The sequence below is a fragment of the Nocardioides endophyticus genome (assembly GCF_039543845.1).
Classification (GTDB): domain Bacteria; phylum Actinomycetota; class Actinomycetes; order Propionibacteriales; family Nocardioidaceae; genus Nocardioides; species Nocardioides endophyticus.
This window is the reverse complement of sequence record NZ_BAABKN010000023.1, coordinates 113,126-170,125: the sequence shown is the minus strand read 5'-3', so window position 1 is coordinate 170,125 and position 57,000 is coordinate 113,126. Positions and strand designations below refer to the sequence as shown.

Sequence of the window (57,000 nt, the reverse complement as noted above, 5' to 3'; positions counted from 1 at the left end):
TTCCAGAGTTCCTTGGCCGCCCGCGTGTACTGGAAGATCACCTCGTCGACCTCGAACGCGTCGATCTCACCTGCCTGAAAGCGTTCGATCGCTGGCTGGACGCGACGGACGAGCTCGCCGAGTTGCTCCTCGTGATAAGTGGCGACGGTCTGGCGAGCGGCCCGACGATCGGATCTGGCGGACACATTCCGAGGGTAGACGGGCCGGGACGTGGCCGCACCTAGCAACTTTGGACGGCGTCTCGCTCCCAACTGGTAGGCACCGGGAACTCGTGAGACGGGAGTTGCGCGTCGAGGTCTCTACGACCTGAACTAGGGCTCATCCGGCCCATGGCTTCGGGTCAGGTCGGCTCGCGGCTCGCGATCTCGTCAGACAGTTGCTGCACATGGGCCGGGTCCGCCTCCCGGGCAAGGGCGACGTCGTGGTCCATGACGGCCGGCCGGTGGCGCACGGGCAACGTCCGTCTTGGGGCGAGTCGTGTGAGCTCGGTGATCGTGAGGTCTTCGTCTGCGATACCGCGGAACGAGATGCCGTCGGCGGTCTCCACGTCGAACATCAGGACCACGCGTGGATTGCCGTCGCTGCTGACCTCCCGCCAGTCGACGAGAACGCCGAGCGCAAGGCCCCCCGTACGCAGTTCCACATTGCGCTTCCATGCATCACAGCTCAGGAGCGGATTCGGGGCGACGCCCGGGAAGTCGGGCCCGACGCCGAGCGATCCCGACCACCGTCGCATCGCCCCGTCAGGGGCGCGCAACGACGAAGGTCGCTCTGACCTGCGAAAACGACTACAACGTCCCGGGACGGGAGTTCCTGCATCTCATGCAACTCCCGATAGTTCATCGCCGACAACTACTTCAGTCGTCCTGCGGTGGCGGCGGCTAAGGGAGGTCTGCCGTCAGGCGCCGCTCGTGGCCCACTCGAGCACCGAGATCCCCTTTCCTGGTGGTGTGGCGCTTGCTGCGAGGTCGGACTGTGGAGAGGATGTGCCTCCAGCACCTTCGCTGGCCGTCGTGAGGAGTGCTGATGGACATCATCGATCCGGCAATCCGAAGGCGCGAACGGCTGGACGGGGCCGTCGGCGATCCGCGAAACCTCCTAGCTGCAGGGACTGCCTGGGGTCTTGGGGCGGTGGGTGCTGTGGGCATCGGCGTTTTCATGGCGTTCGCCGTGGGAATGTGGCGCGCGACAGCCGTCAACTACTCCCTGAGACCTGGCGAACTAGGGCAGCCCTGGATCGTCAGCACCGTCTTCACCATCGGACTGCTGATGGCGGGCCTGGGTCTGCCGTGGGGAGCCGCCCGATTGGATGCATTTCGGGCGGCGTCCGGCAGCGGAGGCCCCGCACTTGCGCTCGGAGCTGCCGGTGCCACCGTGGGCGTCCTGATCAGTACACGGACTTGGGTCGCCCCGGACCGGGTGGGCTGGAAAGTGTCGGAGTTCAGTGCCCCTCGCGCTTGGGGTTGGGGGGACTGGGTTCTCTACTACGCCGATAGATGGCTACCTGCCCTCTTCGGTGCACTCACCGTTGCCCTGAGCCTCACCGCCATCAAGGTAGTCCGCGCAGGCGCGGCACGCGCACGGACCCGGGAGAGGCTGCTGCGCGAAGGAGTGCGAACCTCGGCATCGATCAGCGACCTGCGGATCCACTACTCCAGCGATGACAACGGAAGCCGCAAGGTCGCCGGGGCCACCGCCACAGTCACCTACATCGATCGTCGCGGTACCCAACGCTGGGTCGAGCGCAAGCACTCGGACGCGTCCCTGATGGTCAGGGGTGGCCAGGTCGAGGTCATCTACGACCCCCACCAGCCCGAGGACGACAGCTCCGTGTTCGTCGCCTTCACCCGCCGTCCAGCGGCTCTTGACTGGGTCTAGCCCGCCCGGCGTTGTGCCGGGCGGGAACCGCGGATCGAGATCGCGTGACCGACGAGCCAGTACGTCATCGTCAGCGTGGAGCGACTCGTACCCGCGGACCGTGTTCGGCCGCAGGCCGCGCCTGGCGAGGTAGCGCTTGGAGAACGCCCGGACCGTGTTGGTTGCCGCCTCGCGCTCACGCGGCTCTGCCGTTCCTGGGCTTTGCGAGCAGGGGTTAGGGGTTCGAGTCCCCTAGGCTCCCACCATCTTCGGATCGGCGATTTCGACCCGCCCGCTCATCTCGGCCTCTAGCCTCGTCGTCATGTCTCGCGGTCGCTCGCTTCTGACGGCGTACGGCGCCGCGTTGCTCCTCGTGCTCACGACCCTGTTCGCGGTGTCACCCGCCCGCGCTGCCGGTCCGACCGGAACGCTGACGATCCACGTGGTCGACGCCGCGGGCCAACCGTTGAGCGGCGCGGTGGGGGTCTATGACTCGACACCGGGCGAGAGCCAGGGGCTCGGGACCAAGGCGTCCACCTTCGAGTTCAACCTGCCGCCGGGCAGCTACGCCGTCTACAGCATGAGCACCTGGGGTGGCCTGGTCTGTCGTGGATTGGTCACCTGCGACAACACGACGGGAGTCGTCACGGCCACGCACCCGCTCGACCCCGCGACCGCGCTGACGGTGACCGAGGGTGGGAACACCGAGCACACCCTGCAGGCCGCCGTCCCTGCGACGGTCACCGGCAGCCCGAGTGTGGGCGGCAAGCTGAAGGTCGCGCTGTCGGAGCCGGTGCAGAACCTGGTCGCGATGTTGAACAACTTCGGACTCGGCGGAGCCGTCGAGTACCAGTGGCTGCGCGATGGTGAGGCCACCGGCGTCGGCACGGCGACCTACTCACCGAGGGTCATCGACGCCGGCCACACCCTGTCGGTGCAGCTCCAGATGACCGGACTCATGACGTTCCAGCTGGGTCAGGGGTGGGGCGGCGACATCGGCCCCCGGACACTCCCGGTCGGCACCGTCGGACGCGTCCCAACCACGGCCCGCGCGACCCTCAACCGCTCGCCGATCCGCGCGAATCAGCGGGCCGCCTTGCGGATCGACGTCACCGGGGCGACCGAGATCGTCACCGGGAAGGTCACCGCGACCGTCGGCAGACGGACGTGGAGGCTGACGCTCCGCAACGGCTCGGCGCGGCTCCGGGTGCCCAAGCTGAAGAAGGGCACGTACGTCGTACGCGCCGTCTTCGCCGGGGACTCGAGCTACCTCCCGTCGACCGCACCCCCGCGGAAGCTGGTCGTCAAGCCGGTCAAACGCAAGCCCAGGAGTCGATGACCATGGTTGGGAGTTCGCTGCGTCGCGTCGCGACCGCGGCCGTCGGCGCGATGGTGGGCGCCCTGCTGACCGGCGGACCGATGGCGGCGGTCGATCCGCCCGGGACGCTGCGGGTTCACGTCGTCGACAGCGCAGGCGCGCCGATCCGGGGCGTCGTCTCGGTCTACCCCGCGGGCGGCGGCAACGTGGCGAGCCCGCAGACCGCCACCTCCGACGCGGAGTTCAGCGTGCCGCCGGGGACGTACGGCGCCCTGTCCATCACGGGTTGGGGAGGGCTCAACTGTCGGGGTCTCTCGCCGTGTACCCAGGCCGCGCTCGCCGGGCCCGGCCCGAAGCCGGTCGACTCGGCGACAGCCCTGACGGTCACGGCCGGCGGGATCACCGAGGTGACGATCCAGGCACCACCCCCGGCCACGCTCTCGGGGACACCGGCGGTCGGCGGAGCACTGACCGCGACACTGTCAGAGCAGATGCAGAACATGGTCGAGTACCTCGTGGCGGCCGGGAACGGTGGAGCCGTCGCGTACCAGTGGCTCCGTGACGGCGAGGCGGTGCCCGGCGGTTCGTCCGCGACGTACCGGCCAACGGTGGGCGACGCCGGGCACGTCCTCGCACCGAGGCTGTCGATCACGGGCGTCATGGCGGCCGCCATCTCCCTCGGGTACGGCGCCGACACCAGTCCGATCGTTCTCGCCGGGTCGACGGTCGGGCGCGTGGCCACCAAGGCATTCGTCACGATCACCAGACCCCGCATCACGACCGCTCAGCGAGCCGCGCTACGCGTCGACGTGACGAACGGTAACGCATTCGTGTCCGGGACCGTGGTCGTCAGGGTGGGCAAGCTCTCCCGGGCGCTCACCCTGCACAACGGGGTGGCGCGACTGCGACTGCCGAAGCTCAAGAAGGGCAGGTACGTCGTACGCGCGACCTATCGGGGCACGACGACGTACCTGCCGTCGAGCTCGCCGGAGCGGAGGTTCGTCGTCATGCCGGTCAAGCGCACCAGGCACTGATGTCACCGGACCCATGCGGTCCGAAATGTCTAGACGGGTCGGTCCAGGTGACGGGATCCTCCTCGGACCGGACCCGCGCGGGGTTCAATCCAAGCGACTCTGTCCAGGCTCAGGCCTACCCCCGCTGAAGGAGCTTTCGTGCGTGCACGACTCGCCAGACTTGCAGTACTGACCGCCACCACCAGCTTGGTTGTCGCCGGAGCGGTCGGTGCCGTCCCCAGCGCCAGCGCCGACCCGGCCCCCAGCCCCAACCTGGTCGTCAACATCGTCGACACCGCAGGCAGCGCGACCAAGGGCATGGTCATGCTCTGGTCGATCTCCGACCCCGAAGCCGGCCCGATCCCCCTCGGTGAGGAGGATCCGGATAGCGGTGCCCCTATCTTGGCCAGCAGCTACCAGGCCTTGGTCCCCCCGGGGGACTACGCCCTCTTCGCGATCACGGGTTGGGGCGGGACCATCTGCCTCGGTGTGTCGCCCTGCTCGATCTCGACCATCTCGACCGGGCCCCTGGGTGGCCCGGGGTCAATGCCCAACCTGACGGCCGGCGTCACCGTGCCCGTCTCCGGCGCGGCTACCGTCAACCTCTCCAGTGGACTCCCGGCACTCACCGGCAGCGGCATCGTCGGACAGCCCCTGACTGTCGACTTCCCCGCAGGCTTCGACGACCTGCAGACCCTGATGAACTCCTATCTGGGGGTATACGGCGCCATCCTCGGGACCACGACCGCTGCGCCGGGCGTCGTGTGGACCCGCAACGGCCAGGCCATCCCCGGCGCGACGGGCACGACCTACGTGCCGACGGCCCAGGACGTCGGAAACCAGGTGGTGGCGACGACCAGCTACAACCTGCTCCTCGCCGCCTTGCTGGGCTCGATGAGCCAGGGCACGTTCCAGGTCCCGGCGCCGTTCACGACCACCGGCATCACCGTGAAGAAGGTCGCAACGGCGATCAGCCTCAAGGTGCCGGCGAAGATCAAGTTTGGGAAGCGACCGACGGCACGGATCACGGCTAAGACGGGCACGGCCGACCTCTCAGGCTGGACGACCCTGAAGATCTCCGGTACCAAGGGCCAGCAGCGAGTCCTGGTGCGGAAGGGCTTCGCCCAGGTCAAGCTGCCGAAACTCAAGCCCGGCAAGCACAAGGTGACCGCGACCTTCATCGCCACCAACGTGTATGTCGCTTCGCAGACGACCGAGAAGATCGTCGTCCAGAAGAAGAAGAAGCACAAGAAGTAGTCGACGGTCCCTACCGACGAAGTGGGTGAGCGGGCTGCGTACGCTGAACGCGTGTCCAGCCCGCTCGCCCCTCGCTACTGGGGCCTGCACCTCCTGGCGATCGTCCTGGTCGGGATCGCGGTCGTCCTGGGCATCTGGCAGTACGACGCATGGCAGGCGCACCGCAGCGCGAAGGCCGTCGACCTCACCCACGCCGAGCCGGTCCCGCTCGACGAGGTCATCGGGCCCGACGACCCGTTCCCGGGCACCAAGATCGGACAACCGGTCACGGTCGCGGGGACCTGGGTGCCGGACGGCACGGTCTACGTCTCGGGCCGGGTGCAGGACGGCGAGGACGGCTACTGGGTCGTCACTCCGCTGGCTGTCGACGGCACCGACGACGCCGCGCTGCCGATCGTGCGCGGCTGGGTCGTCGACCCGGCCGACGCGCCCGCCCCGCCGACCGGTGCCACGACCCTCGACGCGTGGCTCCAGCCTCCCGAGGGCACCGGCGAGGTCGATGACGACCCGACCGACGACGTACTCCCCCAGCTGCGCATCGCCGATGTGATCCAGCACGTCGACCAGGACCTCTACGGTGCGTACGGCGTCGCCACGGAGCCCGAGTCCGGACTGGACCCGGCGAGTATGGAGCAGCTCCCCGACGTGGGTGCCTTCACCGGGATCCGCAACCTGCTCTATGCCATCGAGTGGTGGTTCTTCGGTCTCTTCGCGGCCTTCATCTGGTGGCGCTGGGTGACCGAGACGACAGCCGAGGGCCGGACGGCGACGCAGGCCACCGAGGCGGCGACCCCCGATCCGTAGGCTGTGCTCGTGAAGCTGTTCAACGTCTATCGAGTGCTTGCCTTCGTCGTCGGCGTGCTGCTGGCCTTCTGCGCCCTGGTCGCCGCCCCCCTGAAGTACCTCACCGAGGAGGGCAGCAGCCTCCAGCAGTTCGGCGAGTCCGCCAGCATCATGTGGCTCTTCCACGGCTGGATCTTCATGGTGTACGTCGTCGTCGCCTTCCTGCTGGCCCGCCGGGCGCGCTGGTCGGTCGGCTTCACGCTCCTGATGCTGGTGGCCGGCCTGGTGCCGCTGCTGATCTTCTGGGTCGAGCACCGGGTGACCCAGAAGGTACGAGCCGAGAACCCCGAGCTCGTGGAACCCTCACCGGCGTGATGATGCGATGACGACGGCGTTCGTGCTCGGGGGCGGCGGCGTCCTCGGCGCGGTCGAGGTCGGCATGCTGCGGGCGCTCTTCGAGCGCGGCATCACGCCCGATCTGGTACTCGGCACCAGCATCGGTGCCCTCAACGGCGCGATGGTCGCCCGCGACCCCGACGCCTCGGTGATCCCCAAGCTGACCGCGTTGTGGCAGCGCGCCGCGTCCGAAGGCGCGGACGTGTACGGCGACAGCCCGCTGCGCACCGTGCGGCGGGCCGTGTCGACCGGCACGCACCTGTGGTCGGCCACCCCGCTGAAGCAGGCGCTGGTCGACGAGTTCGGAGACCTGACCTTCGAGGACCTGCCGATCCGGTTCCAGGTGTGCGCCGCGAGCATCGAGCGCGCCGCCGAGCACTGGTTCGACTCCGGACCGGTCGTCGACGCGGTTGTCGCGAGCGCCGCCGTACCCGGGCTGCTGCCGCCGGCCAAGGTGGGTGACGAGCACTACCTCGACGGCGGCATCGTCAACTCGATCCCGCTCGGCCGCGCCGTACAGCTCGGGGCATCGCGGGTCTTCGTGCTCCAGGTCGGCCGGATCGACCGGCAGCTGACAGTGCCGAAGCGGCCGTGGGAGGTCGCGAAGGTCTCGTTCGAGATCGCCCGGCGGCACCGCTTCAACCGCGAGCTCGCCGAGCTGCCTGCGAGCGTCGAGGCGCACGTCCTGCCGGCGCGAGGCACGTCGGGCAAGGACGACAGCGTGCTTGGCAGCCGCGACTTCTCGGGGGTGCAGGAGCGCATCGACCTGACCTACGAGGCGACCGTGGCCTACCTCGACGAGCACCTCGAGTCATGATCTGGGTCCTGCGGCGCTGCGTCATCGCGCCGCTGGTGGTCGCCTTGGCGGCTCTGGTCTGGTTCACCCTGCCGCTGTGGCTGATCGGCGCAGCAGCGATCTCGCCGATCGTGCCGGGGCGGCTGCGCCCGCTGCGGATCTTCTGGATCGTGATCGTCTACCTCACCTGCGAGGCGCTGCTGCTCATGGTGATGTTCGGGCTGTGGATCGCCTCTGGCTTCGGATGGCGGCTGCGGTCGGCGTACTTCGAGGGCATCCACTACGACCTGGTGCAGGGCACGATGTGGGTGTTCTTCCGCGAGGCCCGACGCGTGCTGAGGCTGAGCATCGAGTCCGAGGGTCCCGGTCCGCTCGAGCACGCCGGCCGGCCGATCCTGGTGTGCTGCCGGCACGCCGGCCCGGGCGACTCGTTCGTGCTCATCCACACGCTGATGGCGTGGTACGCCCGAGAGCCGCGGGTGGTCCTGAAGGACACGCTGGCGTGGGACCCGATGATCTCCGTGGTCCTGAGCCGGATCCCGGCTCGCTTCATCACGCCGAACCCGGGACCGAACGAGAACCTCGAGGCGCAGATCGCCGAGCTCGCGACCGGGCTCGACGGCAACGACGCCTTCGTGATCTTCCCCGAGGGCGGCAACTTCACGCCGCAGCGTCGGCAGCGGGCGATCGACCGGCTCCGGCGGCTGGGGATGGAGCGGATGGCCAAGCGCGCCGAGCGGATGATCCACGTGCTCGCGCCTCGGCCGGGTGGGTTCCTCGCGGCACTGGACGCCGCTCCCGAGGCGGACGTCGTCCTCGTAGCGCACACGGGCCTGGACCACATGGTGACCGTCGGCGAGGTGTGGCGCGAGCTGCCGATGGACAAGCGGATCGTCATGCGCTGGTGGCAGATCCCGCGCTCCGAGATCCCGGCCGGCCGCGAGGAGCGGATCGAGTGGCTCTTCGGCTGGTGGGAGCGGAGCGGATCGACACCTGGATAGACAAGAACCGACCGGTGGAGCTGCCCACCGGTCGAGCGGGGACGCGTCAGCGGACCCGCTGATGGTGGTCGAGCGAGCCGCGCGACTGAGGGACGAAGTCGCGACCGGGGTGTCGAGACCCGGCGAGTCGCGGGCTCGCTCGACCGCCCTTACTTCTTCTCGTCGACCTCGACCACGTCGGCCGGGTCGTCGGGCGTGGTCACCGGGTGCGGGGACTCCGCCTGGTCGGCGATCGCCTCGCCGGGCGAGGCACCGGCCTCGTCGTCCTCGGTCCGAGCCGCGGGCGGCGGGGTCGGCACGGGTGCGGGCGCCGGGGTCGGCGAGTAGGAGGACTGCCAGTTCTGGCTCTCCTTGCCGCCCCGCAGGCGGGAGGCGATGAACGCCGCCGCCGCGGCGATGCCGGTGAAGAGGACGAGCTTCTTGAGCTTGCCGCCCTTCTTCTTCTTGGGCTCGGCGACCTCGGACACCTTGTCGGCCGCAGCCTCGGCACCGGCGGCGGCCTTCTCGGCGGCGTACGCCGCGCCCTCCGCGATCTTCTCGGCGGCGACGGCAGCGCCCGCGGCGATCGCGGGGCCGGCCTTGTCGCGTGCGTCGGCGAGGTACGGCGCTGCCTTCGCCTTCGCGTCGGCGAGCGCCGGGCCTGCCTTGTCGCGGGCAGTGGCGACAGCCGCCTCGAACTGGGGCTTGACCTGCTCGACGTACCCGTTGACCGTGTCACCGGCCTGGTCGAGGATCGACTTCTTCTTCCGCAGACCCATGAGCTTCCTCTCGTCGTGTCCCTGGCTCATTCGATCATGTCACTCGCGACCGAACCAGGGTCCGGCCACCGAGCGGGCGGCTTGCCGAGCGTGCGAGGATCGGACGGCACAACCGCACCGCGTACGTCCGTGGTGTACCCACCAAACGTGAGAGGCAGTCATGGCGGACCAGCAGGCCATCTTGAAGACCAACCGGGGCGACATCACGATCAACCTGTTCCCGAACCACGCCCCCCAGACGGTCGACAACTTCGTCGGGCTCGCCCAGGGCACCAAGGAGTACGACGCCGGCAACGGCAAGACCGGCCCGTTCTACGACGGCTTGATCTTCCACCGCGTCATCGAGGGCTTCATGCTCCAGGGCGGCTGCCCGACCGGCACCGGCACCGGTGGCCCGGGCTACACCTTCAAGGACGAGCCGCACCCCGAGCTCACCTTCGACAAGCCCTACCTGCTCGCGATGGCCAACGCCGGACCGGGCACCAACGGCTCGCAGTTCTTCATCACCGTGGCACCGACGACGTGGCTGAACTTCAAGCACACCATCTTCGGTGAGGTGGCGGACCAAGCCTCACGCGACGTCGTCGACGCCATCGGCACCACCCCGACCGGACCCGGCGACAAGCCGAAGGACCCGGTCGTGATCGAGACCGTCGAGATCGTCGGCGCCTGACCGACCGAACCACCTCCCGATGACTGATCAACCGGCTCCCGCCGGGGTGCCGACCTGCTATCGCCACCCCGGCCGGGAGTCGCACATCCGCTGTCAGCGCTGCGACCGGCCGATCTGCCCCGACTGCATGCGCGACGCCGCTGTCGGGTTCCAGTGCCCGGAGTGCGTGGCCGAGGGTCGCAAGACCACCCGCAGCGGGCGTACGGCGTTCGGCGGGCTGCGTCCCACGAACGCCTCGACGACGACGTTCGTCCTGATCGGCATCAACGTCGCCGTCTGGCTGGCGATCCTCGCATCCGGGGCCGGTTCCAGCCGCTTGGTCGACATCCTGGCGCTGCGGCCCAACGGGCTGTGCTCGGTGCCTGGCCAAGGCGGCTTCGACGTGACCCGTGCGCTGTGCACCGGCAACGGCGAGTGGCTGCCCGGCGTCGCCGATGGCGCCTACTGGCAGCTGATCACCAGCGCGTTCACACACGTGCAGCTGCTGCACATCGCGTTCAACATGTTCGCGCTCTACCTCTTCGGCCCGCAGCTCGAGCTGTTCTTCGGCCGAGTGCGCTACCTCGCGCTCTACTTCATCAGCGCCCTCACCGGCTCTGCCCTCGTCTACTGGGCCGGCCCCGAGTACACCCCGACCGTCGGTGCATCCGGCGCGATCTTCGGGTTGATGGGCGCGCTGCTCGTGGTCTCGCTGAAGATCCGGGTGAACGTCCAGGGCATCGTCGTCCTGCTCGCCATCAACTTCCTGATGACGGCGACGATCAGCAACATCTCCTGGCAGGGCCACGTCGGCGGCTTCGTCGGCGGCATCCTGGTGGCGGCCATCCTCGTGTACGCCCCCCGCCAGCATCGCGCGGCGTACCAGTCCGCCGGCCTGGCCGCCCTCACGGCCGTCACGGTCGTGGCGATCCTTGTGCGTACTGCTCAGCTGAGCTGAGCGGGCGGGTTTCCCCGGCCGCCCGGGGAAACCCGCCGACACGCCGGTGCAGCAGCGGCGCGGCGGCGGGTTTCGGCTGCCCACCCCGAGGCGTCTCGTTCTCCACACCTGTGCACTCACCTGTGGAGAACTACACGCCTGTAGTTCTCCACACATGTGCACACAGGTGTGGAGAAATCAGCAACGCCGGCCGGTCCTGTGCGGACCGACCGGCGTCGGAGCTGTACGGCGCGGAAACCCCGCGCGTCTCCGCTACTCCCAGCGAGTGGCGAAGGTGAAACCGACGGCCATGAAGGCGATGCCGACGATCAGGTTCTTCTGCCCGAGATCGTCGAAGACCGGAATGCTGCTCAGGTCGTTGCTGAAGACGTAGTAGGTGCAGATCCACAGCAGGCCGATCACGAAGCACCCGAGCATGCCCACGACGACGCCGCGACCACGACCGAGCGGCGTCGACGGGTGGGCCGACACGACCAGCCCGATCATGATCAGCCCGAACCCGATCAGGTAGTTCCAGTCGCCGAGGTCGCCCATGAACTTGGGCTTGCCGTCATCCGTGGCCGGGATGGCGGTCGGGTCGAAGACGATGTAGTAGTACGCGATCCAGGCGATCCCGAGCGCCATCAGGACCAGCGCGATGATGAACCGCGGGGACGCCAGCGGTCCTCGCTGGGGGGCGAGAGGGTCCTTGGCCTTGAGCTTGGACACGGGTGCTCCTGGATCGTTCGTGAGATCGTGCGGGGCCCGTCGTGATGCAGGCCATGCTCTCGTCCGTTCCGGGGCGGGACGGACTCCGGGATACCTTAGTCAACGTGAGCGCCGGATCCCACGCGAGGGGCACCGGGTCGAGTGACCCGGACCACAGTCGACGCCGGATCCGGCTGCCCCGGCGTCCGGCTCAGAGCCGTCCGGATCATGGTCGCGGTCGGCTGTGGCGCATCGGTACGCCGCTCGTCGTGCTCGCCTGCGGCGGCCTCTTCGTCGTCAGCGCCAACAACAGCGAGGGCACCGATCTGCGGCCCGGGCGCTACACCGATCTCGCCGCGCTCGTCGAGGACGAGGCGGACAGCTACGCCGCGCTGCGCGACCGGGTGGCGGCTCTCGACGCCCAGGTCACCATGCTGAGCACCGCGGTGAGCGACCGCGACGTCAACCGCTACCAGCGCAAGATCGGGCGCCTCCGCGACCCCGCCGGCCTGGAGCCGCGTCGCGGTCCCGGGGTGACGATCGTGCTGTCCGACGCGCCCGCGGACGTCATCAACTCCACGACGGGTGACGTCAATCCGCTGCTGGTGCACCAGCAGGACATCCAGGCGGTCGTGAACGCCCTTTGGAAGGGCGGCGCCAGCGCCGTCACGATCCAGGGCCAGCGCGTCGTCTCCACGACCGGCATCAAGTGCGAAGGCAACTCCGTCCAGCTCCAGGGCGTGCCCTACCCGCAGCCCTACGTCATCCAGGCCGTCGGCGACCAGAGCGCCCTGCGCTCGGCCGTCGACAACGACTCCTACCTGGCCGCCTACCGCGAGGACGCCGCGGACCCCGAGATCTCGGTCGGGTGGGAGCTCGCGCTCGAGAACTCACTGACGGCGCCGGCGTACGACGGCCTCACCGACCTCAGCTACGCCGTCCCGCTCACGAACAAGACGTCCTAGCCCCTCGGACCTCGGGAGCGCAGCGCCGGCGGCGGGACCACCGGAGTCTCGGACGGATCCACGGACGGGGTGTCGCTGGGGTTAGGCGTCTCCGGCGGCGGCGCCACGAAGCTCGAGACGACGATGGTGATCGTCGAACCCGCCGACGGGGTCTCACCCGCGCGCGGGCTCTGGTCGATGACGGTGCCGGCCGGCTCGGTCGTGTCGGCGTTGGTGATCACTCGTGGCTCGAAGCCCGCGTTGCGGATCGCCGTCTCTGCGTCGGCCTGCGGCTTGCCCACCACGTCCGGGACCTTCTCGCGGCCGTCGGAGAACCACACGACGATCGTGGTGCCCTCCGCGACCGTCTGGCCCTGCGAGGGCTCGGTGCGGGTCACCGTGTTCTTGTCCTCGTCGGACTCCTCCTCCCGGAGCTCCACCTCGAAGCCCTGGGCGACCAGCGTGGTCTCGGCGTCCTTCTTGTCCTGTCCGATCAGGAACGGCACCTCGACCTGTGGCTTGCCCAGCGAGATCACGAGATCGACCGTGGAGTCGGGGTCGACGTACTTGTCAGGGTCCGGGCTCTGACGGATCACCTTGCCGGAGGGCACCTCGGCGCTGGCCTCGCGGTCGATCGTCCCGACGGCGAGCCCGGCGTCGCCGATCAGCGCACGCGCCTGCTTCTCGGTCTTGTTGATGACGTTGGGGGCGGGCACCTGGTCGGGCGCCTTCTCGAAGAGCCCCGACATCAGGTACGCCGCACCCGCGAGCAGCACGACCAGCAGCAGGCCGAGCGCGATGATCAGCCCGGTGCGGCTGCGTGGCTCCTCTTCCTCGTACGCCGCCACGGGCGCCGCGACGGCGGTGGCTGCCGTCGGCGGCGGTGTGGCCACGATCGGTGGCGGGATCGGCGCCTGCACCGGCCGGCCACCCAGGTAGCGCTCGATGTCGCTGCGCATCGCGGCGGCGGACTGGTAGCGGTCCTCGAGGCGCTTCGCCAGCGCCTTGAGCACGATCGCGTCGATCTCCGGCGGGAGCTCGGTGTCGTGGTCCGACGGGGGCAGCGCAGGCTCACGGACGTGCTGGTAGGCGACGGCGACCGGACTGTCACCGACGAACGGCGGGCGCCCGGTGAGGAGCTCGTAGAGCAGGCATCCGGCGGAGTAGACGTCCGAGCGGGAGTCGACGGTCTCGCCGCGAGCCTGCTCGGGGGAGAGGTACTGCGCGGTGCCGACCACGGCCGCCGTCTGCGTCATCGTCGACGAGGCGTCGCTGATGGCGCGGGCGATGCCGAAGTCCATCACCTTCACGTCGCCGCTCGGGGTCAGCATCACGTTGCCGGGCTTGATGTCTCGGTGGATGATCCCGGCGCGGTGGCTGTAGTCGAGTGCGGAGAGCACGCCGCTGGTGATCTCGAGCGCGCGCTCCGGCAGGATCTTGCGTCCCTCGCGGAGGATGTCGCGCAGGGTGCGGCCGGCCACGTACTCCATGACGATGTAGGGCTGCGAGATCCCCGAGCCGTCGGCCGCGGGCTCTTCGCCGGTGTCGTAGACCGCGACGATCGCCGGGTGGTTCAGCGACGCCGCCGATTGAGCCTCACGCCGGAAGCGGGCCTGGAAGGTGGCGTCGCTGGCCAGATCGGTGCGCAGGCGCTTGACGGCGACGACCCGGCCGAGGCGGGTGTCGGTGCCCTTGCGGACCTCTGCCATCCCGCCGCGGCCGAGGAGCTCGCCGAGCTCATAGCGCCCGCCGACGAGGATCGGCTGTTGGTTGTTCACGGTGACCTTGCCTTAGCTGCTCGGGGGGGTGCTGTTGCTGGGGGTGTCGGCGGCCGCCGACTCGCTCGGCGTGGGTGTGTCGGACTCGGTCGGCGTGGGGGTCGGCGTGGGGGTCGGCGTGGGGGTCGGCGTCGGCGGTGGCACCGGACCCCAGAACGTGACGGTGACGGTGTCCCCACGCTCGAGGGCACCCGTCGGGTTGACGCTCTCGACGTCGCCCTGGATCTGGTCGCCGGGGTTGTCGATCCGCTGGGTCTCCACCCTCAGGCCGAGGTCGGCGAGCTCGCGCTGGACGTCGTTGAGGGGCCGGTTGACATAGTCGCTCTCGTCGATGCGCACCGTGGTGTCCTCGGTGGCACTGGTGGTCGGCTCGCTGGGCGACGGAGCCGAGGACGACTGGCTCGGCGTCGCGCTGGTGTCGTCGGTCGGGTCCTCGTTGTTGCCGTCCCGGTTCATCAGCAGCAGGACGATCACCACTGCAGCCACGATGGCGATCACCGCCACGACCGGCCACATCCAGCTGCGCCGCTCCTCCTCGTACGCCGGGGTCGACGTGGTGGGCGGCGGGGCCGGGGCGATCACCTGGGTGGCGGGCGCGGGCGCGGGCGGGGGCGCCACGACGCGGGTCGCGGCGGTCGCCGGGTTGCGCAACGCGGCCGCGAGCTCCGCGCCGTCGGCGAACCGCTCAGCGGGGTCCTTCGCCAGCGAGCGGCGTACGACGGCGGCCAGGTCGGCCGGGACCGAGGCCGGCAGGTCCGGGATCGGGTCACGCAGGTGGGCCAGCGCGGTCGCGACCGCGGTCTCGCCGATGAACGGCCGTCGTCCGGCCAGGCACTCGAAGGCGACGACGCCCAGGGAGTAGACGTCGGAGGCCGGAGTGGCGGTCAGACCCTGCGCCTGCTCGGGGGAGAGGTACTGCGGGGTGCCCATCACCTCGCCCGTGCTGGTGAGCCCGACCCCCTCGGCCGCGCGGGCGATGCCGAAGTCGGTCACCTTGACCTGCCGGTCGGGGGTGACGATCAGGTTGGCCGGCTTCACGTCGCGGTGCACGATGCCGTTGGCGTGCGCGGCGCCCAGCCCGTCGGCCGCCTGCGCGAGCAGCTCGCGGACCGCCAGCGGGTCCATGGGCACGTCGGGGCGCATCACCGCCGACAGCGGCTGGCCCTCGACCAGCTCCATCACCAGGAAGGGACGGCGGGTCTGCGAGCCGTCGGTCAGGTTCGCCTCGCCGACGTCATAGACCGTGGCGATGTTGGGGTGGTGCAGCGACGCCGCGTGCTGGGCCTCGGACTCGAAGCGCACCCGGAAGGTCGGGTTGTCGGCGTACTCCGTCTTGAGCAGCTTCACGGCGACCTCACGGTCCAGGAGGGTGTCGGTCGCCCGCCACACCTCACCCATGCCGCCCGTGGCGATCCGCGAGTCGAGCCGGTAGCGCCGAGAGTCGTCCGCGAAACCGAATGGTGTCTGGCTCACTTGATCACCGCTTCCATGACTGCCTTGGCGATGGGGCCGCCGTACACGCCGCCGGCGATCTCGCCGCGGGGGATGTCGGCCTTCTGGATCATGACCGCGACGGCGACCTCGGGGTTGTCGGCCGGTGCGAACGAGATGTACCAGGCGTACGGCGGGACGTCGTCGATCCCGCTCTGGGCGGTGCCGGTCTTGCCGGCCACGTCGATGCCGGGGATCGCACCCGGGGAGGCCGTGCCGTCGGCGACGGTGTCGACCATCAGCTTGGTGACCTCGTTGGCGGTGTCCGCCGAGACCGCCCGGGAGAGCTCCTCGGGGTCGGTCTTGCTCAGCACGTTGAGGTCGGCCGACTGCTCCTCGTCGACGAGGTAGGGCTTCATCACCGACCCGTCGTTGGCGAGACCGGCCGCGACCATCGCCATCTGCAGCGGGGTCGCCGCGACCTCGAACTGCCCGAAGCCGGTCTGGCCGAGCTCGGCCTTGTCGATGTCCTCGGGGAACACCGAGTCCGCGACCGGGGCCAGGTCCGAGAAGTACTCACCGGCGTCCTGGTTGAAGCCGAACCCCTCGGCGGTCTTGGCCATGTCCTCGGCGCCGACCTCGCCGGCGATCTGGGCGAAGGTGGTGTTGCAGGACTGCTCCATCGCCTGGCTGAACGGGATCGTCGCCCCGTTGGCGCCGCAGCTGCGCCCCTCGTTGTCGATCTCGCCGCTCTCGCCGCTGGTGAGCGGGAGCTGGTAGGTCACGCCGCCGGGCACCTGGGAGTCGGCGGTGTAGAGGCCCTTCTCGATGGCGGCGGCCGCGGTCACGACCTTGAACGTGGACCCGGGTGGCAGCCGTGTCTGGATCGCGCGGTTGACCAGCGGCTGGGCGGGGTCGTCGTTGAGCTCCTGGGACTTCTTGGCGACCGCGCCCAGGTCGTGGGACGCGAGCTTGTTGGGGTCGAAGGTCGGGAGCGAGACCATCGCCAGCACCTTGCCGGTTGTCGGCTCGAGCGCCACGACCGAGCCCTGGACGCCGGCGCCGAGGGCGGAGAGCCCGTCGTACGCCGCCTGCTGGGCCTTCGGGTTGATCGTGAGGGCGACGTTGCCGCCCTTGGGCGGGTTGCCGCTGATCAGGTCCACGAAGTTGTTGACGAACAGCCGCGAGTCGTCGCCCGACAGCACCGAGTTGGTCGAGCGCTCGATGCCGGTGGCGCCGTAGTAGGAGAAGTAGCCGGTGACCGGCGCGTACTGGAGCGGCTTGGGATAGGTGCGCTGGAACTTGTACTCGTCGTTGGACTTCACGCTCTCGGCGACCGGGTCGCGGCCGGTCACCAGGATGGCGCCGCGCTCCTGGGAGTACGCCGCGACCTGCACCCGCCGGTTGAGCGGGTTGTCGTTGAGGGCGCCGGCCTTCCAGTACTGCAGGTAGGTGGCGTTGACCATCAGGGCCAGGAAGAGGAGCAGGCAGAAGATCGAGACAGTGCGGATCGGCTTGTTCACGAGCTCACCCCGAGTCGGACCACCTGGGTGTCGTCGGTGCTCATCGCGGCGGTGTCGTCGGAGATCGACGGTAGCGGGCGCCGGGCCTGGTCGGAGATGCGGAGGAGCAACGCGATGATCACCCAGTTAGCGACGAGGGAGGAGCCGCCGTACGAGAGGAACGGCGTGGTGAGTCCGGTGAGCGGGATCAGTCCGGTGACGCCGCCGACGACCACGAAGACCTGGAGCGCGAAGACGCTGGCCAGACCGGTCGCCACCAGCTTGCCGAAGGCGTCGCGGCAGATCAGCGACGTGCGCAGCGCCCGCTCGACGATGAGGCCGTACATCATCAGCACCGCCATGACGGCGGTGAGGCCGAGCTCCTCGCCGATCGAGGACACGATGAAGTCGGAGTCGGCGTAGGGCACCCGGTAGGGGTCGCCGTTGCCGAACCCACGGCCGATCAGGCCGCCCCAGCCCATGCCGAACTTGGCCTCGACCGGCTGGAAGCTCTTGCCGCCCTGCTCGTCCGTGTAGAAGTCGAACGGGTGCTGCCAGATGTCGAAGCGGATCCGGACGTGGCCGAAGAGGAAGTAGGCCAGCGCCGCGCCAGCGATGAACATCAGCCCTCCGACGACCAGCCAGCCCGGTCGCTCGGTGGCGACGTACAGCATGATCAGGAAGAGCCCGAAGAAGAGCAGGCTGGAGCCCAGGTCGTGCTGGAAGACCAGGATCCCGAGGCTGACCAGCCACATCGCGAGGATCGGCCCGAGGTCGCGCCCGCGGGGCAGGTCGACGAACAGCACCCGGCGGCCCGCGAGGGCGAGGGCGTCGCGGTGTAGCACCAGGTAGCCGGCGAAGGCGATGACCAGCAGGACCTTGGCGACCTCACCCGGCTGGAAGCTGAACGGGCCGAGGTGGATCCAGATCTGCGCGCCGTTGATGGTGCGGCCGAGGCCCGGCATCAACGGCAGCAGCAGCAGCACGATCGCGGCGAGACCGCTGGTGTAGGTGAAGCGCTGGAGCACGCGGTGGTCGCGGATCGCCAGCAGGGTGACCACGAAGAGGGCGACGCCGAGCGTCATCCAGATCAGCTGCTGCTGGGCGAAGTCGTGCGGCTTGTCAGCCGCCTCACGGGCGAGGTCGATGCGGTGGATGACGGCGAGACCGAGCCCGTTGAGCGCCGCGACCACGGGGAGCAGCACCGGGTCGGCGTACGGCGCGACCAGGCGGATCACGATGTGCGCGCCGATGACCAGGCCGGCCAGCCAGCCGCCGTACGCGAGGATGTCGGGAGGGACCTCCCCCTGCACGCCGATGCCGACCGCGGCGTACGCACCGATGCCGACGGCGAGCGCCAGGATGAGCAGGAAGAGCTCCGCGCCCCGCCGGCGGCGGTGCACGAACCCCATCAGCGTGGATGACTGGGCCATCAGCCGGTCGTCCCCGGCTCGGTCGTGGCAGGTTCCTGGTTGGCCGCGAGGTTCTGCACGGTCTTCTGCGCGTCGGCGAGGTCCTTGGCGTCGATGCCGGTCTGGACCTTGCCGGCGTCGAAGTTGCTCAGTCGGTCCAGCTCGACGTCGGTCGTCTGGTAGGGCTCGGACAGGTCGAAGCCGCCGATCGAGGCGTTGAGGCCGCGGAAGATCACGACCGACCCGTCCTGCTCGCCCACGTAGTACTGGTGCTGGGACCACGACCACAGGCCCGCGATCGCGACCCACCCGAGGCCGATCACCACGGCGGCGGCGAAGAGGCGCTTGGCCCACACGTAGCGGCGAGGCGGCCGCGGCGCGTAGCGGACCGCCTCCGGGTCCGAGTCGATGGCGTCGTACGGCGCATCGTCGGGCAGATCGGAGGGGACGGGGTCGAGCTCGCCGGTGTCGCCCGAGCGGTGCCCGCGGAAGAGCCCGCCGGTGCGGCCGCGCTGCAGCCGCTTCTCGGCAGCCGCCCCGACGACCAGGGCTTCGGGAGCGTCGCCGGTCTCGTCGCCGATCTGGTGGACGTCCGCGACGACGCAGGTGACGTTGTCGCTGCTCCCGGCCTCCAGGCTGCTCCGGACCAGCTCGACGGCGGCGTACTCCGGGCTGCCGGTCGACAGGATGTCGGCCATCCGGGCGTCCTCGAGCACGCCGCACGCGCCGTCGCTGCAGACCAGGAGCCGGTCGCCGGGCACCACGTCGAGGATGAAGAGGTCGGGCTCGCTGTCGCTGACCGCGTCGATCGCCCGCATGATCAGGTTGCGGTGCGGGTGGACCCGCGCCTCCGCCTCGGTGATACGGCCCTCGTCGATGAGGGTCTGCACGAAGGTGTGGTCGACCGTGAGCTGCCGGATGGCACCGTCGCGGTAGAGGTAGGCGCGGCTGTCGCCGACGTGGCCGACCGCGATGCGGGTCCCGTCGAAGGCGAGCACCGTGGCGGTGGTGCTGGTGCCGCTGAGCGCCGGGTCCTCGTCGACGAGCTCCACGAGCCGGTCGTGGGCCCGGTGGATGGCACCCGCGACGCGCGCCAGCAGCTCGTCGGAGGAGTCGCTGCCGGGTGGCTCGTCGAGGCGGCGCAGCTGGGTGATGGCCGTGGCCGAGGCGATGTCACCGCGGGCGGCGCCACCGACCCCGTCGCAGACGGCGAGCAGCCACGGACCGGCGTACCCCGAGTCCTGGTTGTCGCGCCGTACGCGCCCGACGTCGGAGACCGCGCCGAAGTCGAGCCGGAGGCGCGGCAACGCGGCGGGTGCCTCAGCAGGCTGGTCGGACATCCCCGGCTACTTCCTGAGCTCGAGGATCGTCTTGCCGACCCGGACTTGGGTGCCCATGGTGATCGTGGTCGGCTGGGTGATCCGGACCGTGCCGACGAAGGTGCCGTTGGTGGAGCCGAGGTCCTCGACGAACCACTGGTCCCCGGATGCCGCGATCCGGGCGTGGCGGGTGGAGACGTAGTCGTCGTCGAGGCGGATCGCCGCATCGCTGCCGCGGCCGATCAGGACCGGTCCGGCGGCCAGCTCGGCGCGCTCGCCGACGTTGGAGCCCTCGGTGACCAGTACGTGCGTCGGGACGGTACGCCGCTTGCCGGGCTTCGGCTGCTTGGGCGGCTTCGGGGCCTTGCCACCACCTCCGCCGCGTGCGGCCTCCGGGACCCGGGCGCCGAACATGTCGGAGCGGATCACCGAGATCGCCGACAGCACGAAGATCCAGAGGATCGCGAGGTAGGCGACCCGGATCAGGAACAGGGTCAGCTCAGACATGCGCGACCATCCTCATCGTTCCTCGAGGACACGGACGGTGAGCGTGGTGCTGCCGATCCGCACCTCGGAGCCGTCGCGCAGGCCGGTGTGCGTGATCCGGTGGCCGTCGACGAGCATCCCGTTGGTCGAGCCGAGGTCGTGGACCTCGAGAGCGATGCCGCGCTCGCCGCCGCCGGTCACGGTGAACTCGATGTGGCGCCGGCTCACGCCCGGGTCGTTGATGCGCAGGTCCGCCTCCGTGCCGCGGCCGACGACGAGGCCGGGTGCCTGCAGCGGGTGCCGGGTCCCGTTGACCTCGAGGTAGGCCCGAGCGCGGCCGACCTGGGTCGCCGTCGCGTCGCTGGTCACCTTCGCCTGGGCCCGGCTGCGGATCCGGAACCGTCCGGTGGTCAGGTCCTCGGCCGGATCGAAGGCGATGCTCACCGGCCCCGGGAAGAAGTAGCTCTGCTCGTCGGCGTGGTCGCGCAGCTGGCGCATCAGGTCGTCGGCCAGCGCGCTGTCGTACGGCGCCAGCCGCTCCAGGTCGGTGCCGGAGAGCTCCACGTGGAAGTCGTTGGGGACCAGCCGCCGGTCGCGGGAGAGGATCTGCGCGTTGTTGTCGCACTCGCGCTGCAGCGCTGCCGCGATCTCCACGGGCTGCACCGCCGAGCGGAAGGCTCGTGCGAACGCGCCCGAGATCATCTGCTCGAGCCTGTTCTCCAGTCGCTGGAGTCCACCCACGTCGCCCCCCTTCCATCGGTGTCACTCATCGGGTCACCATTCGGCCCGGCCGGGCTGCGACCGATCGTATCGGGGTCAACGACCCCGACGGGGTATGCCCTCGGCCCGGTTTGGGGCAAACCCAGACGCTGGGATAACCTTGGCCCGCTTCACGCGCGAGTGGCGGAACGGCAGACGCGCTGGCTTCAGGTGCCAGTGTCCGAAAGGGCGTGGGGGTTCAAATCCCCCCTCGCGCACGTGTGGATGGATCTATCGCCACCAGGTAGATCAGCGAAGCAAGAGGGGTCCGAGTCGAACGACTCGGACCCCTCTTGCGCTGCGTGGCGACGTCGGGGTCGGCTGCTCTCCGACTCGAGGCGGAGCGAGAGTTCAGTCCTGTGGGCGATGTAGCAGCCCAGTCGGTCGGCGACGGTGGTCCCATGACATCTCAGGACTTCCAGTCTCCCGTGGTGGTCGCGGCGGGACTCAGCAAGCACTACCGGCGCGTTCGGGCCGTCGACGACCTCTCGTTCACCGTCCGGCGCGGCGCGGTCACCGGGTTCTTCGGACCCAACGGCGCCGGCAAGACCACCGCGCTCAAGCTCCTCGTGGGCCTGGCCCGACCTTCGGGAGGCAGCGTGCTCCTCGATGGGGCCCCGCTCCGCGCCACCATCAGCGACCCGAGCCGGGTCGGGGTGGCCATCGAGCCGTGCGGCGCCCATCCCGGACGGACCGCCCGCGCCCACCTGCGCGCCCTTGCCGTGATGGGCGGGCTGCCGAGCAGCCGGGTGGAGGAGGTGCTCGAGCTGGTCGGTCTGGAAGAGGCGGCGGGACGTCGGGTCGGCGGATACTCCATGGGCATGCGCCAGCGACTGGGTCTGGCGACGGCCCTGCTCGGCGACCCCGACCTGCTGGTCCTGGACGAGCCCACGAACGGACTCGACCCGCGCGGCATCAGGTGGTTGCGCACCCTGATCAGGTCGCGGGCCGCGGCCGGTCGGACGGTGCTGCTCTCCAGCCACGTGCTCAGCGAGGCCGCCCTGACCGTCGACGACGTCGTCGTGATCGACCACGGTCGGGTGCTGCACCAGGGCTCGATGACTGCGTTGACCGACCGGGGCCGAACCCTCGAAGAGCTCTTCTTCGACCTCACCGACGGAGCTGCCGCATGATCGCCCTGCTGCGGGGCGAGCTCGCCAAGGCGGTCACGACCCGGACGTTCTGGGCCTTCCTGCTGGGGAACGCCGCCTTCGCGGCGCTGAACGCCGTACTGGTCGGCGCCGCGTCTGGCACGCTGGACAGCGTGCCCGAGAAGCAAGAGGCCATCTCGAGCCTGCCGCTCCTGGTCCTGGTGTGGGGGCTGGTCGGCGTCGCCGGCGAACACCGGCACCGCACCGCGGCGCCGTCCGCCCTGGTCGCGCGCCACGGGCGCGGCACCCTCCTGGCGATGCGGATCGGGGCTTACGGCCTCACCGGGGTCGCGCTGGGTGTCGTGGTCTCGGTGGTCGGCGTCGCCGTCGCGCTCCCGCTCCTGGCCGCCCAGCCCGGACCGGATCTGTCCGCCGCACAGGTGAGCGACGTCGTCGCGGGCAACCTGGTCGCCGCTGCCCTCTCGGTGACATTGGGAGCGGCGATCGGAGCCCTGCTGCGCTCCCAGGTCCTCGGCGTGGTCGCCGTCCTGGTCGTGGGGTTCGCGGTCGTCCCGCTGATCTCCTCGGTCAACGAGGGCGCCGCGAACCTGACCCCGTTCGGCGCGTCGGCAGTGCTGACCGGCGCCACCCACGACACCACGATCACGGCGTACGCCGCCGCGTGGATCCTGGTGGGTTGGACCGTCGCACTGACCACGGCCACGGTCCTGGTCGAGCGGGCGCGCGACCTGGCGTGAGCACCTCATCAGTGGCCGGTCGGATCCGGCAGGGGCTCACCGAGCCGGATCGGCGCGCGCGGGTGCTCGACGTGCTGATCGCCGCGTGCACGACCGGCATCGAGATCGGGGTGATGATCGACCGTTGGCCAGACTGGACGTGGACCGCGATCGCCCTGAGCGCATTGGCCGGCGGCGCGCTCGTCTTTCGCCGCCGGGCCCCGGTCGTCGTGCTGGTCCTCACCACCGCCCTGGCCGGCCTGGTGGTGCTCCTCAGCGGCGCCGGCGGCGTCGCCCGTGGCGCACCGCCCGTCGTGGCCCTGTTCACCCTCGGCGAAAGGAAGACCTGGCGAGTCGCCCTGCTCGGGCTCGTGCCCGCCGCGGTGCTGCTCTTCGCATGGTCGATCACCTCGCCCGTGGTGTGCGTCATGGCCGTGCTGACCGGCAGGTACCTGCAGATGCGTCGCCGCTACGTCTCCACGCTGGAGGAGCGGACGGCGTACCTCGAACGCGAGCGCGCCCAGCTCGACCAGATCGCGATGCAGCGCGAGCGGGCCGCGGTCGCGCGCGAGCTGCACGACCTCGTGGGCCACACCGTCACCGTGATGCTCCTCGGCGTCCGCGGTGCCCGTGACGTGCTGCGCACCGCTCCCGATGAGGCCGACGACACCCTGCGGCGGGTCGAGGAGAGCGGCGAGCAGAGCCTGGCCGAGCTGCGCCGGATCGTGACGGTCCTGCGCGACGTGGACACCCCCACGGCCTCTGCTCCCCTGCGCCCGGCCCCGTCGCTGAAGCAGGTCGACGAGCTCGTCACGACCTTCCGCGACCTGGGTCTCCCGATCCGGCTCGACATCGACGGCGCTCTCCGTCCGCTGCCCGACGGCGTCGAGCTCGCGGCCTACCGGATCCTCGAAGAGGCTCTCACCAACGTGCTCAAGCACAGCCGGGCGACCGAGGTGCTCGTCCAGCTGCGCTACGGCCCCGAGGAGCTGGAGGTGCGCGTGGACAACGACGGCCAGCCGCGCCTCGCGCCGGAGACGGTGCCCGCTCGAGGCCACGGCATCATCGGCATGCAGGAGCGTGCCGCCGCCCACGACGGGCAGGTCACCGCGGACGTCCGGCCAGGCGGTGGGTTCCGGGTGCGTGCGCGGTTGCCGATCGGTGCCACCGTATGACCGCCGACAGCGACGTGCGAGTCCTCGTCGCCGACGACCAGGAGCTGGTCCGCATCGGCCTGCGGCTCGTCCTCCAAGCCCGCGTCGGCATCGACGTGGTCGGGGAGGCGCGCGACGGGCTCGAAGCCGTCCGGCTGGTCGAGGAGCTGCGCCCCGACGTCGTGCTGATGGACGTCCGAATGCCTCACCTCGACGGCATCGCCGCCCTCTCCCGGATCCGCCAACGCGACCTCGCCCCGAAGGTGATCATGCTGACCACCTTCGACCTCGACGACTACGTCTTCCGTGCGCTGCGGGCGGGCGCCGCGGGGTTCCTGCTCAAGGACGCCTCGCGGGAGCAGCTGGTCGAGGCGATCGAGGTGGTGCAGCGCGGCGACGCGCTCCTCGCGCCCTCCGTGACCCGTCGCCTCATCCAGGAGTACGCCGCCTCCGGCAGCGCCGTACAGCGTGACGAGGCGGCCGTCGCAGCGCTCACCCGACGCGAGCGGGACACCCTGGCCTTGGTGGCCCGCGGCCTGTCCAACGCAGAGATCGCCCAGCGGCTGGTGGTCACGGAGGCGACGGTGAAGTCGCACATGAGCGCAGTGTTGACGAAGCTCGGCCTGCGCGACCGGGTGCAGGCCGTCGTCTTCGCCTACGAGCACGGCCTGGTCGTCGCCGGCGAGCCCGAGGACTGAGACCCGGGCCGACCTGACCCCGGGCTCTCGGGCATCCGGCGAAAAAAGTTCAGGGACGCATGTCGAGAACGTCGTGACGGCTCCGTCCTGGGTACGAAGGCGGCCAGAATGGGTCGCCTCGGACACCGAAGGAGCATCTCCACCATGGCGAAGTACCTGTTGCTGAAGCACTACCGCGGCGGACCCGAGCGGACCGACTACGGCACGATCCCAATGAGCGACTGGACGCCCGAGGAGGTGTCGGACCACATCGCGTTCATGAACCACGTGGCCGACGACCTCCGGGAGCGGGGCGAGTACGTCGACGGGCAGGCGCTGTCCCCGGACGGCACCTTCGTGCGGTACGACGGGCCGGGCAGGCCGCCGGTCACCGACGGGCCGTTCGCGGAGACCAAGGACCTGATCGCCGGCTGGATGGTGATCGATGTGGACTCCGTCGAGCGCGCCCACGAGGCCGCGGCGTACCTCTCCTCCGCCCCGGGCAAGGGTGGGGAGCCGATCCAGGAGTGGATCGAGGTCCGTCCGTTCCTCGAGGAGCCGAAGAGCGTCTCGGACTGAGGACCTGATGGACCCAGGACCGATCGACGGAGCGCTCCGGGACCTGAGCCCGCAGGTCCTCGGCATCCTCGTCCGCCGCGGAGCGGACTTCGCGGCGGCCGAGGATGCCGTCCAGGAGGCGCTGGTCGAGGCGGTACGACGCTGGCCCGCCGAGCTGCCGACCGAGCCGAAGGGTTGGCTGGTCACCGTCGCCTGGCGGCGCTTCCTCGACGCACGGCGCTCGGACGTGGCGCGGCAGCGTCGCGAGCTCGCCCAGGTGGACGAGCCACCGCCGGGGCCGACGGAGGACCGCGACGACACCCTCCTGCTGCTCTTCATGTGCTGCCACCCGACGCTGACCCCGGCGTCGGCGGTGGCGCTCACGCTGCGTGCTGTGGGCGGTCTGACCACCCGGCAGATCGCCGAGGCCTACCTGGTGCCGGAGGCGACGATGGCCCAGCGGATCAGCCGGGCCAAGCGGAGCATCAGCGGCGTCGAGGTCGGCACGCCCGGAGACCTGAGCACGGTGCTCAAGGTGCTCTACCTGATCTTCAACGAGGGCTACACCGGCGAGGTCGACCTCGCCGCGGAGGCGATCCGCCTGACCCGGCAGCTCGCCGGGTCGAGCGAGGAGCCCGAGGTCGCCGGCCTGCTGGCGCTGATGCTGCTGCACCACGCCAGGCGGGCGGCCAGGTTCGCCGCCGACGGCACCCTGGTGCCGCTCGCCGAGCAGGACCGGAGCCGGTGGGACGAGCACGCGATCGCCGAGGGCGTCGTCGTGCTGCAGGCGGCGCTCGCGCGCGACCGGCTCGGCGAGTACCAGGCCCAAGCGGCGATCGCTGCCCTGCACGCCGACGCCCGCTCGACGGCGGAGACCGACTGGCCGCAGGTGCTGGAGTGGTACGACGAGCTGGCCCGGCTCACCGACAGCCCGGTGGTCGCCCTCAACCGAGCGGTCGCGGTGGGCGAGGTCGACGGCCCGCTCGCCGGGTTGCGGGCCGTGGAGCAGGTGCCGTCCGACGTACCCCGTCGTACGGCGGTGCGCGCCTACCTCCACGAGCGTGCCGGCGACCGCTCCACCGCCCACGACCTCTACGTCACCGCGGCCGACCAGGCGACCTCGGCCGCCGAGCGGGACCACCTGACCCGGCAGGCGGCGCGACTCCACGACCGACCGTGAGACATCCAAAGACTACTAAGTTAATCAAGTTATGTTTCTCGGGTGAGGACACGACACCGGGCCCGGCTGACCGCCGCCATCACCGCGACCGCAGCACTGGCCGCCCTGGCGTCGGGGAGCGTGAGCGCCCAGCCGTCCCCGCCTCCGGCGGCGGTCGAGCGGCCCAACATCGTGATGATCACCCTCGACGATCTGACCGAGGCCGACCTCGCGGTGATGCCGCGTACCCGCCGGCTGCTCGCGCGGCAGGGCACCACGATGACCCAGGGGTTGGCGCCGACACCGATGTGCGCGCCGGCGCGGGCGTCGCTGCTGACCGGGCAGTATGCCCACCACCACGGCGTCCTGACGGTCGAGGGCCGGGCCGGCGGCTTCGGCGCGTTCGACGACCGGCGCACCCTGCCGACGTGGTTGAAGAAGGCAGGCTACGAGACGATGTTCGCGGGCAAGTACCTCAACGGGTACGGCGTCCGCAACCCGCGCTACATCCCACCGGGCTGGGACCGGTGGCGGGCCAGCGTCGACTTCACGACGTACTCGTTCCTGCGCACGCGCTTCAACGTCGACGGCACCGTGGTCCGGCCATCGGGCTACAGCAGCGACATCCTCGGCCGCTACAGCGAGGAGCTCATCAGGCAGCACGAGCGCGGCCGGCTCCGCGACGACCCGATGTTCTTGTGGGTCAACTACGTCGCGCCGCACCACGGCGGGCCGCGGGAGCCGGACGACCCGGTGCGCACGTCGCCCGACGGGCGCCGGCCGCTCACGACCACGCCGGCGCCACGGCACCGGAACCGCTTCCGCGACGTACCGCTGCCGCACGGACCGGCGATGTGGGAGCGGGACCGGCGCGGCAACCCGCACGCCGGGCCGCGCGCGTCCGCGAGCTATCGCGCTGCCATCCGCGAGGTCCACCAGCAGCGGCTCGAGTCGCTGCTCGCGGTCGACGAGGCGGTGGGGCGGACCATCCGGGCGCTGCGTCGCGCCGGCGAGCTGCAGCGCACCGTCATCGCGCTGACCTCCGACAACGGCTACATGATCGGCGAGCACCAGCTGGTGGGGAAGCTCTGGTTCTACGACGACTCACTGCGCATCCCGGTGATCCTGCGCGGCCCCGGCATCCCGAGGGGCAAGCGGGTCGCGACGCCGATCACCAACCCCGACCTGGCGGTCACGATCGCGAGCCTCGCCCACGCGCGGGCGACCCGGAAGGTCGACGGCGTCGACCTGCTGCCCTGGCTCGGCCGGCCGACCCAGCGCAGGGTGGTGCCGATCGAGGCCTACCCGGTCAAGGGCGGGCAACGGCGCCTCTACTCCGGGATCCGGTACGGCGACCTCACCTACGTCCGCTCACGCGGTGGGTTCGAGGAGCTCTACGACCGCGCGCGGGACCCCGGTGAGCTGGTCAACGTCGCGCGGCGGCCGGCGTACGCCAAGACCCTGAAGCGGATGCGGACGTGGGACAGGCGATACCGGAACTGCTCCGGCACCGCCTGCCCGCAGTGGTTCGAGGCCGAGACCTGACTCAGTGCCGCCGGCTGCCGAGCATCGTGCTGAGCGCCCAGATCACGGCGACGTCGAAGGCGATGATCAGGATCGCCCACGCCGGGTAGTAGGGCAGCCACACGAAGTTCATCAGGGCCGAGACCACCGCGACCACGATGCCGGCGACCAGTGCCCACTTCTGCCCGGCCAGGATCGCGCCACCGATGATCGCGACCACGATGCCGAAGACGAGGTGGATCCAGCCCCAGGTCGTGAGGTCGAACTCGAAGACGTAATTGCGGGTGGTGACGAAGACGTCGTCCTTCGCAGCGGCCGCGACACCTTCGAGGAACTGGAAGATCCCGACGACCAGCAGGGCCGCACCGGCGAAGATGCCGATGCCCTCGGCCCACGCGTTTTCAGTGTTTGACGGAGACATGGCACGAGTGTGGCGTGATCCGTGGCCTCGTTGAATCACCCACAGCGGGTGAGTGAGCGAGGATGAGGCGTGCTGCAGAACTGGGCGGGCAACCACACCTACGTCGCGGAGCGGGTCCACGCTCCGGCGAGCGTCGACGAGTTGCGCGCGCTGGTCGCGCGCCTGGACCGGGTCCGGCCCCTTGGCACCCGCCATGCCTTCACCGACCTGGCCGACACGATCGGTGACCTGGTCTCGACCCAGGATCTGCCCCGCACCATCGAGATCGACGCCGACCGGCGACTGGTGCGGGTCGCGGGCGGGGTCAGCTACGGCGTGCTGGCCGAGCAGCTCGCCACCAGCGGGTGGGCGCTCGCCACGATGGCCTCGCTCCCGCACATCTCGGTCGCGGGCGCGATCGCGACGGGTACGCACGGCTCCGGCGACGGCACGGGCTCGCTCGCCGCCGCGGTCGCGGGCCTCGAGGTCGTCGGCGCCGACGGTGAGGTGCACAGCATCGTCCGCGGCGACGCCGACTTCGACGCGTACGTCGTCTCGCTCGGCGCACTCGGCGTCACCACCCACGTGACGCTGGACATCGAGCCGACGTACGACGTGCGCCAGGACCTGTACACGGACCTCTCCTGGGACGTGGCGGCCGAGCGCCTCGACGAGCTCACCGCGAGCGCCTACAGCGTCAGCCTGTTCACCGACTGGCTCAGCGGCACCATCCAGCAGGTCTGGCTGAAGAGCCGCGGCACCGTCCCGCCCGCCGACGTTCTCGGCGCCGGCCCGGTCGTCGGGGCGCTGCACATGCTGGCCGGCGCCGACGTCGAGGCGGTCACCCGGCAGGGCGGGGTGTTGGGATCGTGGCACCGCCGTCTCCCGCACTTCCGCCTGGAGTTCACGCCCAGCCGCGGCGAGGAGCTGCAGAGCGAGTACCTCGTCCCGCGCACCGAGGCGATCGTGGCCATCGAGCGGCTGCGCGCGCTGGCGCCGTCGTACGCCGCGCTGCTGCAGGTGTCCGAGGTCCGCACGGTCGCGGCCGACCGGCTGTGGCTGAGCGGTGCCTACGAGCGCGACGTCGTGGGCTTCCACTTCACCTGGCTGCGCGACGTCTCCGGCGTGTACGCCGTGCTGCCCGCGATCGAGGAGGCGCTGCTCCCGCTGGGCGGCCGGCCGCACTGGGGCAAGTGCTTCGCCGCGGGATCGGACGCCCTCCGGCCGCTGTATCCGCGCTTCGACGACTTCCGTGAGCTCGCGAGCCGGGTCGACCCGTCCGGCAAGTTCCGCAACGCCTTCCTGGCGCGGTGTCTGGAGCTTGCATGAACCCGACGTCCTCACACACGCCGGCGTACGGCGAGGTCGACCTGACGACCTGTGACCGCGAGCCCATCCACATCCCGGGCGCGATCCAGCCGCACGGCGTACTGCTGGCGCTCGACGAGCACTCGCAGGCGGTGATGGTCTCCGCCAACGTCGACGGCATGCTCGGCGTCGCGGCAGAGGACGCCATCGGCCGGACGCTCGGCGAGCTGGTGGGGCCGGACCTGGCGACGGCGGTGGCCGGCGGCGCCGAGACCGCGGTGCTGGGCAAGGTCGAGGTGGAGATCCGTCAGCATCGCTCCGGCGACCGCCTGATCGTGGAGATCGAGCCGGTCAGCACGACCGGGCAGACGCGGTTGACCTACCGGTCCACCCGGGGAGCGATGGCGCGGCTGGCGCAGGCGCCCTCGGTGGGGGACCTGGCGGCGCAGCTTGCCGCCGAGGTCCGGGCGCTGCTCGGCTTCGACCGGGTGATGGTCTACCGCTTCGACGAGGAGTGGAACGGCGAGGTGATCGCCGAGGAGCGGCGCGAGGATCTCAACTCCTTCCTGGGCCTGCACTACCCGGCGACGGACATCCCGGCCCAGGCGCGACGCCTGTACACGGTCAACTGGACCCGCCTGATCGCCGACATCGAGTACGTCCCCGTGCCGCTCCATCCGGTGCTCGATCCCGGGACGGCCGCTCCCCTGGACCTCTCGCACGCGACCCTGCGCAGCGTCTCGCCGATCCACATCGAGTACCTCTCCCACATGGGGGTCACGGCCTCGATGTCGATCTCGCTCGTCGTCGACGGACAGCTCTGGGGCCTGGTCGCCTGCCACCACTACTCCGGCCCGCACCGGCCCAGCCACGATGCTCGCTCGGCCGCCGAGTTCCTCGGCCAGGTCGCCTCCCAGCTCGCCGGCGACCGGGAGCGTGCCGACAGCCGGGAGCGCACCCTCGCCGCGCAGACCGTGCTCGGCCGGATGGTCGCGCGCACCTCGTCCCGTCCCGAGTCGCCCCTGGTCACCGTGATGGACGATCCCGAGCTGCTGTCGCTCGTGCATGCCACCGGCGCAGTGCTGTCGTACAACGGCGAGCTGACCGTGCGCGGCGACGTCGACCTCGACCCCGACCAGCTCCGGGCGATCTCGTCGGCCCTCGAGGACGGCAGCAACTACGCGACGGCGACCGACCGGATCGCGGAGCTGGTGCCCGAGCTCGGCGACGTCTCCAGCATCGCCGGCGTACTGCGTGTCGGCTCGGCGTCGGACCGCTGGCTGCTCTGGTTCCGCCCGGAGCAGGAGCGCGTCGTCGACTGGGGCGGCGACCCGACCAACAAGGAGCTCGCGGCGGCGGAGGGCCCGCACGTCCGGCTGAGCCCGCGGCGGTCCTTCGACAAGTGGCGGCAGGTGGTCCGCGGTCGCAGCACGCCGTGGGCGCCCTGGAAGCTCGAGGTCGCCGACGCCCTCGGCAAGCACCTGATCGGCCTGCTGCTGAGCCGATCCCGCGACCAGATCGCGATGGCCGAGTCCGTGCAGCGCAGCGTGGTCTCCGACCAGCCGCCCCACTTCGACGGCATCGAGCTCGCCGCGCGTTACCAACCCGCGTCGACCTTCCAGCTCGGCGGCGACTGGTGGGACGCCTTCCCGCTCCCCGACGGCCGGATCGTCTTCGTGGTCGGCGATGTGGCCGGGCACGGTGTGTCCGCGGCATCCGCGATGACCCAGGTGCGGACTGCGCTTCGCGCGTACCTCTTCGAAGGTCACAGCGCGGCGACCTGCCTGGACCTGCTGGACCAGTTGATGGCCGGGCTGCTGGACCAGCGGGTCGCGACCGCCGTGCTCGCCGTGCTCGACCCGCACAGCGGCCGCGTCGAGCTCACCAGCGCCGGCCACCCACCCCCGATGCTGATCACCCGTGGCTCCGCAGAGGACGTCGATCTCCCGATCCGCCCGCTGCTCGGCGTCGGCACCGGCTCGGCCGAGACGCTCGCGCTCGACCTGCCACCCGGCGCCGCGCTCCTGCTCTACACCGACGGGCTGGTCGAGCGACGGGGCACTGACATGAACGAGCGCACCGAGCGGCTCCGCTCCCTCGCGGCCGACACCTACGCCGACTCCGACCTGCAGGCCTGGGTCGACCGGCTGATCGACTTCCACGACGACGGTGGCGGCGACGACACGACGGTGCTTGCGCTCAGGATGGCCTAGCGCAGCGAGGCGACGAGCGACCGGTAGGTCTCGTCCACCGCGCCGTCGACGCCCACGATGACGACGGCGTCCGGGCGCTCCGCCAGTAGGCGCTCGAGCGCCGCGTGGCATCGCGCGAGCTCGGCGTCACCGCCGTTCGCCGCGACGATGGATCGGACCTGGTTGTGCCACGGGTCATGCCACGGGTGGTCCTCGGATGCTCCACGGCGGTGGAACCGTGCGGCCGCCGCCGCGGCCGTGTCCATGAGGAAGCGCTCGACGAAGTCGGCCCCCACGCCCGTCGCGGCCGACTCGAACCGGGCAAGCTCGCGCGGGTTGACCAACATCTGTGGCAGTACTACGTCGTGGCCGTTCGCGAGGTAGGCCTCGATCATCGCCAGCGACGACCCAGAACTGAACCGAGTCCTTTCGACCGAATGGACCCACGAGCTCGTCCTGAGCACGCTGCCGGCGTAGATCCGCGTCTTGTACGAACGTTCGTACAACCGAGAACCAGCAACCCTGTGGTGAGGCCGCCAGCGGCGACTTCAGCGGACCCGCAGGTCGCACTCATCGTCGTACCTCGGCTTTCCGGGGTTTCGAGACAGGAGCGAGCGCGCCTCCCTCAACCACCGACCTCAACCACCGACCTCAACCACCGACCTCAACCGCCGGGGAGCAGGAACCTCACCCGTCGTGGGGGAGGTCGCGGGGTGGGGGTCGTTGCACGATGCAAGGACGGTTCGGGACGACGCTGCAGGAGGACACGTGAACGAGGACTTCAACGGTGAGATCGAGCTCGACGTGCGGGACTCGACTCCGGACTGGGCGCCGTACGCGCTGAAGACCGCGCGGGAGGGCGCTCCGAACGTCCTCGTCGTGCTGTACGACGACACCGGGCTGGCGGCGTGGTCGCCGTACGGCGGGCGGATCAGCATGCCGACGATGGACCGGCTCGCCCAGGGTGGACTGACCTACACCCAGTGGCACACGACGGCCCTGTGCTCGCCCACGCGCTCGACGTTCCTCACCGGTCGCAACCACCACGTCAACCGGTGCGCCACGATCATGGAGGCGACGGACGGCTTCCCGGGCGCCGCCGGCCGGATCCCCGACGAGTGCGCGACGATCAGCCACCTGCTGCAGGACAACGGCTACAGCACCTTCTGGGTCGGCAAGGATCACAACGTCCCGGAGGAGGACAACGCCCCGGGCGGCAACCGCTCGATGTGGCCGCTCCAGCTCGGCTTCGACCGCTTCTACGGCTTCCTCGGCGGCGAGACCAACAACTGGTATCCCGATCTGGTCGAGGACAACCGCTTCATCGAGCAGCCCTACTCCCCGGAGGAGGGCTACCACCTCTCCAAGGACCTGGCCGACCAGGCGCTCGGCATGCTGCGCAACCAGCAGGCGTCCAACCCGTCGAAGCCCTGGTACCTCTGGTTCTGCCCGGGTGCCAACCACGCCCCGCATCACGCGCCGGAGGAGTACATCGCGAAGTATGCCGGAGCGTTCGACGACGGCTACGAGGCCTACCGCGAGTGGGTCCTGGCCCGGATGATCGAGCGGGGCATCATGCCCGAGGGCACCGAGCTCACCCCGCTCAACCCGCTGCCGGAGGACGTCGCCAACGAGGCCGACTTCGTGCGCCCGTGGGACGAGCTGAACGACGACGAGAAGCGACTCTTCGCCCGCTTCGCCGAGGTGTACGCCGGCTTCAGTGAATACACGGACGCCCAGGTCGGCCGGATCGTCGACTACCTCGAGGAGACCGGACAGCTCGACAACACGCTGATCTTCTACTGCGCCGACAACGGCGCGTCCGGAGAGGGCAGCCCCAACGGCTCGGTCAACGAGAACAAGTTCTTCAACGGCTACCCCGACGACCTCGCCGAGAACCTCGCCATGCTCGACGAGCTGGGCAGCCCGGACACCTACAACCACTACCCGACCGGGTGGGCGGCGGCGTTCTCCGCGCCGTTCCAGATGTTCAAGCGCTACTCGCAGTTCGCCGGCGGCACCAGCGACCCGATGGTCATCCATTGGCCGAGGGGATTCGAGGCGAAGGGCGAGATCCGGCACCAGTACCACCACTCGACCGACATCGTCGCGACCATGCTCGACGTGATCGGCCTCGAGATGCCGGAGACCTACCGCGGGGTGCAGCAGCACCCGCTCAACGGCGTCTCGATGCGCTACTCCTTCGACGCCGCGCCCGACGGCCCGACCGAGAAGACTGTGCAGTACTACGCGATGCTCGGCACCCGGGGGATCTGGAAGGACGGCTGGAAGGCCTCCGCCATCCACGCTCCGATCAGCGGCAAGGGCAACTTCGAGCAGGATGCGTGGGAGCTCTACCACGTGGCCGAGGACCGCTCGGAGTCCAAGGACCTGGCCGCCGAGATGCCGGAGAAGCTGCAGGAGCTGATCGACGCCTGGTTCGCGGAGGCGGAGGCCAACTTCGTGCTGCCGCTGGACGACCGCACGCCCGTGGAGCTGGTCAACATCCAGCGTCCGCAGGTCGAGCCGGTGCGTGACCGCTACGTCTACTACCCGGGCGCCGTCGCGGTGCCGGAGAGCGTCGCGGTGAACGTGCGGAGCCGCTCGTACAAGATCATCGCCGACGTCATCCTCGACGAGGACGCCCAGGGCGTGATGTTCGCGCACGGGTCCCGCTTCGGCGGCCACGCGCTCTTCGTCAAGGAGGGTCGGCTCAACTACGTCTACAACTTCCTCGGCATCCCGCCTGAGCAGACCTTCACCTCGGAGCCCCTCACGCCCGGGCCACACGCTCTCGGTGTCGAGTTCGTGCGCGAGGGCGCCGGGCAGTACGGCGAGTCGATGGGCACCGCCAAGCTGTACGTCGATGACCAAGTCGTGGTCGAGGGCCCGATGAAGGCGCAGATCGGCAAGTTCACGCTCTGCGGCGACGGCCTCTGCGTGGGCTTCGACAGCGCCGACACGGTCAGCCGGCAGTACACCAACCCGTTCCCCTTCACCGGAGGCAAGATCCTGGCGGTGACCGTCGACGTCAGCGGGGAGTCCTACCTCGATCTCGAGCTCGAGGCCGCCGCGATGCTCTCGCGGGAGTAGCCCTCAACCACCGGGGCGGCGGCCGCGCTCGATGGCCGCGTCGACCGTCGGCTGCACGCACCCGGCGGCGTCGAGCCCGGCGAAGCCGGCCGAGCGCCCCGCCGCCTCACGCGCGCTCTCCTGCAGTCCGGCGACGACCAGGACGATGCCGTCCTCGGCGAGGTCGGTGTGCAGCGCCTCGAGCACGTCGAGGAACGGCACGGTGAGCTGGTCGACCGCGGCCACCGCGAGGACCACGGCCACCGGCCGAGGCTCTCGGGCGAGGGCGGTCTCGAGGACGGCGTCCTGGGTGGGCCGGGCGTTGCCGGTGTAGAGCGCGCCGGCGAGGTGGAGCAGCACCAGGTCGTCGTACGTCGTGGCGGCCTCCGCGTCGGCGCCGTCCGGGTTGATCGTCCAGCCGCCGCCCGCGCGGGGGAGCAGCGGCCTGACCCGACTCCGGCTGACCGCGCGCAGCACCAGGACCAGGGTGAGGAAGACGCCGACGAAGACGGCGAGCAGGAGGCCGGCGGTCAGGCCGATGACGGCCGTCGCGGCGGCGACGCGGAACTCCGTCCGGTCGATGCGCCGCAACCGGGCGAAGTCGCCCGGCGAGACGAGCCCCAACACCGCCACCATCACCATCGACGCCAGGATCGCTTCGGGGAGGTCGTCGAGGACCGGGCCGAGGAAGAGCGCGACGAGCACCGCGAGCACGGCCGTCACGATCCCGGCGAGCTGGGACCGCGCTCCCGCTCGCAGGTTGACCGCACTCTGCGAGAAGCCGCCGGCGGGCGGGAGGCACTGGCTGAACCCGCCGACAAGGGCGGCCACGCCGTTGGCGAGCAGCTCCTGGTCGCTGCTGATCGGCGGCTCGGACCGCTGGCGCTGGGCGCGAGCGACCAGCACGGTCTCCATGAACGCCATGATCGCGATCGCCACGGCACCGGGCATCAGCGCGCCGACCTCGCCCCAGAGCGGCATGGTCGGCGTCGGCAGCCCGGACGGCACCTCGGGGATCAACGCGAGACCGTGCTGCTCGATGTCGGTGAGGGCGACCAGCAGGATGCCGCCGGCGGCCACCACGAGCGGTCCCGGCAACTGCGGTGCGAACCGGCGCAGCCCGTAGAGGACGGCGATCGCGGCGGCCGACACGACGACGGTCGCCGTACTGAGGTCGCCGAGCTTGGAGACGGTGTCGGCCAGCTTGCCGAAGAACCCCTCGTCCTCGGCGTCGCCGGTGACACCGAGGAGCGTGGGCAGCTGAGATGCCGCCACGGTCAGGCCGACCCCGGCCTTCACGCCGGTCATCGTCGCGGGGCTGATCTGCTCGACCAGCGACCCCAGCCGGAAGAGTCGCATCAGCAACAGGGCCAAGCCCACCAGGACCGTGAGCGTGAAGGCGGCCCGGAGCAGCTCGTCGCCGGGCCTGTCGTCGGGCAGGGCGGCCAACGTCGAGGCGATCAGGATCGCGATCGTCGAGGTGGTCGAGATGCTCAGCGACCGCGATCCGCCCAGCAGCGCGTAGGCGATCATCGGCAGCATGCAGGTGTAGAGGCCGACCTCGACGGGGAGCCCGGCGATGGTCGCGTACGCCATCGCCTGGGGAATGACCACCGTCCCAGCGGCGAGACCGGCGACCACGTCGTACCGGATCCAGCTTCGCTGGTAGCCGGACAGGGTGGGCAGAAGTCCGGTGGGCACGCCTCACCCAATCGTGTCGGACCCCCACCAACCTCACCCGTTGAGGGTGATCCGGCGGATGCCCGGCAGCGGGAGCGTGGAGGTCCAGCCATCTATCCGGGAGGGTCTCCGTGGCCAAGAAGTTCAAGGGTGTCGTCAACCTCGATGTGCGGGACTCGGTGGCCGATTGGACGCCGTTCCGGGAGCCCCCGGCTCCGGAAGGTGCGCCCAACGTGCTGCTGGTGCTGTACGACGACACCGGCCTCGCCGCCTGGTCGCCGTACGGCGGGCGGATCAACATGCCGACGATGCAGCGGCTCGCCGACAACGGCCTCACCTACACCCAGTGGCACACGACCGCACTGTGCTCACCGACGCGGTCCTGCCTGCTCACTGGCCGCAACCACCACCAGAACGGCTTCGCCCAGATCGCCGAGGGAGCCCAGGGCTTCCCGGGCCACACCGGCCACATCCCGATGGAGAACGCCACCATCGGCGAGGTGCTCCGCGAGAACGGCTACAACACCTACTGGGTCGGCAAGAACCACAACGTCCCGCTGGACGAGTGGGCCGTCGGCGCCACCCGACGCAACTGGCCGCTGGCCCGCGGCTTCGACCGCTACTACGGCTTCATCGGCGGCGAGACCAACAACTGGTACCCGACCCTGGCGGAGGACAACCACTACGTCGACCAGCCCTACCTCCCGGAGGAGGGCTACCACCTCTCGAAGGACCTGGCCGACAAGGCGATCTCCTACATCGCGGACAGCAAGACGTCCGCACCGAAGAAGCCGTGGTACCTGTGGTTCTGCCCCGGCGCCAACCACGCCCCGCACCACGCGCCCGAGGAGTACATCGCCAGGTACGCCGGGCAGTTCGACGACGGCTACGAGGCCTATCGCGAGTGGGTGCTGCCGCGGATGATCGAGCGCGGCATCCTCCCGGAGGGCACCGGCCTGACCGACATCAACCCGCTACCGGGTGAGGCGGCGCAGCCGATGGACCACGTCCGCCCGTGGGAGACCCTCTCCGACGAGGAGAGGAAGCTCTTCGCCCGGTTCGCCGAGGTGTACGCCGGGTTCTCGGAGTACACCGACGCCCAGGTCGGTCGGATCATCGACTACCTGGAGGAGACCGGCCAGCTCGAGAACACGATCGTCATGTACGCCGCCGACAACGGTGCGTCGGGCGAGGGCAGCCCGGACGGCACGGTGAACGAGAACAAGTTCTTCAACGCCTACCCCGAGGACCTCGAGCAGAACATGTCGATGCTCGACCAGCTCGGGTCGCCGGCGACGTACAACCACTACCCGACCGGGTGGGCAACGGCGTTCTCGACGCCGTTCAAGATGTTCAAGCGCTACACCTACCAGGGCGGCGTCGCCGACCCGCTGGTGATCTCGTGGCCGAAGGGCATCGCTGCCCGCGGCGAGGTGCGCAACCAGTACCACCACGCCGTCGACATCGTCCCGACCATCCTCGAGTGCATCGGGCTGGAGATGCCCGAGCAGGTGCTGGGCTACGCGCAGTCCGAGCTCCCCGGGGTGTCCATGAAGTACACCTTCGAGGCGGATGGCCCCACCGAGAAGGTCGTCCAGTACTACGAGATGATGGGCACCCGCGCGCTGTGGAGCCAGGGCTGGCACGTCGTCACGCAGCGGGCGCCCCAGCAGGGCGGCACCGCCGCGGACCTGCTCAACGACACCTGGGAGCTCTACCACTCCGACGAGGACCGCTCCGAGCTGCACGACCTCGCCGATCAGTACCCCGACAAGGTCAAGGAGCTGGTCAACCTCTGGTACGTCGAGGCCGGCAAGTACGACGTGCTGCCGCTCGACAACCGATCGATCGCGGACCTGGTCCGCGACATGCCCGTTGCCGACATTCCGGAGGGCGGGGTCTACCGCTACTACCCGAACACCTCGCCGGTGCCCGAGTTCGCAGCCGCCGAGATCCGGGGGCGGTCGTTCAAGATCCTGGCCCAGGTCGAGATCGAGGACGCCGACGCGCAAGGGGTCCTGATCGCCAACGGCGCTCGGTTCGGCGGCCACACCCTCTTCCTCAAGGACCGCAAGCTCTGGTACGTCAGCAACTTCCTGGGCATCCCGCCCGAGCAGCAGCTGGTGTCGCCGGACGACGTCGGCGTCGGTGCTCACGTGCTCGGGATGGAGTTCGCGAAGGAGAGTCACGGCGAGCACGGTGAGGCCATCGGCACCGCCACGCTCTACGTCGACGACCTGGCCGTCGCGAAGAGCGGTTGGAAGACCCAGCCCGGTCACTTCGCGCTCTGCGGCGAGGGCCTGACCGTCGGCCGCGACAGCTCCGACCCGGTCTCGCAGGAGTACAGCTCGCCGTACGCCTTCACGGGGGGCCGGATCAAGGTCATCGACATCAACATCGGCGACGACCTATACCTGGACCTGGAGCGGGACTTCCACGCGGCGATGTCCCGCGACTGACCAGAGACGGCGAAACCACCACGTCGGCCCCTGTAGAAAGGACGCATGACGGAGGGCATGGTCCTGGTCCCGGGAGGGACCACGACGATCGGCAACGACCACTTCTACCCGGAGGAGCGGCCGCTGCGAGACGTCACCGTGGGCGACGTGTGGTTCGACCCGACGCCGGTGACCAACGCGGAGTTCGCGCGGTTCGTCGAGGAGACCGGTCACGTCACGGTGTCGGAGATCGCGCCCGACCCCGCCGACTTCCCCGGCGCCGACCCGGCGTTGCTGGTGCCTGGCTCGCAGGTCTTCACCCAGACGCCTGGCCCGGTGCACCTCGGCGACTGGACCCAGTGGTGGCGCTGGCAGCCGGGCGCCCAGTGGCGCTCCCCGCAGGGACCGGGCAGCTCCTGGGAGGAGATCCCCGACCACCCCGTCGTGCACGTCGGCTGGGAGGACGCCACGGCGTACGCCCGCTGGGCCGGCAAGGACCTCGCGACCGAGGCCGAGTGGGAGCACGCCGCCCGTGGCGGGCTGAAGGGCCGCGACTACGGCTGGGACGCGGCGTACGCCGACGAGCTGTCGCCTGGAGGCGAGGTGCTCGCCGACACCTGGCAGGGCCCGTTCCCGTGGCGCAGCGAGGACCCGCACGGGCACCACCGCACGGCGCCGGTCGGCAGCTATCCCGCCAACGGCCACGGCCTGCACGACATGATCGGCAATGTGTGGGAGTGGACCGCGAGCCGATGGACCGACTCCCACCACCGCGAGGGCGAGTCTGTGCCGGCCGCAGCCACGGCGAGCCCCTGCTGCGGCGGCAGCGTGCGCCTGGTAGAGACCGACCGGTTCGTCACGAAGGGCGGGTCACACCTGTGCTCGCCGCACTACTGCCAGCGCTACCGCCCCGCCGCCCGGCAGGGCCACGGTGTCAACGACACGACGTCTCACGTCGGGTTCCGGTGCGTACGGCGTCCGTGACGTCGGCGCGGCGGCGGTAGCGACCCGTCGGCCTCGGCGGCTCGGCGCGCCTCGGCCCGCTTCTCCGCCTGGGTCCGAATGCGAGTCGTGATCGTCGAGGCCGCGGTCGCCACGATCACGACGTTGAAGACCATCTGGATCAGCACCAGCGTCCGTGCCGCCTGCCCCGCGGCGTGCACGTCGCCGTACCCGATCGTCAGCAGCGTCGCCATCGTGAAGTAGAGCGCGTCGATCCGGGTGTGCAGGTCGACGATCTGCTCGGGGTTGCGCTGGGCGAGGACGTAGAACCCGAGCGCGAAGCCCAGCACGGCGATCATCAGCGCGATGACCAGACCGTCGATGCGCCGGTCGTCCTCCAGGAGCTGGTGTCGCACCTCCACCAGCACCAGGACGGCAAGCAGGGAGAGCGCCGCCAGGCTCACCACCAGCTGCACAACGTCGCCGGAGCTGACCTCGAAGGACACCGGGACCGTGAAGTAGAGCACCAGCACGAGTGTGAGTACGACGGCCAGCCGGGCCCAGCGCTTCCACCCTGTCACCCGGGCACCTCCGGCTCCGTTTCACCCGCTATGGGTGATCGACCGCGTGGCCGCTGCGCCCACGCTTGTGCTCATCCTGCCGGATCCGTCGGCGACAGCACGGGAGGTCAGAGGCGTTGGACGTCGCCGGAATGCGCGAGCGCCTCACCGCGACGTACCGGACGCGCAAGCAGCAGGCGCAGGACCTGGTCGACCAGGTGCCGATCCTGGGCCGGTTGGTCCGCGACTTCGTGCGGATCGAGTTCATCGACCGGTGCATGCTGATCGCCGCGCAGGGGCTGCTGGCCCTGGTCCCGATGCTGGTGGTGCTGGCCTCGTTCTTCCCGCACCTGATCGGCGACGCGGTCCACGCGTTCACGGCGGCGGCGGGAGTCGGCAAGGAGGGCACGACCCTCATCGAGGGCGAGGTCACCACCGACCAGGTGCGCGCCCAGACCGGGACCGCTGGCCTGCTGATCACGCTCTTCTCGGCGTCCAGCTTCGCGCGGGCCATCCAGCGCATGTACGAGAGGGTGTGGGAGGTGCCGCACATCGGCGGCGTGGTGGGGCTCCGTCGCTGCCTCGGCTGGCTGATCGGCTGGCTGGTCACGCTGCAGCTGGCCGGCGGGTTGCGGGCGCTGCTGCTCGGGCCCGACAGCTTGGCGGCGGGTACGGCGCGACTGATGCTTCAGATGCTGCTCCTCAGCCTGATCTGGTGGGCGACGTCCTGGTTGCTGCTCTTCGGGCGGGTCGGCTGGCGGCGGCTCGCCCTCGGCGCCGCCCTGACCGGCGTGCTCGGGGTGATCTACACACGCGGGTCGACGATCCTGATGCCGCCGTACGTCGAGGCCAACGCCGACCAGTTCGGCACGCTCGGCATCATCCTGGCGATCTCGACCTGGCTGATCGGCTTCGCCGGGATCATGGTCGGCGCCGCCCTCGTCGGCCGGATCGTCTCGGAGGACCCGACCGTGCTGCGGGCTGTCAGCTCGGTCCTGGGGCTCCTGGCGGCGAGCTGGGCTCGGCTACGGCGGCGGCCGGCGGCCGAGCCAGCAGCTCCACGATGAGCAGCACCACTGCGACGACGATGAGGATCCCGAGGGCGAAGCCTCCCGTCGGGTGGTCCCGCAGCACGTAGACGACCAGTGCGAGCCCGAGCACCCCGACCCGGATGGGCGTCTTGTAGAGGCCGAGTGCCTCCCCGAAGCGACCCGTGTTCAGGCCCGCGCGGTCGCCGCTGGAGCGGACCGCCCCGATCGCGCGGGTCGTGCCCCGGCGCAGCGCGACGGGCGCCCCCACCGGCCCGGTGACCCAGGCGATGAAGGCGATGGCGAGGAACAGCACCGCCACCGCGCGGATGTTGAGCCGGATGAAGCCGACCAGGGTGTCGTAGATCGCGCCGGCCGCCTCGACCGGCAGCTGGTCGGTCGGGATCGCGTCGAGGTAGACGACGCGGAAGGCGTTGAGGGCGATGCCGAGCAGCAGCATCGACAGCACGACGGCGAGCGACCCGGCGACCAACGTGCGACGACGGTTCCTGCCGACCGCGACTGCACCGATGAGGCACAGCAACGCCAGGATCGGCAGCCAGGTGTTGAGGGCGCTCAGCAGGCGGAACGCGTTCTGGGCCTTGGTGATGTCGTCGGACTGGAAGATCGTGAACTGGGCGTTGACCGGGGGCAGCCGCTCCGCGAGCGTGAACCCCCTGGCGACCAGCCGCTGCTTGACCGTGTCGATGATGGTGGCGAGGTTGACGCTGACCGCGTTGTTGCTGATCTCGACCACGTCGGTGTCCTTGCCGGTCAGCACGGCCACCAGCTGGGTCTGCGCCTGACGGTTGGCCTCGATCCACGCCGTCTCGAACTCGTCGGACTTCACAAACGACGTGACCTGCTTCTCGACGAAGCCCTCGATGGCGTCGGAGAGCGGGTTCGAGAGTGCCTGGAGGCTCGACGATGCCAACGGTGGCAGGCCGCGGGCGGTGAGCGCGTCGATCGCCTGGTCGGTGACCTCGTCCACCTGGAGCCGGGTCACGATCTCGGTCGTGATCCGGTCGATGACCGCTTGCTGCACGGCCGGATCGCTCGCGAGCGGACCGACGGTCTCGAGGTAGCGGTCCGTGTCGGAGACCGTGTCGTGCGCCCACCGGGCCACGACGGAGAGGGGGGCCAGGATGACCACGAGGATGATCAGGATGGTCGCGACCACCGGCCGCCACCAGCCCTGACGACGCCGTTCCTGCGGCAGCGCGACGGTGCCTCCGTCGCCGAGCTGCTGCTTGAGCCGCGCGACCTCCTGCTGGAGCTCGGCGACGTCCTGCTGCTTCTCGTCCGGTGTCTCGCTCATGGACGGCCTCTTCTCACGAATCAGTACGTAGCGAGCGCAGCCTGAACGCAGCGACGATCGCGAGGACGCCGGCAACGGCCAGCCAGATCCCGACGAAGACGACCAGGAACCGCAGCGACAGGTCGGTGTAGACGAGGAGGAACCCGCCGGCCAGCAGAGTGACGACACCGGTGAAGATCTCCCAGCCGCGGCCCGAGGCGGGCGGCGAGATGAAGGCGCCGATGATGTCGATGACGCCGGCGATCACCCAGAAGACACCGAGGATCATCCCGAGCACCAGCACGCTCTGGAGCGGGTCGCGCAGGATGAGGAGCCCGACGATCAGCGCCAGGCCGCCACTCAACCCGACCAGGGCTCGCACGCCGCCGTCGTCGCGGCTGACGGAGAGCGCCGCACTGATCCGGAAGATGCCGGCGATGATCAACTGGATCGCGAGCAGCACCGTGAAGACCGTGACGGACGCGTCGGGCCACACGGCCAGCGCGATGCCGAGCCCCAGGGTGACGATGCCGTAGGCCAGGACCAGTCCCCAGTGGTCGACCAGGCTGATCAGGCCGATCGTGGTGGACGAGGCATGACGTGACCTCGCGGTCGCCGTCGAGTCGGTGGCTTCGTTCATGGTTGCCACCTTCCCGCGCTCAGGCCGGTGCTGCCGTCACCCGATTCGGGTGTTCCTGGCGGGGACCGCGCCTACAGGAGCTGCATCGACCGCGCCGCCGCGAGGGCCGCGCTGCGGCGGTTGACTGCCAGCTTCGCGTAGAGGCTCGAGACGTGTGTCTTCACCGTGTTCTCGGAGACGAACAGGTTGGCCGCTATGTCGGCGTACGTCGAACCCCGCGCCAGCTCGTGGAGCACGTCGCGCTCGCGCGGGCTGAGCGTTGGCCGGATCGACCCCGGTGCCCGGTCCTCCCGCTCGCGGGGCCGCGGCGTCGACGGGCCGAAGTACGTCGCGATGCCGGACAGACCCGAGATGTGGGTGTCGATCTCGTTCAGCCACGGGTCGGGGTGGATGTCGCCCAGGCGCTGGACCAGCTCGGAGACCGGGGTGCCGTGCCGGCTCCAGCCCAGGAACGGCACGGCGTTGCGGCGTACCTTGGTCTCGAGCACCGCGCCGTGAAGCAGGTCCAGCGCCCGATCGCCATCGCCGAGCGCATCGGCCAGCTGCGCCTGGGCGACAAGCGCGAGACCTCGGATCGCCGGCTGTGCGGTCACCGGCTCGCGGGTGGCCTCGCCGAAGTGGCGAGCGGCCGCCCGGCGGTCGCCGGCGAGGTCGGCACGCAGGCCAGCGACCAGGGCCGCCTCCGCGGTCGCGCCGATCTCCGTGAGCTGCTCCTGGAGCTGGCCGAGGAGCACCCCGTCGCCGGACAGACTGGCCAGGAACGCGCGTTCGAGCAGCAGTACGACGGCCAGGTGCGCGGGCAGCGGTGGTGTCTCCAGGGGGACCTCGAGGGCGAGCTCGGCGGCGGACACCGAACCGTGGGCGAGGTCGAGTCGCGACCGTCGGGTCCGCATCCAGAACCGCGTCGTCAGGTCGGCCGCGTGCCCGGTGAGGGTGTCGTCCTCGAGTGCCTGGACGCCACGGCGCAGGGGGACCCCGCTGAGCTCGCAGAGCTGCCGGGCGAGCTGGGCCCGGGCCACGGAGTACGGCGTGACCAGCCCACGCTCCGCGGCCAGCGCGATCGCCTCCTCGGCGACCTCGGCGGCGGCGCTCTCGCGCCCGCGCATGTACTCGGTGAACGCCAGGTGGGACAGGACGACGGCGGTCAGCAGCGGGAGGTCGTGGGTGCGGCTGAGCCGGACGGCGGCAGCGAGGTTCTCCTCCGCGGTGGTCAGGTCGCCGGTCCAGTTCTGGGTGACGGCCAGCTCGCACAGCAGGATCGGTACGAGGGCGGCGGCACCAGCGGTCAGCTCGGGGTCGGCGACGACCCGCTGGGCATGGGCCACCGCGCGACCGATCGGCTCGAGACCGAGTCGGGCCCGCATCACCCGCGCACAGGCGTGCTGCACCACGGCGAGCTCCGTGTCGGGCTGCGGCTCGTGCAGGATCCTCTCGAGCCACTGCGCCGCGGCCGTGACATCGCCGCCGAACCAGCGCTCCAGCGCGACCGCGAACCACGACCCGGGATTGGCCTCGATCGCCGACGGGTGTGCGACGGCGAACTCACGCACCGGGGCGCCGTGACCGCGCAGGAGCAGACTAGGGCCCTCCTCTGCGAGCAGGCCTGCCGCGACGGCGTACTCCCCGATCGCCTCGAGCCGGTGCAGGGCGTCCTCAGAGGCACCGCGGCCGACATCGAGCCGGACGGCGCGCTGCACGGTCGCGGCGGCGCGCATGACATCGACGCCGCCGGACGAGATGCGCCGGCGTACGACCTCCGCGAGCAGGGGGTGGATCGTGTAGCGCTCGCCATCGACGGTGACGCCGTCGTGCTCGTGCGAGGCTTCCCGGGTGACGAGCAGACCCGTCGCCTCCAGATCGGCCAGGACCGCCCCGGCACCGGAGTCGTGGGAGAGATGCGCGGCGAGGGCCGGCGTCACGAACGGTTCGCTCGCGACGCACAGCAGCAGGTGGCGCTCGCGGGGCCGCAGCGTCGCGAAGACCTCGCTGGCGACCCGGTCGGCCACCGACGGCCCGATCTCGGCGTACCGCCGGGCCAGCTCGAGGGGGTCCGGCGCTGCGCCGACGGCGCGGGCGGTGAGGACGACGGCGGCGCACCAGCCCTGGGTACGCCGGGCGACCGCCCGGGCGACGTCCGCGGAGTCGGTGCGGGCGTGCGCGGCGACCAGGGCGCCCGACTCCTGCTCGTCGAGTCGCAGCAGGTCACCCCGGAGCATGGTGAGGTCGCCGAGGAGCTCGGGCGCGAGCCGGGTGAACGGCAGGTCCCACCGCGAGGCCAGGAGCACCCGGAACGACTCGGGTGCGGTGTCGAGCAGCGCGTCGAGCGCCTGGATCGTCCGGAGGGGCAGCCGGTGCGCGTCGTCGACGACTACCAGCACCGGCCGGTCGTCGGTCCTGCGAGCCAGCTGGGTGAGCAGCCGGTCGGCGTCCCAGGTGGCGTCGGCGGGGACCCAGGTCGTGTCGGCAGCGCGGCCGGAGCGGCGCAGCCACCCGGCGATGCCGAGGGTCTTGCCCGAACCGCCCGGGCCGACCAGCAGCGTCACGGCCGTCTCGGTCGCGTCGTCGAGCCGGCTCCAGAGCCGCTGGCGCGGCACGTAGGCCCGTGGCAGCGCCGGCAGCTGGCCGATGCGCGCGGTCGAGCCCCGGTGCTCCCGCTTCGACATCGGTTTCGTCATTTCGACTGCTTCGTCTCGGCGCGCCGGCAGGCGACCGGACCGCGGCGCCCGCCGTTGGACTGAGGACAGTATTGCGCGCTCGATGACCGTGCCTCACCCGCGAAGGGTGACGGCAGGGTGATATCCGCGCCGGTGCCCGGGTCGTCGCGGTGGGTCCGACGCTACGAGGGAGGTCCCCCGCTCGGGGTCACCCGGAACGGGCCAACACCCGCGAGAATTCGCGCTGAATCAGAGGAGCCCGTGGGCACGGGCGACCCGGAGCGCGTCGACGCGGCGGTCCACCTCGAGCTTGCGGTAGATGGATGCCAGGTGGGTCTTCACGGTGTTCTCGCTGACGAACAGCGCCCGCGCGAGGTCGGCGTTGCCACCGCCCAGAGAGAGCTGCTCGAGCACCTCGAGCTCGCGGGCGGTCAGTGGTGCTCGCGGGTCGTCGGGGCCGAACCCGAGATCGCGGTGCCGCGCCACCTCCGGGTACGACCGGCGCAGCCCGCCCAGCGCAGCGGCGACCGGTGCTGCGAACGGGTGCGGGTAGGTGCCGGAGGCGTTGCTCGACACAAGATCGCCGAACGTGGGGCTGATCAACGAGCCGAAGGCGAGCATCCAGATCAGCCGTTGCGGCGCCGCCCTGCTGAGCAGCTCGGGGACGAGGTCGCGCGCGGCCTGGACCGATCCCGGCGTACCGATGCGTTGCAGCATGGCCGCGCGGGCGACCGCCGCGCTCAGCGCGACGGTCACCGGTGCGTCGACGGTCGTCGGCAGCAGCTCGTTGAGAAGTCGTACGGCGCGGGGTTCGTCACCACCCAGCCCGATACTCAGGGCCTCGGCGAGCCGCGCCTCGGCATCGCCGCCGACGGCGCGCATCGCGGGGGCGAGCGCGTCGACGGTGGCCAGGTCGCCCATCGCCACCGCGATCAACAGCCGGACCAGCCGGTCGAGGCGAGCGAGATGATGCGGCAGCCTCTCGGGCACGTCGCCCCGGGTGTCCAGGATCCGGCGGGCCTCGGCCGCCTCCCCGACGGCTGTCTGCAGGCCGGCGCGCAGCAGGCGCCCGAAGGTGAGCAGCAGCGGGTCCATCACCCCGCTCGGAGTCTCGTAGAAGCGGGCGAGCGCGTCCTCCGCCTCGGTGAGGCGAAGCTCCTGCAGCAGGGCCCAGCCACGAGACAGGTGGATGCGTGCGCTCGCGGCGTCGGCGCGGGCATCCGGGTCGACCAGCAGCGCGGCCTCGGCGGTGGTGAGCGAGCTCTGGTAGGCGCCGTCGACCATCTCCAGGACGGCCCGACCGGCGAGGGTCGAGCAGGTCAGGACGGGGAGGTCGACCTGCCGGGCGTACATCGCGACGTCCTGGACGTGGATGGCGGCCAGGTCGAACTCACCCAGCCAGGTCTGGAAGTACGCCACCTCGAGGGTGAGCCAGGCCGCTGACACCGGCGAGAGCCCGGAGAGGTCGTGAGCACTGACCTCCGCGTCGTGGCGGCATCCGAGGACCCGCCCGGCGCGCTCCAGGGCAGGACCGGCCTCGCGCCAGCCGTAGCGTGCCTGCCAGACCTCGAGCAGCGCGAGCTGAGCCTCGGTGTCGCGCGAGACGAGATCGCGCAGGCTGCGGCCATCGAGTGCGAGCACCCGGTCGGTCGTGGCCTTCGCGGCATCGATCCGGCCCTGGCCGCGGAGCAGCATCGCCTGCACGACGAGGAGGTCGGCGTGGCGGGTCCGGATGTCGAGCGGGATCCCAGCCAGGACGGTGCCGAGCGCGTCGTACCGGCGCTGGCTGATGAGGTCGGAGGCGAACTCGCGGAGCACCCGCAGCTGCAGATCCAGGTCGCCGGTCAGCCCGGCGTGCCGGACGGCGAGCTCGGCGTCACGCCGCTCGGCGTACGCCTCGGTCGCGCGGTGGTGGGCGGCGACGATGACGGCCCAGTCGGGCCCGGTCGGTGCGGTACGACGACGGAGGAGGTCCAGCAGGAGTGGGTGATAGCGCCACCCCGTCAGGGCCACGTCCGCCTCGGCGCGGTAGCCGGTCACCAGGAGGCCGGCCGCAGCGGCCTGGTCGAGGAGCGTCGGTGCGTCCGGCAGTCCGGACAGCAGGATCGACTCCTCGGCGGTGACGTGCGCCCGCTGGCACGTGGTCAGCAGGACCTGGGCGAGGTCGTCGGGGAGGGTCTCGAACACCTCGTGCAGCAGGTAGTCGAGGACGGGTTGCCGGGTCGCGGCCAGGGAGGCGCGGGCGTCGGCGATGTCGGCGGAACCGGCGAGGGCACGCGAGCCCAGGACCAGCGCGGCCGCCCAGCCGTCGGCCTGCTCGAGCACCGCGGCGACGTCGTCGGGGTCGGCGTCCGGGTGATGCGCGCGCACCAGGTCGGCGGCGTCGGTCTCGTCGAAGCGGAGATCGTCCACGCGCAGCGCGCGGACCGAGCCCGTGAGGGCCGCCGAGATCGGCACCAGGTCCGGCTCCTGCCGACCGATCAGCAGCAGACGGACCGAGTCGGGGTCGGCGACCAGGATCGCGCCGAGTGCGTCTCTCGACTGCTCCGACATCAGGTGGACGTCGTCGATGACGACGACGGTGGGACCGTCGGGCTGCTCGGGACAGCGCATCTCCTCGATCTGGGCGGCGACGGCGGCGTCCTGGTCGCCGCGGGCCCAGGCCACCGTGCTCCGGCCACTCGCGCGGTTCACCCGTGCGGACCAGGCAGCCGCTGCCGCGGTCTTGCCCGAGCCCGCGGGCGCGATCATCAGGTTGACCGGCGTCGCCGGCACGGTGTCGAGGAACTCGTCGAGCCGGGCACGCGGGACGAAGAGCTCCGGCGGACGAGGAGTGACGGATGAGGGGAGCGTGTGCACGGGCGCCTTACCGGTCGCCCGCGCGCGCTGTCCGGAAGCCATCTCCCGCCCTCTCGTCGGCCGTGGACCTCGGTCCCGGCCGCTCTCCCCGAGTCTTGACGCTTGTTCAGACACCATTCAACCCGGTCCACGCCTCGACGGTGGACACCACGCCAGCGGGCGCGGTGATCAGCTGGCCGACGATGCGCCAGCTCGGCACCGGCTGCTCAGCCTCCGAAGACCGCGCGCAGCGCGGCCTCCTGGTCGTCGTCGAGGTGGGTGGTGATCAGCGTGGGCCGCAGCTCGGCCAACTCGTCGTGCACGCGCCCGACGACGGAGTCAGGTGCGAGCAGGAACAGCGCCGACGTCCCCGGCGTCACCTGGTCGCGGACCCGGTTGATGAAGTGGTCGTCGATGCCGACGTCGGCCAGGGCGCCCGCCAGGGCGCCGGTCGTCGCTCCGATCGCCGCGCCCAGGAGCGGCACGAAGAAGACCAGTCCGAAGAGCAGGCCCCAGAATCCGCTGCCGAGCACTCCGTCGGTCAGCACTCCGTCGGTCAGCGCTCCGTCGGTCAGTGCTCCGTCGGTCGGCGCACCGGTCGGCGCGGCGTCGTTGAGCGGGCGGGTGCTGGGTCGGCGGTCGTCCCGCGCCCACTCGACGACGGCCGCGTCGTGGATGACGAGCAGGTCGTCGCGGACGAGGCGGCCGAGCAGGTCCGCCGACCGAGAGGCGGCGTCGACGGAGCCGAGCTGCCACACCGCCAAGGTCCCCATGGATCCACGGTCGTCGCTGGCCTCGTGCCCGACCTCACCCGTTCTGCGTGAACCTCAGGGAGCACCCGTGAGGCCGGCGACCGCGGCATCGATGGTCGGGAAGATCAAGGGTTCGTCGCTCTCCCCGGAGGCGGACAGCACGTCGCGGACCTGACCGATGCCCCGGGCGACGCCGAACCGGATCCCGATCGCCCGGAGCTCATGGCGCAGCTGGGTGAGCATCGCGGCCGCCGTGACGTCGATCCCCGGCACGGTCTCGGCGTCGAGCACGACCGCGCCGACCGGTGCGCCGGCGGCCGACTGGTCGGCCACCAGCTCCAGCACGTGGTCCCGCACGAAGTCGGCGTCCGTGAACATCAACGGGCCCTCGACCCGGACCACGAGGACGTCCGGCAGAGGCGTGCGGTCCGGGTGCCGTCGCCGGTCGACCCAGACTCCCGACCCCGCCCCGTCTGCAGGCACCAGCTCCGCGATGTTGGGCCGCGAGGTGCGGGCGATCAGCAGGATCAGAGAGATGCCGATGCCGATGATCAGGCCGGGGAGTGTGTCGAAGACGAGGACCCCGGCCAGGGCTCCGATCGCCGCGAGGAAGTCGGCCCGCCGAGCGTAGCCGGCCACCGCGACGAGCGGACCGGCACCGGCCCTCCAGAGACGTCGCAGGGCGTCGAAGTCGACGAGCTCGATGACAGCGGCGATGACGATCGCGGCCAGGGACGCCTCGGGCAGCTTCTCGAAGAGGTCCGTGAGGAAGAGCAGCGTCACGACGGTGAGCACCGCCGCCGTCAGCCCGGACACCTGCGAGCGGGCTCCGGCGCTGCCGTTGACGGCGGTCTTGGACAGGCTGCCGTTCACGACCATCCCGCCGGACAGGCCCGACCCGAGGTTGGCGGCACCGAGGCCGAGCAGCTCACGGTTGGCGTCGACGTCGTAGCCCGCCTTGGCGGCGTACGTCTTGGCGGCGCCGAGACCCTCGGCGAAGCCGACGAGCATCACTCCGACCGAGACGGCGAGCAGGTCCATGAAGTCGTCGAGGGAGACGTCGGGCAGGCCGAACGACCCCAGCCCGGAGTCGATGTTGCCGACGATCGCGAGGCCGTGGTCGTCGAGGCCGAAGACCCACACCAGGAGTACGCCGCCGAGGGCGACGACGAGCGACCCCGGGACCGCGGGCAACCAGCGGCGGAGGGCGAGCAGCAGCACCAGGCTACCGACGCCGACGACCGTCGTCAGCAGGTCGAGGTCGGGCACGTTGCCGAGGACCGCCCAGGCCTTCTGGAAGAAGTTGCCGTCGCCCTTCTCGACGCCGAGCAGCGCCGGCACCTGGCCGACGATGATCGTCAGGGCCAGCCCGATGATGAAGCCCTTCAGCACCGGCTCGGAGATGAAGGACGCCAGGAACCCGAGGCGGAAGAGGCCCGCCAGGACCGCCACCAGGCCCACAGCGAGCGCGAGGGCGGTGGTCAGGGCGAGGTACTGGTCGGCATCCGCGCCGAAGTCCCCGACGACACCGGCAGACAGCGCCGCGGTCGCGGACATCGGCGCGACGATCAGGTGCCGCGAGCTGCCGAGCAGCGCGTAGAGCAGCAGGGCAGGCACCGTGGCGTAGAGGCCGACGACGGCGGGCACGCCCGCGATGCCGGCGTACGCCAGCGACTCGGGGATGAGCACCGCCCAGACCGTGAGACCGGCGATCACGTCGCCTCGGAGCCAGGCCGGGCGGAAGCCGTGGAACGACGGGGCGATGACGCCGCGCCAGGCGGCCGCATCAGATCCCGTGGCTCGGTTGGTCACCCGGACCACCCAACCGGGTGGGGCCCCGGCCTGGCATCGCCCGTTTCCGGTGAGGCGAGCAGGCCCGGCCACGACCTACCTTCGGAGCAGGGGATGGCATGCGTGAAGGCAGGGGTGACGGGCGACGATGACCAGGATGCTGATCCGTGTCGACTCCGAGCTGAGCGACGAGCTCAGCGGGGCGTTCCCGCACCTCGTCGCGCGCACGCACCCGCCGAGCACGACGCTCACCGGCGAGCTGACCGACCAGGAGGAGCTGCAAGGGGTCCTGAACCTCTTGAACTCACTGGGTATCGGTGTCGTCGAGGTCGTCACCATCCCGGACTGAGGACTGGGACGATGACCGCGCCGAGACGCGGTGCGTGCGACCCAGAGTGATGGCAACCCGGGTGGACGCCCCGATCACCGGCATCGCCTCGAAGATCCGGACGTTGCCCAGGGTCTCGCTCAGCCCGTCCTCGTCCCACCGACGCACCAGCCGGTGGTCGACGCCGGAGAGGTAGAGCTCGCCGCCGGCTGCAGCGAGCTGGTGGGCGTAGTCGCCGACGACCTTGAGGAACGTCGCGCCCAGCGTCGTACGCCCCCGGAGCCGCAGGATCACCACCGGCCCGCTGGCAGCATCCGGGCCGCGATCGGTGAGGAGCGGTGGGGGGAGGCGGCGCTGGAGGGTGTGGGTGCCGGCGAAGAACAGCGACCCGTAGACGTCGATCACGACGACGTCGTACGGCTTGAGCTCGGTCGGCACGACGTCCTCGACGAGTCGGTCCTCGGCGTCGAGCCGCAGGCGCACCAGGCGCAGGTCGAGCGACTCCTGGTTGAGCTGCATGATCAGGGAGGCGACGACGCCGACCCCGACGGCCGTCGCGACCGGGAGCAGCAGCACGGCCAGGAACGTCGCGGTCATCGCGATCGCCGGGATGGGTCCGGCGTTGGCGACCGACCAGATCTCGCGGGGCTTGATGGTGCCCCAGCCCGCGTAGATCAGCACGGCTGCCAGCGTCGCCATGGCCACCTCCCCGACGAGCTCGGAGAAGACCAGCAGGATCGCGATCATCCATACGCCCTGCGCGGTGAAGTCGCCCCGCGTCGACGAGCGGCTGCCGTCGGGGTTCGGCCTCGCCTCGGCGACGCCCGCGCCCTGCACCAGGACGATCGCGGCCACCGACGCCGCGCCGACGACGAGCGGGAGACTGAACGTGCCCGGGTCGGGTACGCCGGGGGCCGGGATGCCGTGCGGGAGCGAGCCGTTGTCCTTGACCAGGGCGACCCCGGCAGCACCCGTGAGCCACACCGCCACCGTCGGCACCAGGAGCGCCACCAGCGAGCTGAACGTGTCGATCCTGGTGCGCGCCAGCAGCACCATGAACACCAGCGCCGCGGCGCCGCACAGGCTGGTGGGCAGGTCGATGCCGGACGGGTGGGTGACGACGTACCACGCCTTTTGGATCGCCACCCCGCCGTCGGTCTCGGCGCCGCGGCGATCATGAAGGCGCCGGCGACCAGGGTCAGCCACAGCATGGCGTCGGAGCGGTCGGCGGCGTTCACCTCGGCGAGCGTGGGTCCGGCGGCGAGCGCGGCGGCGCTGGTCGTGGTGATCACCATCAGCCGGGTGCTGGACGTCAGCCCGCCCGCGATCGGGCGGCGAAGGACGCGTACAGGCCGTGGGACGGGCCGACGCCGGCCAGCACGCTCGAAGCCATGCCGTCTGGCACGCTGCTGATCGCGCCCGGGAGGCCGGCGAGGACGTCGGCGCGGAGGTCGGCGCGCCGGGGCCGGAGCTCGACCAACCGACGGGCGACGGCGCGCCGGTCGGGAAGTCTCACGTCGCAGCGGGCTCCGGGGGGACGTCGGGCGTGACCTCGGGATCGTCGTCGGGGTCCGCCTTGTTGGAGATCAGCGGTCTGACCCAGCTCAGGGTCGGGTCGGCATCGATCAGGATCGCCTTGGCGAGCAGGGTTAGCGGGATGGCGAGGAGGGCTCCCAGCGGGCCGATGACCCACGTCCAGAAGATCAGCGACACGAACGACAGGGTCGTGGACAGTCCGACGGTGTCTCCGACGACCTTGGGCTGGATGACGGTCTGGATGACCACGTTGAGCACGCAGTAGACGGCGATGACCGCCAGCATCTGCTTGGGGCCGCCGTCGAGCAGGGCCAGGATCGCCGGGGGGATCAGTCCGATGACGAACCCGATGTTGGGGATGTAGTTGGTGATGAAGGCGAGCAGGCCCCACAGCACGGGTGCCGGAACGTCGAGGATCGCGAGGGCGATCGTGTCGAGGACCGCGACGATCAGTCCGAAGATCGTCGACACCGCGAGGTAGCGACGGGTGCCGCTGGCGAACGCGGAGATCGCCTCGACCACTGCGGGGCGCACGGCCCGGGCCCGCTCGAGCTGGCGCGGGTAGGTCCCGCCGTCCATCGCCATGAACAGCACCAGGGCGAGGATGAAGAAGAGGTTGCTGACGATCCCGAGGAGGTCCGAGAGCAACGACCCGATGAAGCTGCTCAACCGTCCCAGGTCGAAGGACGAGCCGACCTTCTCGATCTGGGCCTGGCTCACGCCGAAGTTCTTGAGCCAGTCGGTGAGGTCGGCGACCTGGGTGTCCAGCTCGTCGGTGTACTGCGGGATCAGGGTGGCGAACCGCGCGGCCGAGACCACGATCGAGACGGTCAGGACCACGATGATGAGGTAGACGGCGACGATGCACACCAGCGACGCCACCCACGAAGGCACCCAGCGGTCCAGCCACCGCCGGAGCGGGTGGGCCACGACGGTCAGCACCAGGGCGAGGAAGAGCGGCGCGATGATTCCGGCGGTGGCCTTCATCCCACCGATGACGACGACGGACGCCGCCATGCCGAGCAGGAGGAGGACCCCGCGCGGCAGCGCGACTCGTGGCGCAACGCTCGTGTTCGACACGTCGTACTCCGTCCTCGGGCGAGGGTCTCGCCGTCGTCGCCTATCGTGGCCAGCCGACCGTGGCCGACGGCTCACCCGTCTCGGGTGACGCTACGCCGCCGCGGGCTCCCTAGGGTTCAAGCCACGAGGCGCTCAGGAGACACATTCCGTGGGCCACGGCAGCACGAGGAGAGGTCGATGAAACGAGGACCGGTCGAGGTTCTGTTCGTGGCATTCCCGAACGACGTCGGGCTCGCCGGGCTCGACATCGACGACCCCGAGTTGCTCAGCGACGCCGACCTGGAGGTCCTGACCGACTCGCTCGGTGACGACCAGCAGGGACTGGCCCTGGTCTTCGAGGACGTCGATGCGGCGTTCGTGGCACAGGAGGCATGAGCCCATGATGCGCAGGATGGGACGACCTGGGCTGATCGGCACGGTGGCCCGCACAGCAGTGATCGCCGGCACCGCCACGGCGATGTCGAACGCGGTCAGCCGGCGCCAGCAGGGCATCCTCACCGACGCCGAGTTCGCGGCGGCCAAGCAGCGTCTCCTCGGCTGAGCGGACTCGACCGTCATGCCGTACTGGGTGCCCGTCCTGCTCAGTGCGGCCCTCGTCGTAGCGAACGTCGCCATCGTCGTCTGTGCGCTCATCGTGCTGCCGGGTGGCCGCCGACCGCAGACCGCGATGGCGTGGCTGCTGCTGATCCTCGCGATCCCGTTCCTGGGCTTCGTGCTGTTCCTGCTGTTCGGGCGCACGTCGGTCGGCAAGAAGCGGCGAGCCCTGCAGGCCGAGGTGAACGCCGCGATCCTGGCGGCCGCGCACCTCGAGGACATCGAGGACCACGAACGCCGGGTCGAGCTGCCCCCTCTGGTCCAGAGCTTCGCCCGGCTCAACCGGCACCTCGGCGTACTCCCGCTGAGCTTCGGCAACACCGTCGAGCTGATCGAGGACTACCAGGGCGGCATCGAGATGATGGCGCGCGAGGTCGCTGCTGCGACGGACTACGTGCACGTGCAGTTCTACATCTCCGCCTGGGACGAGATGACCGCGCCGTTCTTCGAGGAGCTGGTGCGTGCGACCGAGCGTGGCGTGAAGGTCCGCTTCCTCTTCGACCACATCGGGTCCAAGGGCATCCCGGTCTACAAGGAAATGCTGGCGAAGCTCGAGCCGACGTCGATCGAGTGGGCGGCGATGCTCCCGATCCGGCCGCTCAAGGGTGAGGTACGCCGACCCGACCTGCGCAACCACCGCAAGATCCTGGTCGTCGACGGCCGGGTCGCGTTCAGCGGGTCGCAGAACCTGATCGAGCCGCACTATGACAAGCCGAAGAACCAGAAGCTCGGCCGCGCCTGGGTCGAGCTGATGGCCCGGGTCGAGGGCCCGGTCGTCCAGGAGCTCAACGTCGTCTTCGCCACCGACTGGTTCACCGAGACCGGCGAGAACCTCCAGCATCTCGCCGCCGAGGTGCCGCCGGTGCCGTCGGAGCGACCGGGGGCGCTCACGGGGGTCGGCGTCCAGGTCGTGCCGAGCGGGCCCGGGTTCGCCACCGAGAACAACCTGCGGCTGTTCAACGCGATGCTCTACTCCGCGGAGCGGCGGCTGTCGCTCACCAGTCCCTACTTCGTGCCGGACGACTCGCTGCTGTACGCCGTGACGACCGCGGCCCAGCGGGGCGTCGAGGTCGAGCTCTTCGTCGGGGCGACCGCCGACCAGTTCATGGTCGCCCACGCGCAGCGGTCCTATTACGAGGCGCTGCTCCGTGCGGGTGTGCGGATCTGGCTCTACCCCGAGCCGTTCGTGCTGCACGCCAAGCACTTCACGGTCGACGACACCGTCGCGGTCGTCGGGTCCAGCAACATGGACATGCGGTCGTTCGCCCTCAACTACGAGGTCGTGATGATGATGACCGGTGCGGAGGTCGTCGTGCGCCTCTCGGAGGTGCAGGACCACTACCGGGCGCTGTCGACCGAGCTCACGCTCGAAGACTGGGTGCAGCGGAGTCGCAAGGACACCTATCTCGACAACCTGATGCGGCTGACTGCCACCATCCAGTAGGGCTCCGTGCCTTCCTGCCGGGGATACTGGCGCCATGAAGCGACGGACCCGGTACGTCCTCGTCCTTGTCCTCGCGGCGGTGCTGGTCAACCTGCCGCTGCTGCACAGCACCTGGACCGACCAGCGGGTCCAGCGGTTCGGGATCGACGTGTCGGCCACGGTCGTCGACCACCGCACCGTGGGCGGCCAGCACCTGCTGAGCTTCACGTTCCCCGAGCCGGTCGACCCCGACCAGCAGACCTGGCAGGCCGACGTCGACACCTCGACGTACGACGACGCGGTGGCCAGCGGTGATCTCAAGGTGCGCGTCCTGCCGGACGAGCCGGCGGCGTACCGGGCCGAGGGTCAGGTGGCGAGCAACTCGCCCCTGGTCATCACCCTGCTCGCCGACGTGGTGCTGGTCCTAGCGGTGCTGCTGC

53 protein-coding genes and 1 tRNA gene (2 of these 54 only partly in view) are annotated in these 57,000 nt (G+C 70.6%); 31 read left to right on the top strand and 23 right to left on the bottom strand.

The genetic code is table 11. The features are described 5' to 3' along the window. Window positions 1–224, top strand: the final stretch of a protein-coding gene (locus ABEA33_RS17960; protein WP_345528287.1) for a hypothetical protein. The gene continues 235 nt to the left of window position 1, outside the view; the window shows 224 of its 459 coding nt (coding positions 236–459); the start codon falls outside the window, past its left edge; the stop codon is at window positions 222–224. Window positions 225–340: 116 nt separating this feature from the next. Here the strand turns inward: ABEA33_RS17960 and ABEA33_RS17955 are convergent, their stop codons facing one another. After that, the gene (locus tag ABEA33_RS17955) at window positions 341–757 is read right to left on the bottom strand and encodes a hypothetical protein (RefSeq protein ID WP_345528286.1); all 417 of its coding nucleotides are present in this window, start codon (window positions 755–757) and stop codon (window positions 341–343) included. A gap of 269 nt (window positions 758–1,026) precedes the next feature. Here ABEA33_RS17955 and ABEA33_RS17950 point away from each other — a divergent pair, with 269 nt between their 5' ends. From ABEA33_RS17950 to ABEA33_RS17915, 8 genes are all read left to right on the top strand, one after another. After that, window positions 1,027–1,878 (top strand): DUF3592 domain-containing protein, encoded by an 852-nt coding sequence (locus tag ABEA33_RS17950; protein ID WP_345528285.1) that lies wholly within the window; start codon window positions 1,027–1,029, stop codon window positions 1,876–1,878. A gap of 301 nt (window positions 1,879–2,179) precedes the next feature. Next, on the top strand, window positions 2,180–3,196 hold the full coding sequence (locus ABEA33_RS17945) for an Ig-like domain-containing protein (protein WP_345528284.1): 1,017 nt from the start codon (window positions 2,180–2,182) through the stop codon (window positions 3,194–3,196). A gap of 2 nt (window positions 3,197–3,198) precedes the next feature. Next, on the top strand, window positions 3,199–4,209 hold the full coding sequence (locus ABEA33_RS17940) for an Ig-like domain repeat protein (protein WP_345528283.1): 1,011 nt from the start codon (window positions 3,199–3,201) through the stop codon (window positions 4,207–4,209). A 138-nt stretch (window positions 4,210–4,347) separates the two neighbouring features. After that, complete coding sequence (locus tag ABEA33_RS17935) at window positions 4,348–5,445, top strand: Ig-like domain repeat protein (RefSeq protein ID WP_345528282.1); 1,098 nt, start codon at window positions 4,348–4,350, stop codon at window positions 5,443–5,445. 51 nt (window positions 5,446–5,496) lie between these two features. Further along, entirely contained in the window at window positions 5,497–6,249 is a 753-nt protein-coding gene (locus ABEA33_RS17930; protein ID WP_345528281.1) for an SURF1 family protein, read from the top strand. Between the two features lie 9 nt (window positions 6,250–6,258). Beyond that, entirely contained in the window at window positions 6,259–6,603 is a 345-nt protein-coding gene (locus ABEA33_RS17925; RefSeq protein ID WP_345528280.1) for a DUF3817 domain-containing protein, read from the top strand. A 7-nt stretch (window positions 6,604–6,610) separates the two neighbouring features. Then, entirely contained in the window at window positions 6,611–7,441 is an 831-nt protein-coding gene (locus ABEA33_RS17920) for a patatin-like phospholipase family protein (protein WP_345528278.1), read from the top strand. After that, entirely contained in the window at window positions 7,438–8,421 is a 984-nt protein-coding gene (locus ABEA33_RS17915; protein ID WP_345528277.1) for a 1-acyl-sn-glycerol-3-phosphate acyltransferase, read from the top strand. Before ABEA33_RS17920 ends, ABEA33_RS17915 begins: the two co-directional genes overlap by 4 nt. Window positions 8,422–8,570: 149 nt before the next feature. Here ABEA33_RS17915 and ABEA33_RS17910 read toward each other — a convergent pair whose 3' ends face one another. Next, window positions 8,571–9,209, bottom strand: a complete 639-nt coding sequence (locus ABEA33_RS17910) for a hypothetical protein (RefSeq protein WP_345528276.1) — start codon at window positions 9,207–9,209, stop codon at window positions 8,571–8,573. A 130-nt stretch (window positions 9,210–9,339) separates the two neighbouring features. On the opposite strand from ABEA33_RS17910, the gene ABEA33_RS17905 reads away from it, so the two are divergent. Both ABEA33_RS17905 and ABEA33_RS17900 read left to right on the top strand, forming a co-directional pair. After that, complete coding sequence (locus ABEA33_RS17905) at window positions 9,340–9,852, top strand: peptidylprolyl isomerase (RefSeq protein WP_345528274.1); 513 nt, start codon at window positions 9,340–9,342, stop codon at window positions 9,850–9,852. Window positions 9,853–9,871: 19 nt separating this feature from the next. Continuing rightward, a complete protein-coding gene (locus ABEA33_RS17900) occupies window positions 9,872–10,789 on the top strand; it encodes a rhomboid family intramembrane serine protease (RefSeq protein ID WP_345528273.1) in 918 nt (305 codons plus the stop codon). 252 nt (window positions 10,790–11,041) lie between these two features. On the opposite strand, the gene ABEA33_RS17895 is transcribed toward ABEA33_RS17900, so the two are convergent. Continuing rightward, a complete protein-coding gene (locus ABEA33_RS17895) occupies window positions 11,042–11,497 on the bottom strand; it encodes a cell division protein CrgA (protein WP_345528272.1) in 456 nt (151 codons plus the stop codon). A 104-nt stretch (window positions 11,498–11,601) separates the two neighbouring features. Between ABEA33_RS17895 and ABEA33_RS17890 the strand changes: the two genes are divergently transcribed. Continuing rightward, the gene (locus ABEA33_RS17890; RefSeq protein ID WP_345528271.1) at window positions 11,602–12,441 is read left to right on the top strand and encodes a DUF881 domain-containing protein; all 840 of its coding nucleotides are present in this window, start codon (window positions 11,602–11,604) and stop codon (window positions 12,439–12,441) included. Here ABEA33_RS17890 and pknB read toward each other — a convergent pair. Genes pknB through ABEA33_RS17855 form a run of 7 tightly spaced genes read right to left on the bottom strand, consistent with a single transcriptional unit; the run spans window position 12,438 to window position 21,089 of the window. Continuing rightward, window positions 12,438–14,198, bottom strand: coding sequence for a Stk1 family PASTA domain-containing Ser/Thr kinase (gene pknB, locus ABEA33_RS17885; protein WP_345528270.1), 1,761 nt, complete (start codon window positions 14,196–14,198; stop codon window positions 12,438–12,440). The genes ABEA33_RS17890 and pknB overlap by 4 nt on opposite strands. A gap of 12 nt (window positions 14,199–14,210) precedes the next feature. Next, complete coding sequence (locus ABEA33_RS17880) at window positions 14,211–15,671, bottom strand: serine/threonine-protein kinase (RefSeq protein WP_345528269.1); 1,461 nt, start codon at window positions 15,669–15,671, stop codon at window positions 14,211–14,213. Beyond that, entirely contained in the window at window positions 15,668–17,152 is a 1,485-nt protein-coding gene (locus ABEA33_RS17875) for a peptidoglycan D,D-transpeptidase FtsI family protein (RefSeq protein ID WP_345528268.1), read from the bottom strand. Before ABEA33_RS17875 ends, ABEA33_RS17880 begins: the two co-directional genes overlap by 4 nt. Continuing rightward, a complete protein-coding gene (locus ABEA33_RS17870; protein WP_345528267.1) occupies window positions 17,149–18,564 on the bottom strand; it encodes an FtsW/RodA/SpoVE family cell cycle protein in 1,416 nt (471 codons plus the stop codon). The genes ABEA33_RS17875 and ABEA33_RS17870 overlap by 4 nt, the downstream gene beginning before the upstream one ends. Continuing rightward, window positions 18,564–19,883, bottom strand: a complete 1,320-nt coding sequence (locus ABEA33_RS17865) for a PP2C family protein-serine/threonine phosphatase (protein WP_345528266.1) — start codon at window positions 19,881–19,883, stop codon at window positions 18,564–18,566. The genes ABEA33_RS17870 and ABEA33_RS17865 overlap by 1 nt, the downstream gene beginning before the upstream one ends. 6 nt (window positions 19,884–19,889) lie before the next feature. Further along, window positions 19,890–20,369, bottom strand: coding sequence for an FHA domain-containing protein FhaB/FipA (locus ABEA33_RS17860; protein WP_345528265.1), 480 nt, complete (start codon window positions 20,367–20,369; stop codon window positions 19,890–19,892). Between the two features lie 12 nt (window positions 20,370–20,381). Continuing rightward, window positions 20,382–21,089: an FHA domain-containing protein gene (locus ABEA33_RS17855; RefSeq protein ID WP_345528264.1), complete on the bottom strand. Its 708-nt coding sequence runs from the start codon at window positions 21,087–21,089 to the stop codon at window positions 20,382–20,384. A 153-nt stretch (window positions 21,090–21,242) separates the two neighbouring features. On the opposite strand from ABEA33_RS17855, the gene ABEA33_RS17850 reads away from it, so the two are divergent. The 8 genes from ABEA33_RS17850 (at window position 21,243) to ABEA33_RS17815 (ending at window position 28,028) form a co-directional block, all read left to right on the top strand. After that, window positions 21,243–21,325: transfer RNA gene (locus tag ABEA33_RS17850), tRNA-Leu, on the top strand. Between the two features lie 183 nt (window positions 21,326–21,508). After that, window positions 21,509–22,240 carry an ABC transporter ATP-binding protein gene (locus ABEA33_RS17845; protein WP_345528263.1) on the top strand — a complete coding sequence of 244 codons (732 nt, stop codon included), beginning with the start codon at window positions 21,509–21,511 and terminating at the stop codon, window positions 22,238–22,240. Continuing rightward, window positions 22,237–22,956 carry a hypothetical protein gene (locus ABEA33_RS17840; protein WP_345528262.1) on the top strand — a complete coding sequence of 240 codons (720 nt, stop codon included), beginning with the start codon at window positions 22,237–22,239 and terminating at the stop codon, window positions 22,954–22,956. The genes ABEA33_RS17845 and ABEA33_RS17840 overlap by 4 nt, the downstream gene beginning before the upstream one ends. Then, on the top strand, window positions 22,953–24,110 hold the full coding sequence (locus tag ABEA33_RS17835) for a sensor histidine kinase (RefSeq protein ID WP_345528261.1): 1,158 nt from the start codon (window positions 22,953–22,955) through the stop codon (window positions 24,108–24,110). Before ABEA33_RS17840 ends, ABEA33_RS17835 begins: the two co-directional genes overlap by 4 nt. After that, the gene (locus ABEA33_RS17830) at window positions 24,107–24,787 is read left to right on the top strand and encodes a response regulator (RefSeq protein WP_345528260.1); all 681 of its coding nucleotides are present in this window, start codon (window positions 24,107–24,109) and stop codon (window positions 24,785–24,787) included. Before ABEA33_RS17835 ends, ABEA33_RS17830 begins: the two co-directional genes overlap by 4 nt. A 144-nt stretch (window positions 24,788–24,931) precedes the next feature. Then, on the top strand, window positions 24,932–25,345 hold the full coding sequence (locus ABEA33_RS17825) for a YciI family protein (protein ID WP_345528259.1): 414 nt from the start codon (window positions 24,932–24,934) through the stop codon (window positions 25,343–25,345). 7 nt (window positions 25,346–25,352) lie between these two features. Continuing rightward, entirely contained in the window at window positions 25,353–26,504 is a 1,152-nt protein-coding gene (locus ABEA33_RS17820) for an RNA polymerase sigma factor (protein ID WP_345528258.1), read from the top strand. Window positions 26,505–26,546: 42 nt separating this feature from the next. After that, complete coding sequence (locus tag ABEA33_RS17815; protein ID WP_345528257.1) at window positions 26,547–28,028, top strand: sulfatase family protein; 1,482 nt, start codon at window positions 26,547–26,549, stop codon at window positions 28,026–28,028. 1 nt (window position 28,029) lies between these two features. On the opposite strand, the gene ABEA33_RS17810 is transcribed toward ABEA33_RS17815, so the two are convergent. Continuing rightward, a complete protein-coding gene (locus ABEA33_RS17810; protein ID WP_345528256.1) occupies window positions 28,030–28,428 on the bottom strand; it encodes a DUF7144 family membrane protein in 399 nt (132 codons plus the stop codon). A gap of 69 nt (window positions 28,429–28,497) precedes the next feature. Here ABEA33_RS17810 and ABEA33_RS17805 point away from each other — a divergent pair, with 69 nt between their 5' ends. Both ABEA33_RS17805 and ABEA33_RS17800 read left to right on the top strand, forming a co-directional pair. Then, the gene (locus tag ABEA33_RS17805; protein WP_345528255.1) at window positions 28,498–29,736 is read left to right on the top strand and encodes a D-arabinono-1,4-lactone oxidase; all 1,239 of its coding nucleotides are present in this window, start codon (window positions 28,498–28,500) and stop codon (window positions 29,734–29,736) included. Continuing rightward, complete coding sequence (locus tag ABEA33_RS17800) at window positions 29,733–31,928, top strand: SpoIIE family protein phosphatase (protein WP_345528254.1); 2,196 nt, start codon at window positions 29,733–29,735, stop codon at window positions 31,926–31,928. Before ABEA33_RS17805 ends, ABEA33_RS17800 begins: the two co-directional genes overlap by 4 nt. On the opposite strand, the gene ABEA33_RS17795 is transcribed toward ABEA33_RS17800, so the two are convergent. After that, window positions 31,925–32,302: a hypothetical protein gene (locus ABEA33_RS17795; RefSeq protein ID WP_345528253.1), complete on the bottom strand. Its 378-nt coding sequence runs from the start codon at window positions 32,300–32,302 to the stop codon at window positions 31,925–31,927. The two genes, ABEA33_RS17800 and ABEA33_RS17795, sit on opposite strands and share 4 nt — an antisense overlap. 373 nt (window positions 32,303–32,675) lie before the next feature. Between ABEA33_RS17795 and ABEA33_RS17790 the strand changes: the two genes are divergently transcribed. Further along, complete coding sequence (locus ABEA33_RS17790; protein WP_345528252.1) at window positions 32,676–35,000, top strand: arylsulfatase; 2,325 nt, start codon at window positions 32,676–32,678, stop codon at window positions 34,998–35,000. A 3-nt stretch (window positions 35,001–35,003) separates the two neighbouring features. Here ABEA33_RS17790 and ABEA33_RS17785 read toward each other — a convergent pair whose 3' ends face one another. Then, entirely contained in the window at window positions 35,004–36,680 is a 1,677-nt protein-coding gene (locus tag ABEA33_RS17785; protein WP_345528251.1) for a SulP family inorganic anion transporter, read from the bottom strand. A gap of 110 nt (window positions 36,681–36,790) precedes the next feature. Between ABEA33_RS17785 and ABEA33_RS17780 the strand changes: the two genes are divergently transcribed. Together ABEA33_RS17780 and ABEA33_RS17775 are read left to right on the top strand one after the other, a co-directional pair. Beyond that, window positions 36,791–39,118, top strand: coding sequence for an arylsulfatase (locus tag ABEA33_RS17780; RefSeq protein ID WP_345528250.1), 2,328 nt, complete (start codon window positions 36,791–36,793; stop codon window positions 39,116–39,118). A gap of 45 nt (window positions 39,119–39,163) precedes the next feature. Next, complete coding sequence (locus tag ABEA33_RS17775) at window positions 39,164–40,081, top strand: formylglycine-generating enzyme family protein (protein ID WP_345528249.1); 918 nt, start codon at window positions 39,164–39,166, stop codon at window positions 40,079–40,081. Here ABEA33_RS17775 and ABEA33_RS17770 read toward each other — a convergent pair. Further along, window positions 40,048–40,620: a potassium channel family protein gene (locus ABEA33_RS17770; protein WP_345528248.1), complete on the bottom strand. Its 573-nt coding sequence runs from the start codon at window positions 40,618–40,620 to the stop codon at window positions 40,048–40,050. The two genes, ABEA33_RS17775 and ABEA33_RS17770, sit on opposite strands and share 34 nt — an antisense overlap. Before the next feature lie 116 nt (window positions 40,621–40,736). Between ABEA33_RS17770 and ABEA33_RS17765 the strand changes: the two genes are divergently transcribed. Continuing rightward, complete coding sequence (locus ABEA33_RS17765; RefSeq protein ID WP_345528247.1) at window positions 40,737–41,666, top strand: YhjD/YihY/BrkB family envelope integrity protein; 930 nt, start codon at window positions 40,737–40,739, stop codon at window positions 41,664–41,666. Here the strand turns inward: ABEA33_RS17765 and ABEA33_RS17760 are convergent. The 6 genes from ABEA33_RS17760 to ABEA33_RS17735 form a co-directional block, all read right to left on the bottom strand. Continuing rightward, entirely contained in the window at window positions 41,584–42,945 is a 1,362-nt protein-coding gene (locus tag ABEA33_RS17760; RefSeq protein WP_345528246.1) for a hypothetical protein, read from the bottom strand. The two genes, ABEA33_RS17765 and ABEA33_RS17760, sit on opposite strands and share 83 nt — an antisense overlap. 13 nt (window positions 42,946–42,958) lie before the next feature. Further along, window positions 42,959–43,564, bottom strand: coding sequence for an HdeD family acid-resistance protein (locus ABEA33_RS17755; RefSeq protein WP_345528244.1), 606 nt, complete (start codon window positions 43,562–43,564; stop codon window positions 42,959–42,961). Window positions 43,565–43,635: 71 nt separating this feature from the next. Further along, entirely contained in the window at window positions 43,636–46,239 is a 2,604-nt protein-coding gene (locus tag ABEA33_RS17750; RefSeq protein ID WP_345528243.1) for a LuxR C-terminal-related transcriptional regulator, read from the bottom strand. Window positions 46,240–46,467: 228 nt separating this feature from the next. After that, the gene (locus ABEA33_RS17745; RefSeq protein WP_345528242.1) at window positions 46,468–49,119 is read right to left on the bottom strand and encodes a LuxR C-terminal-related transcriptional regulator; all 2,652 of its coding nucleotides are present in this window, start codon (window positions 49,117–49,119) and stop codon (window positions 46,468–46,470) included. A gap of 164 nt (window positions 49,120–49,283) precedes the next feature. After that, window positions 49,284–49,829, bottom strand: coding sequence for a DUF1269 domain-containing protein (locus tag ABEA33_RS17740; RefSeq protein WP_345528241.1), 546 nt, complete (start codon window positions 49,827–49,829; stop codon window positions 49,284–49,286). Window positions 49,830–49,883: 54 nt separating this feature from the next. After that, window positions 49,884–51,620 carry a SulP family inorganic anion transporter gene (locus ABEA33_RS17735; protein ID WP_345528240.1) on the bottom strand — a complete coding sequence of 579 codons (1,737 nt, stop codon included), beginning with the start codon at window positions 51,618–51,620 and terminating at the stop codon, window positions 49,884–49,886. Window positions 51,621–51,756: 136 nt separating this feature from the next. Here ABEA33_RS17735 and ABEA33_RS17730 point away from each other — a divergent pair, with 136 nt between their 5' ends. Beyond that, window positions 51,757–51,948, top strand: a complete 192-nt coding sequence (locus ABEA33_RS17730) for a hypothetical protein (RefSeq protein ID WP_345528239.1) — start codon at window positions 51,757–51,759, stop codon at window positions 51,946–51,948. Here ABEA33_RS17730 and ABEA33_RS17725 read toward each other — a convergent pair. The 3 genes from ABEA33_RS17725 to ABEA33_RS17715 form a co-directional block, all read right to left on the bottom strand. Next, a complete protein-coding gene (locus ABEA33_RS17725) occupies window positions 51,904–53,073 on the bottom strand; it encodes a SulP family inorganic anion transporter (RefSeq protein WP_345528238.1) in 1,170 nt (389 codons plus the stop codon). The genes ABEA33_RS17730 and ABEA33_RS17725 overlap by 45 nt on opposite strands. Window positions 53,074–53,239: 166 nt before the next feature. Further along, window positions 53,240–53,443 (bottom strand): SulP family inorganic anion transporter, encoded by a 204-nt coding sequence (locus ABEA33_RS17720; protein ID WP_345528237.1) that lies wholly within the window; start codon window positions 53,441–53,443, stop codon window positions 53,240–53,242. Further along, the gene (locus tag ABEA33_RS17715) at window positions 53,440–54,543 is read right to left on the bottom strand and encodes an AI-2E family transporter (RefSeq protein ID WP_345528236.1); all 1,104 of its coding nucleotides are present in this window, start codon (window positions 54,541–54,543) and stop codon (window positions 53,440–53,442) included. The genes ABEA33_RS17720 and ABEA33_RS17715 overlap by 4 nt, the downstream gene beginning before the upstream one ends. A 207-nt stretch (window positions 54,544–54,750) precedes the next feature. Between ABEA33_RS17715 and ABEA33_RS17710 the strand changes: the two genes are divergently transcribed. The 4 genes in view from ABEA33_RS17710 to ABEA33_RS17695 are tightly spaced (at most 34 nt apart) and all read left to right on the top strand, a layout consistent with a single transcriptional unit that may run on beyond the window. Next, a complete protein-coding gene (locus ABEA33_RS17710; protein ID WP_345528235.1) occupies window positions 54,751–54,918 on the top strand; it encodes a hypothetical protein in 168 nt (55 codons plus the stop codon). A 16-nt stretch (window positions 54,919–54,934) separates the two neighbouring features. Then, window positions 54,935–55,084, top strand: coding sequence for an SHOCT domain-containing protein (locus tag ABEA33_RS17705; protein WP_345528234.1), 150 nt, complete (start codon window positions 54,935–54,937; stop codon window positions 55,082–55,084). A gap of 15 nt (window positions 55,085–55,099) precedes the next feature. After that, complete coding sequence (gene cls / locus ABEA33_RS17700) at window positions 55,100–56,581, top strand: cardiolipin synthase (protein WP_345528233.1); 1,482 nt, start codon at window positions 55,100–55,102, stop codon at window positions 56,579–56,581. 34 nt (window positions 56,582–56,615) lie between these two features. Beyond that, a protein-coding gene (locus tag ABEA33_RS17695) for a hypothetical protein (RefSeq protein WP_345528232.1) crosses the window boundary here: on the top strand, window positions 56,616–57,000 show its 5' portion. It continues 254 nt past the right edge of the window; only the first 385 of its 639 coding nucleotides appear in the window; its start codon is at window positions 56,616–56,618; the stop codon falls past the right edge of the window.

Bases quoted from the DNA above. Each gene is read 5' to 3' on its own strand.
- ABEA33_RS17950 (WP_345528285.1), top strand. From the start codon at position 1,027: ATGGACATCATCGATCCGGCAATCCGAAGGCGCGAACGGCTGGACGGG.
- ABEA33_RS17945 (WP_345528284.1), top strand. From the start codon at position 2,180: ATGTCTCGCGGTCGCTCGCTTCTGACGGCGTACGGCGCCGCGTTGCTC.
- ABEA33_RS17940 (WP_345528283.1), top strand. From the start codon at position 3,199: ATGGTTGGGAGTTCGCTGCGTCGCGTCGCGACCGCGGCCGTCGGCGCG.
- ABEA33_RS17920 (WP_345528278.1), top strand. From the start codon at position 6,611: ATGACGACGGCGTTCGTGCTCGGGGGCGGCGGCGTCCTCGGCGCGGTC.
- ABEA33_RS17915 (WP_345528277.1), top strand. From the start codon at position 7,438: ATGATCTGGGTCCTGCGGCGCTGCGTCATCGCGCCGCTGGTGGTCGCC.
- ABEA33_RS17910 (WP_345528276.1), bottom strand. From the start codon at position 9,209: ATGAGCCAGGGACACGACGAGAGGAAGCTCATGGGTCTGCGGAAGAAG.
- ABEA33_RS17905 (WP_345528274.1), top strand. From the start codon at position 9,340: ATGGCGGACCAGCAGGCCATCTTGAAGACCAACCGGGGCGACATCACG.
- ABEA33_RS17900 (WP_345528273.1), top strand. From the start codon at position 9,872: ATGACTGATCAACCGGCTCCCGCCGGGGTGCCGACCTGCTATCGCCAC.
- ABEA33_RS17870 (WP_345528267.1), bottom strand. From the start codon at position 18,564: ATGGCCCAGTCATCCACGCTGATGGGGTTCGTGCACCGCCGCCGGCGG.
- ABEA33_RS17865 (WP_345528266.1), bottom strand. From the start codon at position 19,883: ATGTCCGACCAGCCTGCTGAGGCACCCGCCGCGTTGCCGCGCCTCCGG.
- ABEA33_RS17860 (WP_345528265.1), bottom strand. From the start codon at position 20,369: ATGTCTGAGCTGACCCTGTTCCTGATCCGGGTCGCCTACCTCGCGATC.
- ABEA33_RS17845 (WP_345528263.1), top strand. From the start codon at position 21,509: ATGACATCTCAGGACTTCCAGTCTCCCGTGGTGGTCGCGGCGGGACTC.
- ABEA33_RS17840 (WP_345528262.1), top strand. From the start codon at position 22,237: ATGATCGCCCTGCTGCGGGGCGAGCTCGCCAAGGCGGTCACGACCCGG.
- ABEA33_RS17830 (WP_345528260.1), top strand. From the start codon at position 24,107: ATGACCGCCGACAGCGACGTGCGAGTCCTCGTCGCCGACGACCAGGAG.
- ABEA33_RS17825 (WP_345528259.1), top strand. From the start codon at position 24,932: ATGGCGAAGTACCTGTTGCTGAAGCACTACCGCGGCGGACCCGAGCGG.
- ABEA33_RS17820 (WP_345528258.1), top strand. From the start codon at position 25,353: ATGGACCCAGGACCGATCGACGGAGCGCTCCGGGACCTGAGCCCGCAG.
- ABEA33_RS17810 (WP_345528256.1), bottom strand. From the start codon at position 28,428: ATGTCTCCGTCAAACACTGAAAACGCGTGGGCCGAGGGCATCGGCATC.
- ABEA33_RS17800 (WP_345528254.1), top strand. From the start codon at position 29,733: ATGAACCCGACGTCCTCACACACGCCGGCGTACGGCGAGGTCGACCTG.
- ABEA33_RS17795 (WP_345528253.1), bottom strand. From the start codon at position 32,302: ATGATCGAGGCCTACCTCGCGAACGGCCACGACGTAGTACTGCCACAG.
- ABEA33_RS17775 (WP_345528249.1), top strand. From the start codon at position 39,164: ATGACGGAGGGCATGGTCCTGGTCCCGGGAGGGACCACGACGATCGGC.
- ABEA33_RS17760 (WP_345528246.1), bottom strand. From the start codon at position 42,945: ATGAGCGAGACACCGGACGAGAAGCAGCAGGACGTCGCCGAGCTCCAG.
- ABEA33_RS17755 (WP_345528244.1), bottom strand. From the start codon at position 43,564: ATGAACGAAGCCACCGACTCGACGGCGACCGCGAGGTCACGTCATGCC.
- ABEA33_RS17750 (WP_345528243.1), bottom strand. From the start codon at position 46,239: ATGACGAAACCGATGTCGAAGCGGGAGCACCGGGGCTCGACCGCGCGC.
- ABEA33_RS17745 (WP_345528242.1), bottom strand. From the start codon at position 49,119: ATGGCTTCCGGACAGCGCGCGCGGGCGACCGGTAAGGCGCCCGTGCAC.
- ABEA33_RS17740 (WP_345528241.1), bottom strand. From the start codon at position 49,829: ATGGGGACCTTGGCGGTGTGGCAGCTCGGCTCCGTCGACGCCGCCTCT.
- ABEA33_RS17730 (WP_345528239.1), top strand. From the start codon at position 51,757: ATGCTGATCCGTGTCGACTCCGAGCTGAGCGACGAGCTCAGCGGGGCG.
- ABEA33_RS17705 (WP_345528234.1), top strand. From the start codon at position 54,935: ATGGGACGACCTGGGCTGATCGGCACGGTGGCCCGCACAGCAGTGATC.
- cls (WP_345528233.1), top strand. From the start codon at position 55,100: ATGCCGTACTGGGTGCCCGTCCTGCTCAGTGCGGCCCTCGTCGTAGCG.